Source organism: Streptomyces ferrugineus, from assembly GCF_015160855.1.
GTDB classification, from domain to species: Bacteria; Actinomycetota; Actinomycetes; order Streptomycetales; family Streptomycetaceae; genus Streptomyces; species Streptomyces ferrugineus.
The window spans coordinates 5,418,337-5,472,918 of sequence record NZ_CP063373.1; the positions used below are offsets into that span (position 1 = coordinate 5,418,337).

General features: G+C 70.2%; 57 protein-coding genes and 5 pseudogenes (2 of these 62 cut by a window edge). 36 read left to right on the top strand and 26 right to left on the bottom strand.

Features of this window, described 5'->3' with window-relative positions; translation table 11 throughout:
* On the bottom strand, positions 1-90 hold the 5' end (the start) of the coding sequence (locus tag IM697_RS44935) for a hypothetical protein (protein WP_228044151.1). The gene continues 411 nt to the left of window position 1, outside the view; 90 of the gene's 501 nt are visible here — the first part of the coding sequence; it begins with the start codon at positions 88-90; its stop codon lies beyond the left edge, outside the window.
* 131 nt (positions 91-221) lie between these two features.
* Here IM697_RS44935 and IM697_RS24465 point away from each other — a divergent pair, with 131 nt between their 5' ends.
* A complete protein-coding gene (locus tag IM697_RS24465) occupies positions 222-791 on the top strand; it encodes a TetR/AcrR family transcriptional regulator (protein WP_194038251.1) in 570 nt (189 codons plus the stop codon).
* Positions 792-867: 76 nt separating this feature from the next.
* On the opposite strand, the gene IM697_RS24470 is transcribed toward IM697_RS24465, so the two are convergent.
* Positions 868-1,413, bottom strand: a complete 546-nt coding sequence (locus IM697_RS24470; protein ID WP_194038252.1) for a CGNR zinc finger domain-containing protein — start codon at positions 1,411-1,413, stop codon at positions 868-870.
* 83 nt (positions 1,414-1,496) lie between these two features.
* On the opposite strand from IM697_RS24470, the gene IM697_RS24475 reads away from it, so the two are divergent.
* The 4 genes from IM697_RS24475 (at position 1,497) to IM697_RS24490 (ending at position 7,333) form a co-directional block, all read left to right on the top strand.
* Positions 1,497-2,603, top strand: a complete 1,107-nt coding sequence (locus IM697_RS24475) for an EamA family transporter (RefSeq protein ID WP_228044152.1) — start codon at positions 1,497-1,499, stop codon at positions 2,601-2,603.
* A complete protein-coding gene (locus IM697_RS24480) occupies positions 2,600-2,887 on the top strand; it encodes a hypothetical protein (RefSeq protein WP_194038253.1) in 288 nt (95 codons plus the stop codon). The genes IM697_RS24475 and IM697_RS24480 overlap by 4 nt, the downstream gene beginning before the upstream one ends.
* Positions 2,888-3,512: 625 nt before the next feature.
* Positions 3,513-5,672, top strand: a complete 2,160-nt coding sequence (locus IM697_RS24485; RefSeq protein WP_194038254.1) for a hypothetical protein — start codon at positions 3,513-3,515, stop codon at positions 5,670-5,672.
* Positions 5,673-5,713: 41 nt separating this feature from the next.
* Entirely contained in the window at positions 5,714-7,333 is a 1,620-nt protein-coding gene (locus tag IM697_RS24490; RefSeq protein WP_228044153.1) for a type 1 periplasmic-binding domain-containing protein, read from the top strand.
* Between the two features lie 42 nt (positions 7,334-7,375).
* On the opposite strand, the gene IM697_RS24495 is transcribed toward IM697_RS24490, so the two are convergent.
* Together IM697_RS24495 and IM697_RS24500 are read right to left on the bottom strand one after the other, a co-directional pair.
* Positions 7,376-8,170 (bottom strand): SDR family NAD(P)-dependent oxidoreductase, encoded by a 795-nt coding sequence (locus tag IM697_RS24495; protein WP_194038256.1) that lies wholly within the window; start codon positions 8,168-8,170, stop codon positions 7,376-7,378.
* Positions 8,167-9,174 carry an NADP-dependent oxidoreductase gene (locus IM697_RS24500; protein ID WP_194038257.1) on the bottom strand — a complete coding sequence of 336 codons (1,008 nt, stop codon included), beginning with the start codon at positions 9,172-9,174 and terminating at the stop codon, positions 8,167-8,169. Before IM697_RS24500 ends, IM697_RS24495 begins: the two co-directional genes overlap by 4 nt.
* A 297-nt stretch (positions 9,175-9,471) precedes the next feature.
* Between IM697_RS24500 and IM697_RS24505 the strand changes: the two genes are divergently transcribed.
* Positions 9,472-10,713, top strand: coding sequence for a cytochrome P450 family protein (locus tag IM697_RS24505; RefSeq protein ID WP_194038258.1), 1,242 nt, complete (start codon positions 9,472-9,474; stop codon positions 10,711-10,713).
* Here IM697_RS24505 and IM697_RS24510 read toward each other — a convergent pair whose 3' ends face one another.
* Genes IM697_RS24510 through IM697_RS24530 form a run of 5 tightly spaced genes read right to left on the bottom strand, consistent with a single transcriptional unit; the run spans position 10,714 to position 14,842 of the window.
* Entirely contained in the window at positions 10,714-12,072 is a 1,359-nt protein-coding gene (locus IM697_RS24510) for a cytochrome P450 (protein WP_194038259.1), read from the bottom strand.
* Positions 12,069-12,707, bottom strand: a complete 639-nt coding sequence (locus tag IM697_RS24515; protein ID WP_194038260.1) for a GTP-binding protein — start codon at positions 12,705-12,707, stop codon at positions 12,069-12,071. Before IM697_RS24515 ends, IM697_RS24510 begins: the two co-directional genes overlap by 4 nt.
* Complete coding sequence (locus IM697_RS24520; protein ID WP_194038261.1) at positions 12,685-13,044, bottom strand: DUF742 domain-containing protein; 360 nt, start codon at positions 13,042-13,044, stop codon at positions 12,685-12,687. Before IM697_RS24520 ends, IM697_RS24515 begins: the two co-directional genes overlap by 23 nt.
* The gene (locus tag IM697_RS24525; RefSeq protein WP_194038262.1) at positions 13,041-13,454 is read right to left on the bottom strand and encodes a roadblock/LC7 domain-containing protein; all 414 of its coding nucleotides are present in this window, start codon (positions 13,452-13,454) and stop codon (positions 13,041-13,043) included. The genes IM697_RS24520 and IM697_RS24525 overlap by 4 nt, the downstream gene beginning before the upstream one ends.
* On the bottom strand, positions 13,451-14,842 hold the full coding sequence (locus IM697_RS24530; RefSeq protein WP_194038263.1) for an ATP-binding protein: 1,392 nt from the start codon (positions 14,840-14,842) through the stop codon (positions 13,451-13,453). Before IM697_RS24530 ends, IM697_RS24525 begins: the two co-directional genes overlap by 4 nt.
* Positions 14,843-15,125: 283 nt before the next feature.
* On the opposite strand from IM697_RS24530, the gene IM697_RS24535 reads away from it, so the two are divergent.
* From IM697_RS24535 to IM697_RS45985, 8 genes and pseudogenes are all read left to right on the top strand, one after another.
* Entirely contained in the window at positions 15,126-16,082 is a 957-nt protein-coding gene (locus tag IM697_RS24535) for an AraC-like ligand-binding domain-containing protein (protein ID WP_228044154.1), read from the top strand.
* 200 nt (positions 16,083-16,282) lie between these two features.
* Positions 16,283-16,518: pseudogene (locus tag IM697_RS44940) on the top strand (3-ketoacyl-ACP reductase); the annotation flags it as partial.
* A 210-nt stretch (positions 16,519-16,728) separates the two neighbouring features.
* Positions 16,729-17,748, top strand: a pseudogene (locus IM697_RS24540) (ABC transporter substrate-binding protein); the annotation flags it as partial.
* A 42-nt stretch (positions 17,749-17,790) separates the two neighbouring features.
* A pseudogene (locus IM697_RS24545) lies at positions 17,791-18,189 on the top strand (transposase family protein); the annotation flags it as partial.
* Positions 18,190-18,322: 133 nt separating this feature from the next.
* Positions 18,323-18,661 (top strand): inner-membrane translocator, encoded by a 339-nt coding sequence (locus IM697_RS24550; protein ID WP_194038264.1) that lies wholly within the window; start codon positions 18,323-18,325, stop codon positions 18,659-18,661.
* A gap of 419 nt (positions 18,662-19,080) precedes the next feature.
* Complete coding sequence (locus IM697_RS44945; RefSeq protein WP_228044155.1) at positions 19,081-19,284, top strand: hypothetical protein; 204 nt, start codon at positions 19,081-19,083, stop codon at positions 19,282-19,284.
* Positions 19,285-19,309: 25 nt separating this feature from the next.
* On the top strand, positions 19,310-19,465 hold the full coding sequence (locus tag IM697_RS44950) for a hypothetical protein (RefSeq protein WP_228044156.1): 156 nt from the start codon (positions 19,310-19,312) through the stop codon (positions 19,463-19,465).
* 23 nt (positions 19,466-19,488) lie between these two features.
* A pseudogene (locus IM697_RS45985) lies at positions 19,489-19,575 on the top strand (DUF5938 domain-containing protein); the annotation flags it as partial.
* A gap of 234 nt (positions 19,576-19,809) precedes the next feature.
* Here the strand turns inward: IM697_RS45985 and IM697_RS24560 are convergent.
* Positions 19,810-20,382, bottom strand: a complete 573-nt coding sequence (locus IM697_RS24560) for an ArsR/SmtB family transcription factor (protein WP_194038265.1) — start codon at positions 20,380-20,382, stop codon at positions 19,810-19,812.
* A 77-nt stretch (positions 20,383-20,459) separates the two neighbouring features.
* Between IM697_RS24560 and IM697_RS24565 the strand changes: the two genes are divergently transcribed.
* On the top strand, positions 20,460-21,194 hold the full coding sequence (locus tag IM697_RS24565) for a hypothetical protein (protein WP_194038266.1): 735 nt from the start codon (positions 20,460-20,462) through the stop codon (positions 21,192-21,194).
* Between the two features lie 262 nt (positions 21,195-21,456).
* Positions 21,457-21,912: a VOC family protein gene (locus IM697_RS24570; RefSeq protein ID WP_194038267.1), complete on the top strand. Its 456-nt coding sequence runs from the start codon at positions 21,457-21,459 to the stop codon at positions 21,910-21,912.
* A gap of 652 nt (positions 21,913-22,564) precedes the next feature.
* On the opposite strand, the gene IM697_RS24575 is transcribed toward IM697_RS24570, so the two are convergent.
* Positions 22,565-23,332 carry a transposase gene (locus IM697_RS24575; RefSeq protein WP_194038268.1) on the bottom strand — a complete coding sequence of 256 codons (768 nt, stop codon included), beginning with the start codon at positions 23,330-23,332 and terminating at the stop codon, positions 22,565-22,567.
* Between the two features lie 97 nt (positions 23,333-23,429).
* Here IM697_RS24575 and IM697_RS24580 point away from each other — a divergent pair, with 97 nt between their 5' ends.
* Entirely contained in the window at positions 23,430-23,963 is a 534-nt protein-coding gene (locus IM697_RS24580; RefSeq protein WP_194038269.1) for a VOC family protein, read from the top strand.
* Positions 23,964-24,349: 386 nt separating this feature from the next.
* On the top strand, positions 24,350-25,063 hold the full coding sequence (locus tag IM697_RS24585; RefSeq protein WP_194038270.1) for a VOC family protein: 714 nt from the start codon (positions 24,350-24,352) through the stop codon (positions 25,061-25,063).
* Between the two features lie 235 nt (positions 25,064-25,298).
* Here the strand turns inward: IM697_RS24585 and IM697_RS45510 are convergent, their stop codons facing one another.
* Positions 25,299-25,514, bottom strand: coding sequence for a hypothetical protein (locus IM697_RS45510; RefSeq protein WP_265582668.1), 216 nt, complete (start codon positions 25,512-25,514; stop codon positions 25,299-25,301).
* A gap of 122 nt (positions 25,515-25,636) precedes the next feature.
* A pseudogene (locus IM697_RS45990) lies at positions 25,637-26,341 on the bottom strand (GNAT family N-acetyltransferase); the annotation flags it as partial.
* Between the two features lie 152 nt (positions 26,342-26,493).
* Here IM697_RS45990 and IM697_RS45525 point away from each other — a divergent pair.
* Positions 26,494-26,625, top strand: coding sequence for a hypothetical protein (locus IM697_RS45525; protein ID WP_265582669.1), 132 nt, complete (start codon positions 26,494-26,496; stop codon positions 26,623-26,625).
* 97 nt (positions 26,626-26,722) lie between these two features.
* On the opposite strand, the gene IM697_RS24595 is transcribed toward IM697_RS45525, so the two are convergent.
* Positions 26,723-27,070, bottom strand: a complete 348-nt coding sequence (locus IM697_RS24595; RefSeq protein WP_194038271.1) for an STAS domain-containing protein — start codon at positions 27,068-27,070, stop codon at positions 26,723-26,725.
* Positions 27,063-27,752 carry a maleylpyruvate isomerase family mycothiol-dependent enzyme gene (locus IM697_RS24600; RefSeq protein ID WP_194038272.1) on the bottom strand — a complete coding sequence of 230 codons (690 nt, stop codon included), beginning with the start codon at positions 27,750-27,752 and terminating at the stop codon, positions 27,063-27,065. Before IM697_RS24600 ends, IM697_RS24595 begins: the two co-directional genes overlap by 8 nt.
* An 84-nt stretch (positions 27,753-27,836) precedes the next feature.
* Between IM697_RS24600 and IM697_RS24605 the strand changes: the two genes are divergently transcribed.
* Positions 27,837-28,286 (top strand): MarR family winged helix-turn-helix transcriptional regulator, encoded by a 450-nt coding sequence (locus tag IM697_RS24605; RefSeq protein ID WP_194038273.1) that lies wholly within the window; start codon positions 27,837-27,839, stop codon positions 28,284-28,286.
* A 246-nt stretch (positions 28,287-28,532) separates the two neighbouring features.
* On the opposite strand, the gene IM697_RS24610 is transcribed toward IM697_RS24605, so the two are convergent.
* Positions 28,533-29,450 (bottom strand): aminoglycoside phosphotransferase family protein, encoded by a 918-nt coding sequence (locus tag IM697_RS24610; RefSeq protein WP_194038274.1) that lies wholly within the window; start codon positions 29,448-29,450, stop codon positions 28,533-28,535.
* Positions 29,451-29,514: 64 nt separating this feature from the next.
* On the opposite strand from IM697_RS24610, the gene IM697_RS24615 reads away from it, so the two are divergent.
* From IM697_RS24615 to IM697_RS24625, 3 genes are all read left to right on the top strand, one after another.
* Positions 29,515-29,667, top strand: a complete 153-nt coding sequence (locus IM697_RS24615; protein WP_194038275.1) for a helix-turn-helix domain-containing protein — start codon at positions 29,515-29,517, stop codon at positions 29,665-29,667.
* A gap of 323 nt (positions 29,668-29,990) precedes the next feature.
* Positions 29,991-31,640 (top strand): ribosomal protection-like ABC-F family protein, encoded by a 1,650-nt coding sequence (abc-f, locus tag IM697_RS24620; RefSeq protein ID WP_194038276.1) that lies wholly within the window; start codon positions 29,991-29,993, stop codon positions 31,638-31,640.
* Positions 31,641-32,041: 401 nt separating this feature from the next.
* A complete protein-coding gene (locus IM697_RS24625) occupies positions 32,042-33,061 on the top strand; it encodes a matrixin family metalloprotease (protein WP_194038277.1) in 1,020 nt (339 codons plus the stop codon).
* Positions 33,062-33,126: 65 nt separating this feature from the next.
* Here the strand turns inward: IM697_RS24625 and IM697_RS24630 are convergent, their stop codons facing one another.
* The 6 genes from IM697_RS24630 to IM697_RS24655 form a co-directional block, all read right to left on the bottom strand.
* Positions 33,127-33,885 (bottom strand): hypothetical protein, encoded by a 759-nt coding sequence (locus tag IM697_RS24630; protein ID WP_194038278.1) that lies wholly within the window; start codon positions 33,883-33,885, stop codon positions 33,127-33,129.
* On the bottom strand, positions 33,886-34,389 hold the full coding sequence (locus IM697_RS24635; RefSeq protein WP_228044158.1) for an RNA polymerase sigma factor: 504 nt from the start codon (positions 34,387-34,389) through the stop codon (positions 33,886-33,888). It lies immediately after the preceding gene.
* A 185-nt stretch (positions 34,390-34,574) separates the two neighbouring features.
* Positions 34,575-35,480: a bestrophin-like domain gene (locus IM697_RS24640; RefSeq protein ID WP_194038279.1), complete on the bottom strand. Its 906-nt coding sequence runs from the start codon at positions 35,478-35,480 to the stop codon at positions 34,575-34,577.
* A gap of 232 nt (positions 35,481-35,712) precedes the next feature.
* Positions 35,713-37,209 (bottom strand): hopanoid C-3 methylase HpnR, encoded by a 1,497-nt coding sequence (gene hpnR / locus IM697_RS24645; RefSeq protein WP_194038280.1) that lies wholly within the window; start codon positions 37,207-37,209, stop codon positions 35,713-35,715.
* Positions 37,210-37,264: 55 nt separating this feature from the next.
* A complete protein-coding gene (locus tag IM697_RS24650) occupies positions 37,265-38,410 on the bottom strand; it encodes an aromatic ring-hydroxylating oxygenase subunit alpha (protein ID WP_228044159.1) in 1,146 nt (381 codons plus the stop codon).
* Positions 38,411-38,878: 468 nt separating this feature from the next.
* Positions 38,879-39,085: a DUF2180 family protein gene (locus IM697_RS24655; RefSeq protein ID WP_194038282.1), complete on the bottom strand. Its 207-nt coding sequence runs from the start codon at positions 39,083-39,085 to the stop codon at positions 38,879-38,881.
* Positions 39,086-39,411: 326 nt separating this feature from the next.
* Between IM697_RS24655 and IM697_RS24660 the strand changes: the two genes are divergently transcribed.
* Complete coding sequence (locus IM697_RS24660) at positions 39,412-39,648, top strand: DUF6186 family protein (protein WP_194038283.1); 237 nt, start codon at positions 39,412-39,414, stop codon at positions 39,646-39,648.
* A 60-nt stretch (positions 39,649-39,708) separates the two neighbouring features.
* Complete coding sequence (locus IM697_RS24665) at positions 39,709-40,077, top strand: DUF6256 family protein (RefSeq protein ID WP_194038284.1); 369 nt, start codon at positions 39,709-39,711, stop codon at positions 40,075-40,077.
* A gap of 341 nt (positions 40,078-40,418) precedes the next feature.
* Here the strand turns inward: IM697_RS24665 and IM697_RS24670 are convergent, their stop codons facing one another.
* Together IM697_RS24670 and IM697_RS24675 are read right to left on the bottom strand one after the other, a co-directional pair.
* Positions 40,419-41,564, bottom strand: a complete 1,146-nt coding sequence (locus IM697_RS24670) for a site-2 protease family protein (protein ID WP_194038285.1) — start codon at positions 41,562-41,564, stop codon at positions 40,419-40,421.
* Positions 41,565-41,728: 164 nt separating this feature from the next.
* Positions 41,729-42,070: a hypothetical protein gene (locus tag IM697_RS24675; protein ID WP_194038286.1), complete on the bottom strand. Its 342-nt coding sequence runs from the start codon at positions 42,068-42,070 to the stop codon at positions 41,729-41,731.
* Positions 42,071-42,481: 411 nt separating this feature from the next.
* Here IM697_RS24675 and IM697_RS45530 point away from each other — a divergent pair, with 411 nt between their 5' ends.
* From IM697_RS45530 to IM697_RS24695, 4 genes are all read left to right on the top strand, one after another.
* Entirely contained in the window at positions 42,482-42,823 is a 342-nt protein-coding gene (locus IM697_RS45530) for a retropepsin-like aspartic protease (protein WP_194038287.1), read from the top strand.
* Between the two features lie 259 nt (positions 42,824-43,082).
* Positions 43,083-43,598, top strand: a complete 516-nt coding sequence (locus IM697_RS24685; RefSeq protein ID WP_228044161.1) for a PRC-barrel domain-containing protein — start codon at positions 43,083-43,085, stop codon at positions 43,596-43,598.
* 3 nt (positions 43,599-43,601) lie between these two features.
* Positions 43,602-44,045: a PRC-barrel domain-containing protein gene (locus IM697_RS24690; protein ID WP_228044162.1), complete on the top strand. Its 444-nt coding sequence runs from the start codon at positions 43,602-43,604 to the stop codon at positions 44,043-44,045.
* A 79-nt stretch (positions 44,046-44,124) separates the two neighbouring features.
* The gene (locus IM697_RS24695; protein ID WP_194038288.1) at positions 44,125-45,096 is read left to right on the top strand and encodes a TerC family protein; all 972 of its coding nucleotides are present in this window, start codon (positions 44,125-44,127) and stop codon (positions 45,094-45,096) included.
* Positions 45,097-45,324: 228 nt separating this feature from the next.
* Here IM697_RS24695 and IM697_RS24700 read toward each other — a convergent pair whose 3' ends face one another.
* Entirely contained in the window at positions 45,325-45,627 is a 303-nt protein-coding gene (locus IM697_RS24700) for a hypothetical protein (protein WP_194038289.1), read from the bottom strand.
* A 119-nt stretch (positions 45,628-45,746) separates the two neighbouring features.
* On the opposite strand from IM697_RS24700, the gene IM697_RS24705 reads away from it, so the two are divergent.
* The 3 genes from IM697_RS24705 to IM697_RS24715 all read left to right on the top strand — a co-directional run bounded on the left by IM697_RS24705 (position 45,747) and on the right by IM697_RS24715 (position 49,675).
* Positions 45,747-46,631: a universal stress protein gene (locus tag IM697_RS24705; protein WP_194038290.1), complete on the top strand. Its 885-nt coding sequence runs from the start codon at positions 45,747-45,749 to the stop codon at positions 46,629-46,631.
* 48 nt (positions 46,632-46,679) lie between these two features.
* Positions 46,680-47,234 carry a copper chaperone PCu(A)C gene (locus IM697_RS24710; protein ID WP_194038291.1) on the top strand — a complete coding sequence of 185 codons (555 nt, stop codon included), beginning with the start codon at positions 46,680-46,682 and terminating at the stop codon, positions 47,232-47,234.
* A gap of 599 nt (positions 47,235-47,833) precedes the next feature.
* The gene (locus IM697_RS24715) at positions 47,834-49,675 is read left to right on the top strand and encodes a glycoside hydrolase family 15 protein (RefSeq protein ID WP_194038292.1); all 1,842 of its coding nucleotides are present in this window, start codon (positions 47,834-47,836) and stop codon (positions 49,673-49,675) included.
* A 17-nt stretch (positions 49,676-49,692) separates the two neighbouring features.
* Here the strand turns inward: IM697_RS24715 and IM697_RS24720 are convergent, their stop codons facing one another.
* A complete protein-coding gene (locus IM697_RS24720) occupies positions 49,693-50,280 on the bottom strand; it encodes a DUF2238 domain-containing protein (RefSeq protein ID WP_194038293.1) in 588 nt (195 codons plus the stop codon).
* Positions 50,281-50,420: 140 nt separating this feature from the next.
* On the opposite strand from IM697_RS24720, the gene IM697_RS24725 reads away from it, so the two are divergent.
* The 4 genes from IM697_RS24725 to IM697_RS24740 form a co-directional block, all read left to right on the top strand.
* A complete protein-coding gene (locus IM697_RS24725) occupies positions 50,421-51,887 on the top strand; it encodes a phosphatase PAP2 family protein (RefSeq protein ID WP_194038294.1) in 1,467 nt (488 codons plus the stop codon).
* Between the two features lie 389 nt (positions 51,888-52,276).
* Complete coding sequence (locus tag IM697_RS24730) at positions 52,277-52,951, top strand: hypothetical protein (protein WP_194038295.1); 675 nt, start codon at positions 52,277-52,279, stop codon at positions 52,949-52,951.
* Positions 52,952-53,041: 90 nt separating this feature from the next.
* Positions 53,042-53,629 (top strand): copper resistance CopC family protein, encoded by a 588-nt coding sequence (locus IM697_RS24735; RefSeq protein ID WP_194038296.1) that lies wholly within the window; start codon positions 53,042-53,044, stop codon positions 53,627-53,629.
* Positions 53,619-54,582 carry the start of a bifunctional copper resistance protein CopD/cytochrome c oxidase assembly protein gene (locus IM697_RS24740; protein ID WP_194038297.1) on the top strand. Its footprint extends 1,088 nt past the window's final position, so 964 of the gene's 2,052 nt are visible here — the first part of the coding sequence; the start codon lies at positions 53,619-53,621; its stop codon lies off the right edge, out of view. Before IM697_RS24735 ends, IM697_RS24740 begins: the two co-directional genes overlap by 11 nt.

A 54,582-nucleotide genomic window follows, 5' to 3' on the forward strand; every position in this document is an offset into this window, starting at 1 on the left:
CGACGAACCCGAGGAACACGACGGGAGCGCGGCGAACACGACAGCGACCACAAGGGCGACGGCGGCGGTGGATGACGTTCTGCGCATCATGGGCGCCATGAAACCCCGCCCCGGCCGGGACCCCTCCCGGCCTCCCCGGCGGGTGCTCGCGGCGGGTGCTCGCGGCGGGTGCTCGCGGCGGAGGAATTTTTCCATCCAGACGTTTGTTTTAGGCTCGCCCCATGGGCTATGACTCTTCCGCGACGCGTGCACGGCTGCTGAAGGCCGCGCACGACGAGTTCGTCGCTCACGGGCTCGCCGGAGCGCGCGTCGAGCGCATCGCCAAGAACGCGCCCGCCAACAAACAGGCCATCTACGCCTACTACGGCTCCAAGGACGACCTCTTCGACGCCGTCCTGGAAGACCGCATCCGCATCCTGGCCGACGTCGTGCCCTTCACCCCGGATGACCTGGCCGCCTACGCCGGCGCTCTCTTCGACGCCTTCATCAACGACCCCGACCTCATCCGGCTCACTCAGTGGAAGACGCTGGAGCGGCCGGATGCGTCGGCGGCCGAGCTGGAGGCCCATCTCACCAAGGCGCAGGCCGTGGCCGACGCACATGGCACCGACCTGGAAACCGGCATGGACGCCCTCATGATCGCCCTCGCCGCCGCCCAGGCCTGGCTGTTCACCCCTCCCCCCATCCGCAACCCCGCGGGCGCCGACGAGGACGCCCGGCTGAAGCGGCACCGCGCCGCCGTGATCGCCTCGGTGGAGGCGCTGGCCGGGCGGCTGCTGCCGGCCAAGTGACGCACCTCGCCAGTACGTCGTGGAGCGTGGCTCCTCGCGCGGACTGAGCCGCGTTCTCGGGGATGCCGGCGATTCGTCAGGCGTCCTGCGTCGGCGGCGGAGCTACGCCGCCGCGTCGTCCGCGATGTCGTGCCACGGCGTCGTTGTTGGCGCAGCGCACCGAACAGTAGGTGCGACGGCCGTTGCGGGAGGTGTCGACGAAAGCCAGACCACAGCCGCGGCGCGCACAACGGCCCAGTCGGTCGGCAGCCGCGAAGCACACGACATACGCGAGCCCGGCGGCGGTGACGGCTCGAATGTGGGCGGCGGCATCCGCGTCGGGAGTGCTGTAGTGCAGATGGGGCCGGCCGTCGTGCAGCGAGATGTGGGGCCTGGTGGAGGAGTCGGCGAGCAGTGCGTTGACGGCCTGGCACCGCCGGTCGACGTCCTGCGGTCCGAAGCAGGCCGCCAGGCGCCGGCTCCACTCCCAGATCTGGTTCGACTGCCCGGCGGTCAGCGCGCGGCGGGCTATTCCGTGTGCGGCGAGCAGGGGTTCCAGGTCCGACGGGCACGGTGACTCCGTGAGGTTGGCCAGGTCCGCGGCCAGCCGGGCAGCCTCCCCGCCGTAATGGTTGAAGTGCATAAGACCATTACATCACCGTGGAGGGCAGCGCGTCCGGCGACGCAGATCCCGCAGGAGACCGCAGGAGACCGGAGGAGTCCACGGTGAAGGAGCCCCGCCCGTACCGACGGGACGCCGCAGCGGCACCAGCCCTGATGCTGGGCCAGATCTTCAGCCTTCAGGTGGGCTCGGCCTTGGCCAAGGACGCGTATACGACCGTCGGCCCAACGGCGTTGGCCGGTATGCGGATCGTCTTCTCCGCAGCCTTCCTGTGGCTGCTGGTCCGGCCGCGGCTGCGACAGGTCACGGCCCGGCAGTGGCGAGCGGCCATCTCGCTCGGCCTGGTTCTGGCGGCCATGAACCTGGCCTACTTCCATGCGATCGGCCATCTGCCGCTCGGGGTGGCTGCCACGTTGGAGTTGCTCGGCCCGCTCGGGCTGTCGGTTCTCCTGTCCCGTCGGCCGCAGCACGTCATGGCAGCGTTGCTGGCACTCGCCGGCGTACTGCTACTGGCCGCCCCGGGCGCATCTCTGCCTGCTGTCGGGGTTCTGCTCGGTATCACCGCGGCCGTGTGCCGGGCCGGGTACGTGGTGCTGAATCAGCGGGTCGGGCGGCTGTTCTCCGACTGGACGGGCCTCACTCTCGCTCTGGCCTGCGGCGCCTGTGTGCTGGCGCCGGTCGCCGCCTTCACCGACGGTGCGGTCGTGGCGGCCCACCCTGCCGTTCTGGGAACCGGGGCCGCGGTGGCCCTGTTGTCCTCGTTGATTCCGTACTCGCTGGACATGACACTCCTGCGTCGCATCGACACGCGCACCTTCGGAGTGCTCCTCGCGCTGAGCCCCGCCGTAGGGGCGGGGATCGGATTCGCCTTGCTGCACGAACAGCTCACGGTGCGTCAGCTTGCCGCCACGGCGCTCATTGTCGTGGCCGGCGCCTGGTCGCTGCGGCGGGCGAGTCCGAGCGGCGTGCCCACACGCAGCTCCGGTTCCCCATCCACGGCCACGCCCTCAGACGACGACCACTGCCCCTTCTGCTGGAGTCCCGTCTCCGGGCAGGTGCGCCGGTGGACCCTGCGGTCGCATCACCGCACCTCCGAAGGCGAGGTCGAGTACTGCTCCGGCGGATGCGGCTGCCAAGTCGTCGTGGTCAACGGAGAGATCGTCAAGGCCCTCGTCCGCCGACCGCAGGCAGCCCGCATCGGCCCGCAATGACCGACCTCGCCCCCGCCTGCCGCGACCCGGATCTCAGTGAGCGTCAGTTCGTGGCCGCGTCCGGCCCGGTCAGGATCTTCAGGTCGGTTCGGCCACGTCGGCGCCGGCGTCGTGTAGTAGTCCCGCACACTGGCGCCTTCATCTCCTCCGGCGTCAGTGGGGGAGCGGACGCCGTCAGGGCCACCGTGCAGGCCTTCGCGGACATCGGCGCCGACGAGCTCGTGTTCAACCCGACGAGTGACGACATCGACGAGGTGGCCAGGCTGGCCGACGTCGTGCTGTAGAGCAGGATCGCGACTGCCGCCCCGTAAGACAGCACCGGCTGTTTCGCCGGACTCCGTCCGAGTCCGGCGAAACAGCCCCCGACTTTGGGCCGCCGCGAACAGGTCGGGTCGCATGGGCCGGTTGCCCGGACGATGCCCTTTCGGCGTGGTCGAATCCGGTATGGCGCTCAAGGTTCACGCCGCGCCACTCCAGTTCACGTGCGGGGGGGCGCAAGGACGGCGACGTCGCGTACGCCCTGGCCCGCTCGATGCCGGCCGGCCGGAACCCCCTGCGACCCGAACACCTGAGGCCGCCCACGTGTCGGTACGGAGAGCTGCCGTCGACGGTGCGGGACCGGTCCCGCGCCACAGGTGCGAGTCTTCCCGGACCAGCCCCGAACGGTCTGCCCGTCCCCCACCTGACGGAGAGTCATGCCGACCTGTCACGCGCCCCCGCCGCAGCGTTCCGGCCGCGCTCGTGACGAGCTCGCCCCGTCGATCCCGGGTCACGTACGCACTCCGTCAACTCCCCTCCGGCTACGCATCGTTGACCCATCGGAGGAGTTCGTTTTCCACTGGCTCTTTTCGGGCACATCGGTTACCCGTCGTCCGCTCCGAGGCGGGAGAGCGCTCCGTGGGGGGATCCATGTGTGAAGACCTCGGGTTCGAAGAACTCCTCAGTGCCGAGGGCTTCTTCGCTTCCCTGCTCGGGCCGTCGCTGTCAGCCGGCGACCGGAAGCTGTTGTACGGCCCCGACCTTCCCGTGGTCCTGCTGACCGGCGGCCCGGGCATGGGCAAGAGGCGGTTGCTGCGCGCGGTGCATGACCGTTTCGCCACCAAGGTGCCGGTGATCTATCTGGACTGCGCCTCGCCGGTGTACGCGGACCGGGCGGCGCCCGAGCCGGACGCCCGCTCGGCCGCGACCGAGGCCCTGGTCGAGGCCGCCCAACGGCTGTGCACCTGGCAGGGTCCAGGTGGCTCGTTCACCTTTCCCCGTCTCTTCACCGGCCTCGCGATGATCGCGACCGGCGTCGCGGACGGCAGCCCCAACGCGGTCGCGACGGAGATCCAACGGTACGAGAGGTTGCCGCAGAGGCAGCGCTTGCGCGGCCTGGGGGCAGGTGACTTCTGGCGGGGCGTGCTCGGCGGAATCATCCAGAACCTGCTGACGGCCCTGGGCGGGCAACTGCTCGGCCCCTACCCGACGGCCGTGGCCAACGCGTTGCTGGACGCACTTTTCGCGCGCTTGGGCCCCCGGGGCATGGCGGAACTGGAGCGGATCTACGGTGCGTATCCCGCGGCGGGCGGTCAGCCCGGCAACGGCCTGCGCAATCTCGCCGCCGACTTCAAGGCCGGCGGCGAGGCGCGGGAGTTGGCAGAAAGCTTCCTCTTCCGGGCGCTGCGCGAGGACCTGGAGGCGGCGTACGCCTCGGCGGTCGGCTGGCTGAGCCGGGTCGGTCGCCCGGGGCTGCTGCTGGACCACGCCGAGTCGCCGCTGGGTGAGCAGCTGCTGCGCGCGGTGCTCACCGACCGCCGGGGCGGGCACCGCGACCGCGTGGTGATCGTGGGCACGGCCCGCCGGGAAGACGGCGGTGCCTTTCTGCACGACGGCATGCCGCCGCGGCAGGTCGCGCCCACCATGGAGTTCCACCCTTCCGACACCGGCCCTCCCGACTGGTCCCGGCGCAGCGGCAGCGGAGCGAACCAGGCACCGCTGGCCGACGGGGTGCTCCTGCTGCGTATGCCCCTGCTCACCGGCGACCAGCTCGGCCGGGAGACTGCGCGCAGGCAGCAGCGCGTGGAGCCGGAGGGCGGCATGAACCGCCGCCGTATCGATGCCGCCGTGGCACGGCTGAGCGGCGGACGACCGCACACCGTGATCCGGCTGGCCGCCGCCACGGCCGCCTTCCGCATGCCGGCGGACGCCAATGACCGGGACATACTGGACGCCCCGTTACGACTCGCCGGCAACGGCGACCACGAGCTGTCGGTGGCCAATGTGCTGTTGCGGGAGCTGATCCTGGATCAGCTGCCGGTGCGGCTGCCGGCCGAGCACCGCGACGAGTGGCTCGACCTGCTCAGTCATCTGTCGGTGGCGCATGACGAGGAGTGCGCGGACGTCCTGCTGCGCCATCATCAGGCGGGCCGCGTACACCAGTTGACGGCTCATGATGTCGCGGAGCTGCTCACCGACACCGGATGGCCCAGTTGCGAACGGCACTTCATAGGGGACTTCGGGCTGCGCCAGCTGCTGGTGCACCGGCTGTACGCACTGAGCCCCGGGGGCGGCGCCTGGCACGCCGACCACCACTTGCTGCGGGACCACTACGCGGCACGTGCGGAGGCGCCGAACGGCGGGGCGTTCCGTTCGGTCACGGTGCACCGGATGAACCACCACCTGGTGTCCGGCGGTGTGGACGATGTGGTCGGCCGTCTCGCCGCCACGCTGCCCGGCCGCCCCCAGGAGTGGTGCGCGGAGCTGCTCGAGATCGCTCAGGCGCCGTATCCCGGCGGAGCGGACGCCCGGCGGGAGCGCGCCCAGGGCCTGGTGCCGGTGGACGGACCCGCGCTGCGCCGCACCGTCGACCAGTTGCTGCACGCGGTGTGGCTGTGCGAGGAGCGGACCAGGCCGACCGGGAGTGAGATGGCGGAAACGCTGGCCACGTTGCTGAGACTGCTTTCGATCATGGAGTTCGACGGCGCGAGACAGCTGCGCAAGACGGCCACGGAGTGGAGCGGCCTGGCGACGAACGAGCAGCCGTTGCTGCGCTGTACCTGTACCGGACGGCTCGGGCGAAGGAGGTGACGGGGATGCCCAGGTGGAGGGTGGTACCCGGGTGGAGGGGCATGCCCCGGTGGAAGAAGATCCTCTACGCGCTGCTGATCGCGGGGTCGGTCGCCGCGTGCGCCGTGTTCGCCTGGTCCCACTTCCGGAAACCGGACACCTGCGCCGACGGGATCGAGCGGATCGGCGGCGAGTGCATCGGCGTCGACGGCGAGGGCTACGACTTCGGCACACCGGAGATCCGCGACGTGGCGCGGGCCATCGCACGCGAGAACGACAGGATCGAGGGTCAGCCGTACGTCACGGTGGCGATGATGCTGCCGCTCCAGTCGGAGCGGGCGGAACTGCGTCGGCAGATGCGCAGCGACCTCCAGGGCGCCTACCTCGGACAGCGGCAGGCCAACGCGGGCGAGGGGGAACCGCCGAGGATCCGGCTGGTGCTGGCCAACCCCGGGCGGAACTACGGGCAGCACCAGCACGTCGTGGACACCCTGTTGCGGATGGCCGACTCGTCCGAGGACCGGCTGCGTGCCGTCACGGGCTTCAATCTCAGCCTCGACGCCACGGAGGAGGCCGTCGAGCGCCTGACGGAACATGAGGTCCCGGTGCTCGCGTCCCGGATCAGCGGGGACGGGATCGCCAACAGGGACAGTGCCGACGGGATGGCGAAGCTGCGGTTCCCCGGTCTGGCCCGGATCCTCCCCACCAACCATGACGCGGCCCAGGCGCTGGCCAACTTCAACGGTGAGCGGGGCCGGGAGAACGCCAAGACGGTACTGGTCTACGACAAGCGCTCCGATGCCTACAACGAGTCGCTGGCGAAGGCGTTCAGCGGGATCGAGGAGAAGGGTCCGCCCGGTCCCGCCGCGATGTCCTTCGAGTCCCCGGCGATAGACGAGCCGGGTTCGACCGGCAACCAGTTCACCCAGATCACCAACAACATCTGCGACTCCGAGGCAGACATCGTCTACTTCGCCGGGCGCACGCTGCATCTGCGGATCTTCGCGCTCAAGCTCGCTCAGGTGGGCTGCAAGGACCGGCACTACACCATCGTCAGCGGTTCCGACGCCGCCTCCCTGCGACAGGCCATGACGGCGAAGGACTGGGAGCAGCTGCGCGGCGAGGACGGCCACGCGAAGGTGACGGTGCAGTACGCGGCCCCCGCACACCCGGACGCCTGGAATGCCGAGCTGGCCCGCTGGAACGAGAGGTGGGACGCGGAGCACGACCGCGAGCCCACCAAGGAGGAGCTCCCCCAGTACCTCACCGAGCCCAAGGCGGCCCTGGCCACCTTGGAGAAGCGGATCGAGTCCACGCGCAGCGAGGGGGTACGGCTCGGCTCCGACCCGAACCTGGAGGACTCCCGCACGATGCTCGTGTACGACGGCCTGGTCACCATCGGCAAGGCACTGCACCAGGCCCAGCAGGGCAGCGCCGAGACGGCACCCGGCCGTGAGGATGTCGGCAGACAGTGGTCACTGCTCCAGTCCCGGCACCGGGTACAGGGCACGAGCGGCCTCATCTGCCTGACGAGCGGCGGCAATCCGTACGACAAGCCGGCCGCGGTCGTCGAGCTGGACCCGGGCCGCGAAGGCCACGGCAAGCTGAAGTTCGTCGGCCTCGGCTGGCCCACCGGCCGGGAACAGCCGAAGAACTGCGTCATCCCCAGCAGCACGCCCTGAGCGGTGTCCCGTTACCGCTCATCGTGGTTGGAGTCCATGCCCTCAGACGGCGGCCGGCTTACCCGGGCCGGGGACGGTGCGGAAGCGGAACGGTTCCGGTTCGCGGCCCGCCTGGACGAACCAGCACTCTCCCGCACCGTCGCCGGTGACGATCCGCAGCACCGTGTCCGCCACGACCTGGGCCGGGATGACGGGCAGGCCCTGCTCGGAAAGCATGTCGCGCAGCGGGTCGATGATCCGCGATTCGGCGAACCCCGGGCAGACCGCGTTGAAGCGCACATTGTCCGGCGCGAGAGCCGGTCCGAGGGAGCGTGCGAGTCCGACGACCGCGTGCTTGTTGGCCGCGTACAGGGGGTCGAGCGCTACCGCCGCCAGTCCCGCGAGCGAGGAGGTCGCCACGATCGCCCCTCCGCCGCGGGATCGCAGCGCCGGCAGCACCGCGTGAGTGCCGTAGACCACGCCGTCGAGGTTGGCGCCCATCGCCCGGCGGTAGCGCGCCGGATCGAAGTCGTCCCCGACACCGCATCCGGTCGTCACGCCCGCGTTGAGCAGCGCGATGTCGACTCCGCCGTACTGCTCCTGGGCGAAGTCCACCAGCGCGCGGTTGGCCTCTAGGTCGGAGACGTCACAGGCGCGGAAGGCACCGCCGACCAGGTCGGCCACGTCTCGGCCGCCCCGCGCGTCGAGGTCCGCGACGACCACCCGTGCCCCGGCCTCCGCCAGCGCGAGTGCCATGGCCCGGCCGAGTCCACTGGCGCCTCCCGTGACGATCGCCACCTTGCCCGCGAGGGCGGCGCCGTCCGTCTGCCCTCGCCGAAGGGTCTCGGTGGCGGTCATGCCAGCTCCAGCACGAGCTTGCCGACGTTCTCGCCGCGGAAGAGCATCTGCAGCGTCTCGGGGAAGTCGTCCACGGTGCCCCTCACCACGTGTTCCTTGACCTTGATACGGCCGTCCGCGATCCAGGCGGAGATGTCCTGGGCGGCCTTGGCGTACTGCTTGGCGTAGTCGAAGACGACGAAGCCCTCCATGCGGGCCCGACGCACCAGCAACGTCAGGTAGTTGGAGGGGCCCTTGACCGGGGTGGCGTTGTTGTACTGGCTGATCGCGCCGCAGACCACGACGCGCGCGTGCATCGCCAGCCGGGTCAGGGCGGCGTCGAGGATGTCCCCTCCGACGTTGTCGAAGTAGACGTCGATGCCGTCGGGGGCCTCCCGGCGCAGTGCCTTCCTCACGTCTTCGGCGCGGTAGTCGATCGCCGCGTCGAAGCCCAGTTCGCCGGTGAGCAGCGCGCACTTCCGCGGCCCTCCGGCGATGCCCACGACCCGGCAGCCCTTGGCCTTCGCGATCTGCCCCACCATGGTGCCGACCGCGCCGGCCGCCCCGGACACCACGACGGTCTCGCCGTCCTTGAGCGCCCCGACGTCGAGGAGGCCGAAGTAGGCGGTCATGCCGGGCATGCCCAGTGCGCCGAGATAGGTGGAGGGCGGGGCGAGGGAGGTGTCGATCTTCATCGCTCCCTTGCCGTCGGAGACCACGTACTCCTGGACGCCGAACGTGCCGACCACATGATCGCCCGGCCGGTAGTCAGGGTGGTTCGAGGCGGTGACCTCGATGACCGACCCAGCGCGCATCACCTCACCGATGCCGACCGGCGGGAGGTAGGAGGGACGGTCGTCCAGCCAGCCGCGCATGGCCGGGTCGAGGGAGATGACTCGCGTACGGCCCACGAAGCGGCCCGGGCCCGGTTCCCCGACGGGCACGGAACGGTGCTCCCAGTCCTCGGGTTTCACTTCGCCCACGGGGCGGGCTGCCAGACGGATCTGGCGGTTGGTCGCAGACATCACGTCTCCTGTCGTCACGGCTCCACCAAGAGAGTACCGACCGGTAGGTATGTCATGGGTGGTGATGTGCGCCACACGCCATGACAGCAGGCCCACGTGACCACGACTGCACCTCGCGCCAGACCCGCTCCAGGCCCCGCGGGCCGTTGCTGTGCACGATGTCGACCCACCCCGACTTGCCCCGGGCGCAGAGAAGTTGTCCCCGGGCGCAGCGCGCGCCGACCGCTCTGGCCCGGACACGCTACGCCCAAGTAGCTTTACCGGTCGTATCGGTGTGCGAGCTCCAGGGAGACTTTCATGGGACACCCCCGCCCGTTAGTGATCGACCCGGCCGGCCGTGACATCCACGGCGAAGCCGCCCGCATCCGCGAGCGGGGACCGGTGACCCCCGTCGAACTGCCCGACGGCGTCCAGGCCTGGGCCGTCAGCAGCCCGGACCTCCTCAAGCGCCTGCTCACCGACCCGCGCGTCTCCAAGGACCCGCGCCGGCACTGGACTCAGTGGATCAACGGCGAGATCGCCCCGGAATGGCCGCTGTTCACCTGGGTCGCGGTGCAGAACATGTTCACCGCCTACGGAGGCGAGCACAAACGGCTGCGTGCCCTGGTCTCCAAGGCCTTCACCGCACGCCGTGCCGCGGCGCTCCGGCCTCGTATCGAGGAGATCGCCGCGACCCTGCTGGACCACATCGAGGAGGCCGGGCAGCAGGGTCAGGTCGTCGATCTGCGCGAGGAGTTCTGCTATCCGCTGCCGATCGGGGTGATCAGCGAACTCCTCGGCCTGCCCGAGGAACAAGGTGCGGAGCTGCGGGCCGTCGTGGACGGCGTCTTCCACACCTCCGCCACCCCGGAGGAAGTCACCGACAACTACGCACGGTTCTACGCGGCGCTGGGCGAACTCGTCGCCCTCAAGCGGCGGTCGCCGGGCGACGACCTGACCTCGGCGCTCATCGCGGCCCGTGACGACTGCGACACCCGGTTGAGCGAGCAGGAACTGCTCGACACCCTGGTGCTCATGATCAGCGCCGGCCATGAGACCACGGTCAACCTGATCGACAACGCCATCCATCTCCTGCTGACCCATCCGGACCAGCTCGCCCACGTCCGCTCCGGCCGCGTCTTGTGGGAGGACGTGGTCGAGGAGGCGCTGCGCGTGGAGGCGCCCGTCGCCAGCCTGCCGCTGCGGTATGCCGTCGAGGACCTCAGGATGAGCGAGTTCGGCGGCCCGGACGGCGTGGTGATCGGCAAGGGCGAGGCCATCCTCGCCGCGTACGCGGCCGCCGGCCGTCACCCCGGGAGGCACGGCGAGGACGCCGACAGGTTCGACGTCACCCGCATCGACAAGGAGCACCTGTCCTTCGGGCATGGCGTGCACTTCTGCCTGGGTGCTCCGCTGGGGAGGCTCGAGGCCCACATCGCGCTGCGGGCGCTCTTCGACCGCTTCCCCGGACTCCGACTCGCCGTGTCCAAGGACGAGTTGGAGCCGGTCGACTCCTTCATCTCCAACGGTCACCGCTCCCTTCCGGTGCGCCTCGCCTGATCACTCGCCACGCCACCACGCCAGCAGCCGCGCGGCCCATCCGCGCCGCACGCGGCCGCCCTCCGGCATCTCCGACGGCTGGGGCGTCGGCGTGGACCGCTCGACGGGCGGCTCGTCACCGACGGTGAGCGAGGTGACGGCGGACGGCGGGAACCTCACCGGCAGCGCGGCCAGCGCACGGTGGAAGGGGCCCGGCCGCCAGGTCAGTTCCTCGACGGGCACGGCCAGTTCGACGTCGGGAAGCCGGTCGAGCAGCTTCTCCACGGCCACCGCCGCGATCAGCCGGGCCGGACTCTGTGCCGGGCAGTTGTGCGGGCCCGCGCTCCACGCCAAGTGGGCGCGGTTGCCCGCACGCTGATCCGCCGTCAGGGACGGGTCGGTGTTCGCCGCGGCGAGACTGACCACGAGCGGGTGCCCCGCGCGCAGTACCACCCCTTCGTACACGACGTCGTGGATCGGGTAGTGCACGGCGTAGTTGGCCATGGGTGGGTCGGTCCACAGCACCTCGTCGAGGGCGTCCTCCACCGGCAGGCTGCCGCCCGAGAGGCGGCCCGCGAACCGGTCGTCGGACAGCAGCAGCCGCAGGCTGTTGGCGATCAGGTTCTGCTGGGGCTCGGTGCCCGCGCCCATGAGCAGGACGAGGGTGTGCACCATCTCCTCGTCGGTGAGCCCTGAGGGATGGTCCATGAGCCAGGACGTCACATCCGGCCCGGGCTGCCGGCGCTTCAGCGTGACGAGGTCCAGCAGCGTCGTGGCGAGCAGTTCGTTCGCCTTCTCGGCATCCGCTCCGTCGAAGATCCCGGACATTCCCTGCACCAGCCGCTCTCCGTAGTCGTCCGGGCAGCCGAACAGACGGTTGAACACCAGCAGGGGAAGCACCTGAGCGTACTCGCCGAGCAGATCGGCGTGCCCGGCCGGGGCGATGCGGTCGATGAGGGTGTCCGCGCTCGCCTCGGCATGGCCGCGCAGGGTGGCGGGGTCGACCCGGGCCAGGCTGTCCGTGATCGCCCCACGCAGTCTGCGGTGTTCCGCGCCGTCGGTCCACAGCGCGTTCGGCCGGTACATCATCATCGGCACGACCGGGCTGTCCAGGGGGACGGTGCCGTCCGCCAGGTCGTTCCAGCGGCGGGGGTCCTTGGAGAACGTCTCGGTGCTGCGCAGGACGTGCAGGGCGGCGTCGTATCCGACGACGAGCGAGGCCCGCACGCCGGGCGCCAGCTCGACCGGCGCGATCGGGCCGACCTCGCGCAGCCGCCGGTACACGGCCGCCGGATCGGCGGCGAACTCGGGCCCGTACAGGGACTCGTGTGCGGGGCAGCCCGGCGGCGGGAAGGGCGGTACGGGGGATGCGGAGGTCACGCGTGCTCCAGGTGGCCATGGGGGGTCCCGCCGCTCGGGCGGGGCCGAGAGTGGGAGAGGGTCAGGAGGTACTCGACGAGATGGATGAGGGCCCGCGTGGACGAGACCCGGTCGCGGGCGTCGCAGCGGACGAGGGGTGTTTCGGGCAGCAGGTCGAGGGCCTCGCGCACCTCGTCGAGCTCGTACGCGGGAGCGTCGTGGAACTGGTTGAGGGCGACTGCGTACGGCAGTCCGTGCTCCTCCAGTACACCCATGACCTCGAACGACTGGCTGAGGCGGCGGGTGTCGGCGAGGACGAGCGCCCCGAGCGCGCCCTGAGTCATGTCCTGCCACAGCCGGGTGAAGCGCTGCTGGCCCGGGGTTCCGAAGAGGTAGAGCACCAGGCGGTCGTTGAGGGTGAGCCGGCCGAAGTCGAGGGCGACCGTGGTGGTCGTCTTGTCCCGCGTACCGGCCAGGTCGTCGACGAGGGCGCCGGCCTCGGTCATGACCTCCTCGGTGCGCAGGGGACGGATCTCGGAGAGCGTGCCGACGAACGTGGTCTTGCCGACCGCGAAGTGGCCCACGATCAGCACCTTGACCGCGGTCTGGACACTGGGCCGCAGGTAGACGTCGTCAGAGGCGGGCGCGCAGTCCATCGAGCACCTCCTGGAGGATTCGGGCGTCGGTCGGCCGGGCGGCGGGAATCGGCGCGCGGGTGACGATGTGGCCGCTGTCCATGAGGTCGGCGATGAGCACTTTGGCCACGCCCACCGGCAGCGACAGATGGCCGGCCACCTCGGCGACGGACAGGGCTCCGGGCCGGCACAGCTCCATGAGCCTGCGCTTTTCCGGGTTGAGACCGGTCAGCGGCAGATCGCCGGTCGCGATCAGCAGGGTGACGAGGTCCAGGGTGTTGCGGGTGGGGTGGGCGCGGCCGTCCGTGACGACGTACGACCGCACCAGCCGGTCTGCGGGGCGGCGCCGGGGTGTCATGCCGGGCTGCCGGTGTCCTGCCGGGCTGGGCTGGTCAGCTCCTTGCCGAGCCGGTCGACGAGTTTGTGCATGCGGTAGGTGACCGCCTCCATGTCGACGTCCTCGCCGGTGGAGACCGCGAGGTAGGCGCCCTCGCCGGCGGCGACCAGGAAGACGTAGCCGTGCGCGAACTCGATCAGGGTCTGCCGCCACGGGGTGTGCGGGGTGCCGCAGAACTCGGCCGTGCTGCGGCTGATCGACTGGACGCCGGACAGGCCGGCGGCCAGCCGTTCGGCGTCGTCCCGGTCGATGTCCTTCGAGAAGGCGCGGAGCATGCCGTCGGCGGAGAGCAGGATCGCGTGGCGTGCCTGCGGGACCTTCAGCACCTCGTCCAGCATCCAGCCCAGCTCGTTGCTGGTGAGCCCGGTCATTCGTGGCTGTTCCCTTCGTGTTCGTCACGGGTGTGCTGGGCGGCCCGGCCGGTGCGGGTGCCGCGTGCGAAGGCACCCATGCGCCGGGCGTTCTCCTCGGCCGAGCGGCCGCCGACCTCGTCGGCCGATACGGGCTCCGCGGCCGGTTGCCGTGCGGTGCGGCGACGGCGCCTGGGCAGACCTCCCGGCGTGGTCGCCACCGCCGGTTCGGTACCGGGCCCGGATTCGGGGGCGGCAGGATCGGCGGTGGGTGCCGTGCCGGGCGAGGGTGCCTGCGCAGGAGAGAGTGCGGGCGCGGCGGCGGACGTGGGCGCGGCGGCGGACGTGGGCGCGGCGGCGGACGTGGGCGCGGCCGGTTCGGCCGACGGCGCAGGTGCCTGGACGGCGGCGTCCAGGTGCGTGAGCAGGGCGGTCGGCAGGAACACCACGGCGCGTACACCGCCGTACGGAGAGAGCGTGTCCACGGACACGCTGAACCCGTAGCGCTGGGTGAGCGCCCCGATGACGGCGAAGCCGAAGCGGGGCGGGTCGCCGAGCCGGGTGATGTCCGCCGCGTGTGCGCCGGCGAGCAGCTCGGCGGCGTGCTCGGCCGCCCGGGCGTCCATGCCGACCCCGGCGTCGTCGATCACCACGCAGGCGCCGTTGTGCACCGTCTGGACGGTGACCTCGACCCTCGTGCCCGGCTGGGAGTGACGTGCCGCGTTGTCGAGGAGTTCGGCGACCGCGAGCACCACCGGTTCGACCGCCCGGCTCCGCACGGCGATGTCGACCTCGCCGTTGATGCGGATGCGCCGGTAGTCACGGATGCGGGAAGTGGCGCCGCGTACGACCTCGACGAGCGCGGCGGTGGCGCGCTGGCGGCCCGGCCACGAGCCGCACAGAACGGCGATGGCCTGGGCACGGCGGCCGAACTGGGCGTTGGCGTGGTCGATTTCGAGCAGATCGCGCAGCACGCCGGGGTCGTCGTGCCGGTCCTGCATCTCGGCGATGGACACCTGCTGTTCGTTGGCCAGGGCCTGGATGGAGCGCATCGACGCCTTCAGGGCGGCCTTCGCCGACTGGTCGGCACGCGACCGGGCGTGCTCGACCGCGCCGGCGAACCGTTCCAGGACACCGTCGAGGCATTTCGCGAACTCCGTGTCGGCAAGCCGGTCGTCGAGCAGGCCGACGGCCGGGAGCTGCTGGTGGGGCGCGTCCTCCAGGGCCGGCAGCCGGGCCGAGACGAGGTGCCGGAGTTCCTCGTCCCGTGCGCGCAGGCCGTCCGTCAGTTCGGCGTTCCGGCTGCGCTGCCGTGCGGTGATGCCGCGTTCGCGCACCATCAGCACGCCGACGGCGAACAGGCACACGGCCAGGCACCAGAACACCGCCTCCGGTATCCGTTCCGTCATCAAGTCCTCACAGCAGGTGGCGGGTCGACGAGCGCACGACGGTAGTGCCGCATCCGCAGGCCCACTTGTCCGTGCGCGCAGAGAAGTTGCCGTGGCACGCAGGCGCGTGCGTGGGACCTGCCGATCGCGACGAGCTCGCCCCTGACGTAGGCCAATGAGGCCGGGACGAGTTCCGGAAACCGATTGCTGGTCCCTAGTCTGCGCCGGGTGACAGCCCGCGGACACAAGGGAGTTCCGGGCTGCTCTCACGGCCGTCGGGACACGTCACAGCAGAGGGGATACGTTGCCCACGGGAAGCTACGTCGTGGAGACGACGCGGACCGCCGAGGTCGAAGCACGCGAGCAGACCGATCTGTGGAGTGAGCGCGTCGCGGCCTACCAGACCCGGATGGACTACAGGTTCACCCGCGCCGAGGTCTTCCGCGGCGAGATGGTCCGGCAGCGCAGTGACACCTACCAGGTCGTCACGTGGGACAGCGACCAGATCGAGTACGCCCGTACACCCGGCCTGATCCGCCAGATGCCGGACCCCGACTACCGGCTGCTCTTCCCGCTCTCCGGCGAACTGCGGCTGCGCCAGGACGACCGGGAGGTGCGGCTGATGCCGGGCACGGGCAGCTTGATCACACTCGGCGCGCCCTTCGAGATCCTGCACGGCGCGTCCCTGCGCGGTGTCATCATGTCGATCCCGGCGCGGGCCGTCGACGGCCCGCTGAACCGGAAGGCACCGCTGGCCACCGGGCTCGATCTGGCCAAAGGGTTGGGCCGCGTGGTGCACTCCGTGGTGCGCGGCCTGAACGAGGAGCGCGACCACCTCGACGCCCCGCAGTTCGACGCCGTCTGTGACCGCGTCGTCGAACTGCTCTGCATGCTCGCCTGCGGCGACGACCGTCCCGACGCACCGGGGCATCTGAGGGAGGTCGAGGCGGTGGTCCGCCGCTACGTGCGCGATCACGCGGCCGACCCCGACCTGTCCGGCAACTCCACTGCCCGCGCCCTCGGCTGGTCCCTGCGCCAGATCCAGCTCGCGCTCCAGCACGCGGGTACCACGCCCCGCGACCTGATCCGCGAGGAGCGCCTGCGGCTGGTCCGCGAACGTCTCCTGTGCGCCGACTGCCAGCACATGACGATCACGGATCTGGCGTACGCCTCCGGCTTCTCCTCGGGCAGCGCCATGAGCACGGCCTTCCGCCGACGCTTCGGGGTGAGCCCCCGCGAGATGCGCCACAAGGCCCGCTGATCCGGCACCCACCGGGTGGGCCTACGGGACCTCGACGGCCACACGGCACACAAACCATGCGCGCCGCCCTGCTCGACACGGTTTGACGAAGTCCGGTGAGACGCCGACGAGCCGGGAGCGCAGCAACATCGCCGGATGCGGCGCGTCGTCCATCACCCACCCCGAAGCTCCCTCACCGCCACCGCCTGCGGCGGCGACCGGGAAACAAGGCCAGGGCCCAGGAAGCCGTGTCCGCAATCACCGCGTCCGGCGGCAGAGCCCTCGCAGTGGGAGGCGATGTCGCTGACGACACCGCGATGAGCGCGGCGTTCGACCTCGCCGACCTACCTGGACCGGATGCACCGCACGGACATCCGTGGCACTTTCGTGGTGTCCCAGCAGGCGGCGCGCAAGGGTCCGCCCGGGCGGCGCGATCGCCAACTTCTCGACCTCTGTGCTCTCTCACCGGCGAATCCTGGCCCGCGCGGTCCAGTCCGTGGACAGGAAAGCCGCGTTCAACCGTTCGGTTGAACGCGGCTTCCACCTCTTCGGGACCTCATCGCTCCGTGCGGAGGACTCGACGCCGACGCGGGCCGTACCAGAATGATCAGCGCCCGTGGCGCGCGCCGGGCCTTCACGCCACCCCCTTCAGAGAGGTTCCCCTCGCATGCCCAGATTCCCCAGCAGGCGACGTGTCCTCACCACCGGCGCCGGTGCCGTCCTCGGCACGGCCGCCTTCGGTGCGTCAGCGCTCCCGGCCTCCGCCTCCCCCGTGTCAGGGCGCTCGGCAGGACATGAGGAGACCAGGTCGCTGGACGAGCTCTACCGAGCCGCCTTCGCGGAAGGCGGGAAGCTCGTCGTCTACGCCGGCGGTGGCACTCCGACGCAGCAGGACGGCACCAAGGCGGCCTTCAGGGACCGCTTCCCGGACATCGACCTGACGCTGATCGTCGACTACAGCAAGTACCACGACGTGCGTGTCGACAACCAGTTCGCCACCGACACCCTCGTTCCGGACGTCGTGCAGTTCCAGACGCTCCACGACTTCGACCGCTGGAAGCGGCAGGGGCGCCTGCTGCACTACAAGCCCGCCGGGTTCTCGAAGGTCTACGACAAGTTCAAGGACCCGGACGGGGCGTGGGTGGCCACAGGAGCGATCGCCTTCAGCTTCATATACAGCACGGCGGCGGTCGGCTCGGACGTGCGGCTCACCCCTCGCGACCTGGTCGACCCGAAGTGGAAGGGTCAGATCGCCTCCTCGTACCCGCACGACGACGACGCGGTCCTCTACCTCTACGCGCTGTACGCCCGCACGTACGGCTGGGACTGGGTGGCCCGCCTCGCCGCCCAGGACGTCCGGTTCGCCCGGGGCAGCAACTCCCCCGGCGAGGCGGTCTTCGGCGGACAGAAGGCCATCGGTATCGGCACCTCGGGATCGGCGGTCGGGTCGTCGCCGACGAGGTTCGTGATCGACGACGGGCACCCGTTCATGGCCTGGGGCCAGCGCACCGCCGTCCTCAAGCAGGCCAGGAACTGCACGGCCGCCAAGCTGTTCCTCAACTGGCAGCTGTCGACGCAGATGCAGAACGGATCCTTCAACGGCTGGTCCGTGCGCACCGATGTCACTCCCCCGGCCGGTCTGAAGCCGATCTGGGAGTACCCCAACGCCCACCTGGACGGCTTCCCCCCGCCGCTCCGGTGCCGCTCGTCCGCCAGTCCTGGCCCCTTCGCCCCCACGCTCGCCGAGGCGGTAAAGGCAGCCCTCCACCAAGGCGTTCGTGATCCTGGGCGGCACGCTGTTGCCGATCGACAGGATCGCAGTGATCGCCGACCCGCATGGCCGACTGCTGTGGGCATCCCCCTCCCGCGCTGTCCGGAGCAGTCCATGACATCAAGGCCGCGCGAACCCACCGCCTATCGATGCCCTGGAGCAAGTCGGGGTGTGGAGTGCCGGGCTGACAAGGGCTACCGCGGTGCCGACGGCACCGTGCGAGTTCTCTACTGCGGGGGGCGATGGGAGACGCCGTCCGCTGGTCAGCAGGCTGTCAACTGCTCGCACGCGAAGATCCGTACGCTCGTCGAGCAGGCCAGGGCCACCCTGAAGACCTGGCGGCTCCTGCGCAAGCTGACCTGGGCTGCTCAAACTGAGTGCCTGTGAGAGATCGCCGGGACCGGATAGGCCCATGAAGAGCGGGGTACGCCTGGGTTGCGAGTCGGCGACGGACCGTTCGGAAGGATGGATTCCGGGTGATCGTTAAGCCATGGCCGAACTTGCCGACAAGCAGCCCTCCGGCGGAGAGGGTGCCCTCACCGGAGGGTGTCTCCTGCTTCTCGTACTGATGGCGGACGTGGCGGCCACGCTGTTGGTCGTCATCGTGCTCGCCGTCCGAGGTCTGGGCCGGAGGAACGCCGGCTCCGGACAGACAGCGATCGGCGTGCCGACCGTGGATTGGGCGCCAGTACTGGGCTTCGGCGCTCTGGCCCTGGCGGTCGGCGTAACGGCCGTCGTCCTGCTGCGGATCGGGCACCGAGTGATCGGGGCGGTGCAGCTGACGCTCTGCGTCTTCCTGACAGTCCACACGCTGGGGTCCTGGCCCTGACCCAGATGTAGCCACAGCCAGGGAGGCACGTCGTATAGAGGGACCTGGCATAGGCACTGAAGTTGGAAAACGCTCCATGCCTGGTACCAGGCCCCGCTGACGCCGACTACCTGTTCCTGATCGACCACGGCGGGCGGCGCCCAAGTCCCCACCGAAGCCGTAGGACCCCTCACCGACAAGGCCGTCAGCGGATCGATCATGGCTCGCGCCTCTTCCCCAGCGCGGAGGCAGCTGTCGGCAGCGTGGTCGGGCTGACCCCGCTGAGTCGGCTCGGCGAGGTCGCCGACATGACCGACGCGGTGGTCTACCTCGCCTCCGACGGAGCCCGCTTCATCACCGGGCCAGCCTGCCAGTCGACGGCGGCATGGGCATGTGACGGGCTTCCGCCGACACCTCCACCTGCGAAAGGCCGATCGATCATGAGCAAAGGCAAGCCCGTCGTCGTCTACGGGGCCTCCGGCTACACCGGCCGCCTGGTCTGCGAGTACCTCCGCGAGTACCGCATCCCCTTCATCGCCGCCGGACGCGACAAGGCCCGCATCCAGGAGTCCTCGACAAGGTCCCCGGGATCGACACCGTGGACCACGAGGTCGTCGAGGTCGAGCACGCGGTCGGACCGCTGACCGAGTTCTTCGCGGCGCCAAGGTGGTGAGCAACATAGTCGGCCTGTTCATCAAGTACGGGCCGGAGATCGTGGAGGCCGCCCTCGCAGCCGAATGCCACTACCTCGACACCACGGGCGAGCAAGACTGGGTCCTCGACGCCGAAGCACGGTGGGCGAGCAGTACGCGGAGAAGGGGTTGATCCTCTCCCCCGGCGTCGCGCAGATGTACACCACCGGCCAGATCGCGGCCAACATCTGCCTGGAGACCCCCGGCCTGGACACCTTCGACGTCCTGGTGCTGTGGAAGGGCTTCCCCTACAAGGACTACGTCCGCCCCATGCCGGAGGGCGGAGTCCAGTTCCTGGACAACGCGTGGTACTTCGGCACCGACTTCATCGGAGTCGTGGTCGTCCGCACTTTACTTGTTCCTCGGCGCTCCCCCATCGACCGTGTCGGCGGCGCCAACCTGATTCAGGGACCGCTACGCGCCGCACGCCAAGGGCGAGCCGTGCCCGGCGCTCCCAGTTCGTCGACCGGCCGCCGGTCAGTCAGCGGGCAAGCCGAACCAGCGGAGGAGTACGGGTCGTGCGTCGGCGGGGGCGTCCTCGGGTCCTCGGGCATAGCGCGCGAGCAGGGCCAGATAGTCGTCATGGAACTGGTCCAGCTCACCCTTCGTGAGGTGGATGAGGCTGCGTGAACCCCGCATCCAGCCTTCGGACTCTGCCTGTCCGGCGGTGAACTGCCGGGCGAGTTCGACGTCCTCCTCCATCCTCATCCGGTCCAGCTCGGCCGACATGGCGCGCTCGGCCTCCGTCAGCTCACCCTGCGGCGGTCTGCGGATGTCGAGGCCACGCACCCCGCGCCACCAGCGCTCCCGCCCGGAAGAGCGCTCGGGGATGTCCTCGATGAGGCCGCTGCGCTCCAGCATGCGCAGGTGGTAGCTGAGCGTCCCGGTGTTCTCGCCGAGGGCGGCGGCCAGGGTGGTTGAGGTGGCCGGGCCCGTCGCAGCGAGGTGGCGCAGTATCCGCAGACGCAGTGGGTGCGCGAGGGCCTTGAGCACCTCAGGGCTGTCGACCGTGCGCCGCTCCGCGCCTTCCGCTCTCCGCTCGTTCGTCATGGCAGCAGTCTATCCGGTAAGCAGGGATTTCTCTGCAGACCTTCCTCTGCAGAGAAATCTCTGCAATACTCTTGGGCATGACGCAGAACCGAGTGACCTCGAATCGCACAGTCCTCCGCTTCACAAGTGCTGCCGCGGGGGCCCTACTTGCCGGACTCGCCCTGGGCGCGGCACCCGCTCATGGAGCTGAACGGGCCGCGGACCTGCCCGAGTTCGACTTCTCCGCCTGCCCGACCATCGATGAGCTGCCCGCGGGTGCGGACTCCGGGACCTGGCGCTGCGAGGTCATGCACGCCACGGGGCATCTGCGCATGGGCACCATCGACGAGCCGCTCACGGAGCCCATGAAGATCACCTTTGCGGAAGGCCGTGTGGGCGGTGAGTTCCGCCAAGTCTTCGGGGAGATGACCGCTGCGCCAATCCGGGTGGGCGGCACCCCGTTGACCCTGACTCCGCAGTACGGCGGCTACTCGGACTTCCTGTCCGACGACACTCGGCGCGGCGAGTTCGACATCAAGTTCGCCATAGGCTCGGCGCACGGGCTGCCGGCCCTGCCGTCGTCGAGCTGCTCGGTGGGCAGCGGTGAGGACGCGGTCCATCTAGTGCTCAAGAACACCGATCCCATGCAGGTGATCTCCAGGGACCCCCTTGTCGCCGCCTTCGGTGCCCAGGACACGGAGTTCGCCGTCCCGGGCACCAGCGGCTGCGGCCCTCTGAGTCGCGCGCTCAACCGGGTCCTGGGCCTACCGTCCGCGGCGGGGGCGAACGCCTTCGACATGGATGTCACGGTGGCCATCCGGCCCTACATATAGACCGGTTCGGTCAGCAATTGTCGATATCCCTCAGCCAGTCGGGATCGTTCCGGCCGCGTGAACTGCTCCAACGCGGGCGGACTTCCCGACCGATGCGCCGACGTCGGCCTTGCTCGATGACCTGTCGATCGATCCATCGGGAAGGTGCTCCTCCTTGCGCCAAGCCGATCCACAGGGATTGAGGATTGCCCCAGAGAACCTTCCAGCCAGGGCCTGTTGCGAAAGCGGCTCGTCTGTCAGACCCACCTGGGATGCTCCAAGTATGGAGATGACAGTGCAGCTGACAATCGACTGCTCCGATCCGCAGAGAATGGTGACCTTCTGGGCCGAGGCCCTGGGCTACGTGCCTGAGCCTCCGCCGGGCGGGCACGCCACCTGGCGGGCCTACTGGGCGGCCATGGGGGTGCCCGAGGCTGAATTGCCGGCCGGTGCCGGGGACGTTCCGGAGTCGATCGTCGATCCCGCGGGACGTGGACCGAGGGTGTGGTTCCAGCAGGTTTCGGAGCCGAAGGTCGCCAAGAACCGGTGGCACTTCGACCTGAAGGTCGGTGGGGGCCGTGACGTCCCACTGGACGTCCGCACAGAGCGCGTCCAAGCTGCGGTGGAACGGCTGGTCAAAGCCGGTGCCACCGTGCTGCGAATCAAGGATGAGCCGGACATGGGGCTCTACGCGGCCGCCATGCAGGACCCCGAGGGCAACGAATTCGACGTCGTCTGAGGTCCGTTGCGGGCGGAGAGCTTGTCGTACCTCGTGGCCACCGCCCTGTGGCTCCCAGGTCGGTTGATCCCGCACTCGCCCGCATGGCGCTCGCGGCGATCCACCGCGTTGAAACGCGGCGGCCGGCCGTCCCGGGAGCCGAGCTTCCTGCGATTGCGGGTCTGGTCAGCCTTGTATGGGAGGGTGCAGCGGATTCGGATGGCGGCGCAGGTAGGCGAGGTTCTTTCGGGAGGAGTACGCCCGATCGGCGCGTACTCGATCGGGCGGACGCGTGGCCAGCGCGATCCGATGCGGGGTACGCGTCCAACTTGGTAGTGAACCCGCCACGTGAGCGCCCCAGCCAGTGATCACCGGGCTCGGCCAGCACTCCGCCCGGCTGTTGCTTCTGCAGGCCACCCTGTTTCCTGGCCCCTGCCGTCGAATGAGGACCCGGTGCCAGATGCCGTCTCGTTGCCACCGCCGGAACAGATCGTGGATCCGGATCCGGCCCCACGGACCGTACACGACGGGCACATGCGTATCCGTGAGATCTCCCCGCGCCATGAACAACGATCATGCATCACTCAAGATCCACTTTCGGTACACATCCTGGCAGTCCGGCCGCTGTCTGGGACAGAAACAGACCTAGAGGTTGTCCCGTATGAGGCGTGAGTTATCCGGTGAGGGCCAGGTTGTGGAGCCGGGCGATGCCCAGCATGGCCTGATGAACACCGTTGCCCTTGAGCCGGCAGTCCCGCAGGATCTTCCAGTTCTTCAACCGCGCCAGGGCGTGTTCCACCCGGGCTCGCGCCCTGCGGTGGACGGCATTCTCCGCTTCCTGGTGTGGGCTGAGGCGTGTCTGACCTCGTCGTTTGCGGTGCGGGACGAGCAGGCCGGTGCCTTGGTACCCGCCGTCGGCGATGGTCGGTGCGCCGCGGCAGGCCCGGTCGACGCCGGACTCGGTGAATGCCCGGCAGTCGTTGCGGCTGCCGGGCAGCGGAAGGCCGATCGCCACGACCAGACGGCTGTTGGCGTCGATAACGACCTGCAGGTTCGTCGAGTAGCGGTAGTTCTTGCTGGAGGCGGCGATGCTGCGGTCGCGGGTGGGCACGAGGGTGCCGTCGACGATGTAGACGGTGTCTTTGCGCGGCCGACGGGCCGGCGAGATGGCCAGCAGGGGCGCCAGGTGATCGAGGATGCGGTCGGCCGCAGACTTCGAGACCCCGAACAGCGGCGCCACTTGCCGCAATGTGAGGTTCGTGCGCCAGTACGTCGCCACCAGCAACACGCGGTTCTCCAGCGGCAGCCGCCAGGGACGGCCGCGCTGAACATCACCACCGCGACGCCGCACCAGAGCCACCAGCCTGGTGAACTGCGACTCGGTCAGTCCGGAGAACGGCTCAATCCACTTCGGATCATCCGCTGAGATCACCCCACCCATGCTCAGCCAACGCACCAACTGCCCCACCAGTTACGGGACAACCTCTAGTTGATGCCTATCGTCAACGGTGCCAGCGAACATCAGCGAAGGGACCGCGATGCCCGAGCAGAGCAACTCCACGCCGCAGGGCTATACGACCGTTGCGCCCTGGGTCGTGACCGACGACACGGGGGCCTTCCTCGACTACGTCACCCAGGTGTTCGGCGGCGAGGAGCTGGGGCGGGTGTCGACCGAGGATGGCTTGATCGGTCACGGTGAGATCCGAGTCGGCGACACCGTCGTATTGGCCTTCGACCGGCACACCGACTGGCCGGCCATGCCCAGCCTGCTGCGCGTATTCGTTGCCGACGCGGACGAGGCGTTCTCGCGAGCCGTCGCGGCCGGCGGCCACGTCGTCACGGCTCTGGCGGACAGCGCCTTCGGGCAGCGCGGAGGGCGCATCAAGGACCCGTTCGGCAACATCTGGTGGGTGGTCAGCCATGTTGAGGACGTCGCTGAGGAGGAGATGTGGAAGCGGCTGCAGGACCCCGTATACGCCGAGGCCATGCGCGTGGCTCAGGAGACTCTCGACACCGAGCTCAGCGGTCGACGCCATGGACGCAACAGCGCACCTGTCCGGATGACGCCCTGAGCGATGAGTCTCTTTTCCAACCTGATTGACGGCGGAGTCAGTTGGACGACGACCTGGATGCCATCACCTTCGCGAGTTCCGGCCCGGCGGCTCACGTCCAGGGGTACCGGCTTGCCCGACGCGCCGTATCTGCTGACCGCGCGACCGGCCGCCCAGTACGTCGACCACGTAGGCGCTACCAGACCCATGCTCCGGACCAAATGAGATGCATGGAAACGGTGTTGCGCGAGAAGACCATGGGCGACTGGCACAGCGCGGCGAAGTCCGCGGGCCGCTGAATACCCGGCTGCAACCGCGGCCGGGTCGCCCATAGGATCCTCGTTCGAGGCGCTGGCATGGCGCCCTGCCGATAGTCGGCACTCAACGGACCGAGGATGTGTGGCGCAATGAGCAGCCGACTCTTCGCAATGTCCTTCGACGCGCACCAGCCCGAACACCTGGCCCATTTCTGGTCCGGCGTCCTGGGCTTGGAGAGAGCCGACGATTCCTACGGCGGGGTCGCCCTGCTGTCCGGGAACGACGCCGGCTACCGCCTCGGCTTCCGTCCCTCCCGGGCGCAGAAGGTCGCCCAGAACCGGCTGCACTTCGACCTGACCAGTTCCTCCCTGGAAGACCAGCAGGAGACCGTGGCCAGGGCGCTCGGCCTCGGCGCGCGGCACGCCGACGTCGGACAGGGACCGGACGCGTCGCATGTGGTGCTCGCCGACCCGGAGGGCAACGAGTTCTGTGTCATCGAGCCGGGCAACAATTTCCTCGCCGACTGCGGCTTCATCGGAGCACTCGCCTGCGATGGTACGCAGGCCGTGGGCTACTTCTGGAGCGAGGCTCTGGGCTGGCCGCTGGTCTGGGACCAGGGCGAGGAGACCGCCATCCAGTCACCGAACGGCGGTACGAAGATCACGTGGGGCGGTCCTCCGCTGATGCCGGACCCGGGCAGGGACCTGCACTTCGATCTCGTGCCGGACGACGATCCGCGGACGGAGGTCGAGCGCCTGCTCTCCCGCGGGGCGAAACGCCTCGACTCCGCCCACGGCGGGGACGGCACGGTGCTGCTGGCTGACCCCGACGGCAACGCATTCCGCTTGCTCACGCGCCGGTAAAGCCGGAATCGACGGGAGCCGCGGCAAGCGGTTGCCGGTGTGCGGGGAGGGAGGCAGAGCGACCGCGACAATCCACTGGGGGCACTCGACGCTCGGTCACAGTCAGCTGACGACACCGTCGCCGGCATCGCCGCCGGACAGCAGCCCTTCCTCCTCGCACCGCATCGCAGCACCACGGTGCCGTCCGCGCCGCTCCGAGCCCGACACCGGGCCATCGGCCCCCCGACCCGCCGACTCAGCTCCCCCACACATCCGGGCCGCCGCCGCGCCACTCGATCAGCGCGGACTGCCGTACATATGCGGGGTCCGCGTCGTCGATGCCCGCCCTGCGCAGGAACTCGGCGATGTCCAGGAGTCCGTACGCCATACCCAGGAAGTGATCGTCCGCGCGCACGCGCCGGCCGCCGTCCTCGGCGGGCGGGTAGACGACGACGGGCTGCGTGCGTGCCATGGCACCAGAGTGCGGGGTGGGACGCTCATCCGCATGCGGAGTTGGGCAGCAGAGCCTGCGCGTCGGGGCGAGTGGCTGGGCAGGGTACCGCCGAGGGCGCGCAGCCGGGCAAGCGCGTCACCCGCGTCTGCTCCGGCCTGCGCGAACTTCTCGTCCAGGGCGCCGGACGGGGATCCCGCGACGCCGATGCCGGCGATCGGTGTGTGGCCAGCGGTGACGGGGACGCCGCCGGCCAGGAACAGGGTGCCGGGGATGTCCTTCAGGTTCGGGGCCTGCTCCAAGCGCTCGGTGAGCTGGGAGGTGGGGGCGTTCCAGGAGACCGCGGTGAACGCCTTGCGCTCGGCGGACTCATCGGCCTGTGGGTCGGCGCTGTCGCCCCGCAGGGTGACGATCGTGTTGCCGTTGCGGTCGACGACGGCGACCGTCACGCGCTGGTGGTCCTTCTGTGCGGCATCGAGCGCGGCCTGCGCGGCCCTGGTCGCGGCGTCGATCGTGAGCTGGGCAAACCCCAGTTCTCGCCCGGCGGCGATGGTGTGCTCGAACAGCAGGCGGCCAATCCCCTGGCCGATGACCTGCGGCTCGACGAACATCATGCCCAAGACGCCTGTGGGTGGCCCTCCTTCGAGGGTCGTGAAGCCCAGGATGTGACCGTCCCTGTCAGCCACCGTGGCTCGTCGCCCTGCGACCTCATTCGGGCCGACGGTGAGCTCGTCTCTGCACGCGTCAAGGAACTCCGCGTCATAACCCCAATGCGCCTTGGATCGAAGCGCCAATTCGCTGAGAATCTCGGCTTCCGTCACCCGCGCCGGCCTGATCAGCACGCCCATCCACGCCCCCGTCAGATGTAAGTCTCCCGATCTCCGCACCCCGCAGCCTCATGGAGCAGCACCAGGAGGAAGGAAGAGTGGCATGAGCGGGGCAGGGGGGCGAGCCTGGCGTCGGGACGTATATCCGGCTGAACGGCGAGACGGTCGAGGTTGTGGAGCTCGCCGACCTGGCCACGGATATGGAGGTTGTCCTTGAGGACGGGCATGACCGGCTGGTCCGGATGTCGCTGCGCGCGCTGCCGACCTCGGATCGGGCCGAGCACGTCCGGGAGAGGCTGGGGTGACGGGCTATCGCTGCGGCAGCGAGGATCTATGCATGGCCCGATGAGCCGCGCCCTCAAGACGCCCCGGGCCCACCGCTGCACCGCGCTGGAGGTGCTGTCAGTGCAGCGCGTCGGGGAGGGTGGCGTACAGGTCGAAAGCGCGGTTCAGGCCGACGAACCGCAGGATTCTCGGGATGCGGTGACCGTCGACGACCAGGCGCAGCTTTCCGCCGCGACGCAGTGTGCGTCTGCGGACGCGGCACAGCACCCCGAGGCCGCCGCAGTCGATGAAGGTCACGGGGCGCAGGTCCAGTACGAGCAGGGGTTGTCCGGCGGAAGTCAGGACGTCGAGGCGCGCCGTTACGGTGGGCGCGCTCAGCATGTCGATCTCGCCGTGCAGCTCCACGACCGTGTAGGGGCCGACACTTCGCTCGCGTACGGGTTGGCGTGTCGAGACGTCAATCATGGCGGTCACTCATTTCACCGCGCCGAGGTGTGGACGACCGGGACGCCCTACTCGTCGACAGACGCGCTTCGAGTTCGGGGACACCGGGACCGGACAGCCGTGGTAGAGCCGCACTTCGGCCGGTGATCAGCAGCAGGATCGCCGATATGGGCCCCTCCACCTGAGGACCCTGCCCGGCGGACCACGGGTTGTCGGTGGCGACGAGTCTGAGTCCCCGTAGCTTCCGCTCGGGCCGGAATGGCCACCGCATGGACCAGACCCGGGTCACGGCGGTGGCTGCGGCCTCGGTCGGCATGGGCCGGGAGCGTGCCAGGGGAATGACGATGTCCTGCCCGTGCACCAGGACATCGATGAGCGGCTCCAGGTAGGTCACTCCGGGCGCCGTCCTGCGCGATCCGACCATTCCGCGGAGCAACACGGCGTACTGGTCGACGGGCAGCTTGGCTTGTCGCACGGCGGTGTCATGGATCATGCGGTTGACGTTTCCGCGCGCCCGGAGAGTCGCGAACGCGGCCGGAAGCAAGCCCATGTGGGAGAGGGTGAGGTGCGCCGCGACATCACGCACCCGCCACCCGGCGCACAGGGAGGGAACCTCCCATTCCCGCGGAGTGAGGTCGTCAAGGACGTTCGCGAGACCGAGCCGCTCGTCGTCGATCGCCCGCCATACTTCGTCGCGGTTCATCCCGACCTCCCGCCGACGCTAGTATTTGATACGAATCTCTGACTAATAATGGTAAGAGAGACTGTCTAAGTCAAGGGTGGGCGCATGAGCGAGGATCTGCGTGAGGACGAGGTCAACCTCGGTGTGCTCTGCTTCATCGCGCACCGGGCCATGGAGGCCCGAGTCCTCCAGGCCCTGGCCGCGGCCGGCTACGACGACCTCACATCCGCGCAGGGGCGAGTCTTCGCAAGGATCGGCCCGCAGGGCACACGGGTGACCGACCTGGCCGAGCAGGCGCAGATCACCAAACAGACCGCGGGCTTCCTCGTCGACCAACTCGAGCGGGCCGGCTATGTCCGCCGGGTGCCAGACCCCACGGACGCCCGGGCCCGGCTGGTACAGATCGCAGCGCGAGGGAAGGCCGCGGTCGAGGTCGCGAGGGTGGCGGAGGCCGAAACCGAAGCCGAATGGACACGACACCTGGGCAAGCAGAGCACGAACCAGCTACGGCGCGCCCTCACCCGCCTCCGCGAGATCACCGACCCCTACCGATGACCACGCCCGCGCCGATTGGACCCCGGCGAGGATCAGGAGGGGAGCGACACCCAACCCGACGGGCTCATCCTCGCGCCCTGGGGCACGCACTTCCGCAATGCGGACGCCACAGCACGACGCGTACGAGGTGGCCGACGCGCTCGCGTGGTGATGCGGGTACGGGGAGGGTAGGTGCCCTTGGCGATGCGCTGACGGATCACCCCATGCTCCCGGCGCGCCATCTCGGCACGCCCGGAGCGAAGTCGATCACCGTAGCGCCTCCGAGATCGCGACTGCGGACGGGGCGATGGCCGTTTCGCCGTCCTCCACGTCCCACAGCGCGTTCTGCAGCAGCCGTCCGAGTGTCCAGCCGGTCGCGCGTGCGCGGTCCAGGTCGAGGGTCGAGGTGAGGAGGTCGAAGCGGCGGCGCACCACCCGCAGGGTGTCGGCCCTCGTGGCCGGGTCGTCCAGCCCGCTGTTCAGCGCCGGCCACAGGTCGAACCCGGGGTCCCCGGCGAGCGGCTCGGGATCGATGGCGAGCCAGGGCTCACGGTCGGCGGCGAGAACGTTGTCGTAGTGCAGATCCCAGTGGAGCATCCGGTCGCCGGGCTCGTCGACCAGTTCCGCCACCGCGGACGCCCAGCCCAGCAGGAGCGAGCGTTGCGCGGGGTCGGGCAGGGCCGTGACCGCCTCGGGGGTCTGTGTCAGCATCTCGGTGGCGATGTCGCCGAGGGCGCGCAGCCCCTGGGGCGCGGGTACGGCGACCAGGCGGCTCTGGAGTTCGGCGAGGATGCCCATGGCGGTGTCGTCGTCCTCGATCGAGGACAGGGTGCGGACGGCGTCCAGCCGTTCCAGGAGCATGCTGCCGCTCTCGGGATCGTGGTCCAGCAGCCGCACCATCGCGTCGCCGTTCCAGGTGCGCAGTCCGATGAGCGCGGCGGTCACCTCCGCCCTGGGCATCTGCAGTTTGAGCACCGCGCGCGTGCCGTTCCCGCGCTGCACCGGAAGCACCAGGGAGGCTTCCCCGCATCTGGCCGCGCCGTCCCGTCGCAGCTCCCAGCGGTCCAGGACCTCGGCGGCCAGAGCCGGGAGTGCGGCGATCCACGCGCTCCCCTCGTCGCCGAAGGCTCTGGCGTACGACATCGCCAGCGGTTGCGGCACCTCGACGGTTTCCGACGGGCTCACGGCGACCTTCCTTCAACAGGGATCACACGTCTCACCGCAAGCTATCGGAGCAGCGCGTACGGTCGTGCCGTCACCGGCACTTCGGAGCGCGTCGGCGATCGAACTGGTCGAGGGCTGCGACGAGGCCGGGGTCCTGATGCTGCGCGGCGCAGCAGGCATGGTCAGCGAGGCCATGGGGATCATCACACCACGGAGGCTCCCCCGGCACGTGGTCTGAACCAGAGGAGCCTGGCCGAGCCAGCCCCCTGGGGTATGCCGCTGAACCCGGCCTTGCACACCAAGTCCCCACCGCGATCGGTTTCACTCGGGCCGACGACCACGAAGTCCTCGGTTCGACCCAGGGAGCACCCGACCCGGTCACCGGTCACCGGTCACCGGTCACCGGCCGTCCATTGTCCGTCGTCCGAATTCAGTAGAGACGAGACGGACCGTTTTACTATGGTGGGCGCGTGGCTTTCTACTACTTCCGCTGAGTCCGGGCACGGCCCATGCCGCCGTCTCCGCTGCCCGTAGACCCTTCGCATCCCCAGGGAAAGTCACATGCGCGAACGCGCCCACACCGCCATGCCCGCTGCCGTGGCGCAGCTCTCCGTCAAAGAGGTCACCAAGTCCTACGGCACCCGGACCGTCCTCGACCAGGTCTCCTTCACCGTCCGCCCGGGTGAGAAGGCGGCCGTCATCGGCGAGAACGGCTCCGGCAAGTCCACCCTGCTGCGCCTGCTCGCGGCAGCCGAGTCGCCGGACGCCGGGGAGCTGACCGTCAGCTTCCCGGGCGGCGTCGGTCATCTCGCTCAGACTCTCGACCTCGACCCTGACCGCACCGTGCAGGACGCCGTCGATCTCGCCCTCGACGAACTGCGCGACATGGAGCGGCGGCTGCGTGCGGCGGAGGAGCGTCTGGGCGAGGCGTCGGAGGAGGAACTCGCCGCGTACGGTGAGCTGTTGATCGCGTACGAGGAGCGCGGCGGATACGAGGCGGACGTACGCGTCGATGCCGCGATGCACGGCGTCGGGCTCGCCGGGATCACCCGCGAGCGACTGCTCGGCTCACTCTCCGGCGGCGAGCAGTCCCGGCTCGCGCTGGCCTGCGTGCTGGCCGCCGCACCCGAGCTGCTGCTGCTCGACGAGCCGACGAACCACCTCGATGCGACGGCCGTGCACTGGCTGGAGGAGCAGCTGCGCGCGCATCGCGGCACCGTCGTGGCGGTCACCCATGACCGCGGCTTCCTGGAGCGCATCGCCACCACGATCCTGGAGGTGGACCGTGATACGCGCACCGTGCACCGCTATGGCGACGGCTGGGCCGGATACCGCGCCGCGAAGGCCGCCGCCCGGCGCCGCGCGGAGCAGGAGCACATCGAGTGGCTCCAGGAAGTGGCCCACGCCGAGGAGCTGGTCGAGGGCGCCGGGAAGCGGCTCGCCACCACCGGCAAGGACCCGCGGCAGGGCTTTGGCAAGCACCGTCGTTCGCACGAGGCGAAGCTCGGCGGGCAGGTGCGCGCGGCCCGTGAGCGGCTCGTCCGGCTCCGGCGCCACCCGGTGCCGGCGCCGCCGGAACCGCTGCGCTTCACGGCGGCACTGTCGGCGGCAGGCGACGGGGATCCTGTCGACGGCAGCCCGATCGCCGAGCTCGACGGCGTGACGGTGGGCGATCGGCTGCGGCTGGACGGGCCGCTGACCCTCACACCCGGTCAGCGGCTGCTGGTCACGGGCGAGAACGGGGCGGGCAAGACGACGCTGCTGCGCGTCCTGGCCGGCGATCTGGAGCCGGACGCCGGCACGGTACGCCGTCCCGCCCGCATCGGGTACCTGGCGCAGGAGCTGCCCGCGCGCTCCACGCGGCTTCCGCTGCTCGCCGCCTTCGCGGTCGGGCGGCCCGGGCTGCCGCACGAGTACGCCGAACGACTGCTGGCGCTGGGCCTGTTCCGCGAGCAGGACCTGCATGTCCCGGTCGCGGCGCTGTCCGCGGGGCAGCAGCGACGCCTCCAGATCGCCGGCCTGGTGACCCGGCCCGCCGACCTCCTCGTCCTCGACGAGCCGACGAACCACCTCGCCCTCGACCTCGTCGAGGATCTGGAGGCGGCGCTCGCGGCCTACCCGGGAGCGGTGGTGGCGGTCTCGCACGACCGCGGCTTCCGGGAGCAGTTCCCGGGCCAGCGGCTCGAATTGCGGGGCGGTCGCAGGGGCTGACTGCGACCTTCGGTCGACGACATCGACTGGCAGGGCAACTGTCCCTGGTTCGACATCAACTGCGCCCGAATGTGGGGGTTTTGCACCGCCGTTGGGTGAGTGCTGCATGGAATCCGTGGGGTGGTGTGGGCGGGTTTGGGCGGCCGGGGACAGTGTGGGGGTGCGGATCCGGTCGGGTTGCGGCCGCCGTTCGGTGCGCGGCATCCGTGATCCGCCTACGGGAACCGGCAGTTCGTCACGCGGGCGCGTCAATGCCCCGCAGGCGGGCCGGAGGTGGGCGGGACGGGTGAATCGGCCCTTCCAGTCATGGCACTGCTGGCGTGCACATGACATGCATGACACGGTCGATGCATCGGTCGGCGCATACCTGCGCCGACCACTCCGCATTCAGGGGGAACGACATGTTCGCACGTCACGCACGCACGACAGGCGGCGGCCGGCGCGGCCGCGCCGCGCTGCGCGTCCTCGCCGTCGCCTGCGTCCTGGCCGCCACCGGGACCTTATCCACGGTCGCCCACGCGGAAGGATCGGTCGACGGCGACGAACTGCGCTACGAGGACAACACCAAGTACGACAGCGAACTGCAGCACGCCGCCGACGCGTGGAACGAGGTCGGCGACATCAACGTCGCGCCCGATGACTTCTGGAGCAACCAGGACGTCGACGTCTACGACGTGGACCGGGACGTCTCCTGGGACGGCCGCTGGATCGACGACTGGTTCGGCGACGACGACATCGAGCTCAACTCGCGCTACCTCGACGGCTACGACTCCTTCGACCGCAACGGAGTCGTCACCCACGAGTTCGGGCACGCCCTCGGCCTCGACCACATCGACGGACAGGGCGCGGTGATGGAGTCCGTCACCACCGGCCGGGTCACCGACGTCCCCACCCAGCCGGACGTGGATGCCTACAACGACATCTGGGGCCGCAGCACCGGCGACTCCGCGCAGCGGTCCGCTCCGTCGGCCGACGGGCCGCGGATGCGCGCCGGTCTGGTGACCGACTTCGCCGACGACGCCAAGCTGGCCGGCTTCGCCGACGACGTCTTCGTGGGCACCGTCCTCGCCAAGCAGGGGCAGAAGACGGTCTCCGGGCTGCCGGAGACCCAGTACAGCGTCCGGGTCGACAAGAGCTTCAAGGGCGACGCCGCCGGCACCACGACCGTCAACCAGCAGGGCGGCCTGCTCGACGGCGTCGCCGAGCCGTTGCTGTTCGAGGGCGACCGGCTGCTCCGGCCGGGCCAGACATACCTGTTCGCCACCACTGACGAGGCGGCCTTCGGGTGGCGGACGCTGGTCCCGGTGTACGGCGACCGACACCTGGGGGCCGCGGACTCCGGCGAATCGAGGGTCTCCGGCGCCGTCGGCGAGCGCTGGACCGAGGCCGTGCGCAACCAGGTCCGTTTCAGCGGGCGTTGAGCACGGACCGCTGACAGCCGAGCATCGACCGCTCGGCGTGGACGATCCGTCCTCGCCCTACCGGCTCACCCTGTCCCCTCGCAGCGGGGCAGGGTGTCCGGCTTCTGCGCGTACGGTCGCAGCTGCGCCAGGAACCGTGATCCCGGCTCGCCCGGATAGACCGAGGCATCGGCCCGGTCCGGGTAGACCACCACCGCGGCCTCGATGCCTGCCCGCAGTTCCGCGCGGCCCTGCGTGGTGACCTCCAGCTCGCCGCCGGAGCTCTTGCGCGGCTTGAGGTACTCCCGCACCGTCATCCGCAGCTCGACCCGGCCGCCGCCCACTGCCTCGACCGCGTCGACGTGTCCCTGTGCGACGACCCGGGCACAGGCCAGCACACCAGGGCCGCTCAGACTGGTGACCGTTCCCTGGTCGCTCCGCCCGTCGTCCTGCGACCAGGGCTGCAGTCCGAGCACGGCCGCGCCCAGGCCCACCACCAAAGCCGCCGCCACGACCAGGGCCGATCGACGCCACCGACGCGCCGCGCCTGCCACCGGGACGGCCGTGTCACGTCGTACCGTCTCCGTCGCCTCGGCCATCTCACTCGTCGCAGTTGTCGCAGCCGTTTCAGTCGTTTCAGTCGTTTCAGTCGTTTCAGTCGTCCTCGACCGCGCCTCCTCGGCGAGCAGCCCGAGGCCCTGCCGCAGACGGGACTCCACCTGTCGTGCCTCGTCCCACTGCGCCCGCATCTCCGGGTCGCCGCGCAGCCGGCGCGCCGACGGCGCCTCCCCGGTCACGACGGCGTCCCAGGCGTCGCCGTCGTCGTGAGAACCCCGCGCCCTCACTCACACCACCTCCGTCTCACGCAGCCGCTGCCGCAGCGACCGCATCGCCGCGTGGAGCCGACTCTTGACCGTGCCCTCCGGTACGTCCAACTGCTCAGCGATCTGACGTACCGACAGGTCGGCGTAGAACCGCAGCACCACGAGACGTCGTACCTCCATGTCCAGGCCCTCCAGCGCCTGGGCCACCACCAGGGCCAGTTCCCGCTGCTCGGCGGAGCGGCCCTGGTCGCTGACCGCGGGCGGGTCACGGTGCCGGATCCGTTCGGCGAGCCCCCGCTCGTGCTGCCGGGCCCGGTGCGCGTCGAGGGCGACGCGGCCGGCGACAGTGGCCAGCCAGGCGCCGCGGTGGCGTAGCCCGCCACGCGTGCGCTCCTGCTCCAGCAGCTTGACCCGCACCTGCTGCACCCCGTCCTCGAGCGCCTCTGAGCGCATCCCTCCGAGGTACAGCACCGCCCGCACCCGATCGTGCTCGTCCGGCGACAGCGGATCGCCCGTGGCTGCCACCCGCCTCACCCCCTGACTGTTGGCCGACTGTCTCCCTGTCTCCACTGACCGTCCACCGCAGCGGTCCCGCCGGGCAGACGCGACACCCCTGTGACGGAGAAACCGCCCGCGGCGTTCGCCCGTTCACGATTCCTTCGCACCTGCGCGGGTCAGCCGCCGACGGCGCCGGTCCGGCATCGTTCCTCTTACTCCGGGAGCTTGTCCGAGCTCGCGAACGACACGTAGTCGGACACGTTCAGCAGGCAGCCCGGGACCCGGTCCGCCGTCGACGCGCCGAAGTAGGTGGACACCTGCCGCTGGCCGTCGGCGGGAACGCCCATTCCCTTCGTGAGCGCGACCTGCCAGGGCTTCGGCGGGATCGAGTTGCTGTCCTGGAGGGGGTAGTCGAGCGCGACGATCAGGGACAGGAAGACGCCGATGAAGAGGGACAGGAAGCCGGTGATGGCCATGTGGTCGACAAGTCTGACGCTCACGAGTCCCCAGGTCGCCGCGATGGTCACGGTCGCGCCGAGAAAGAGGACTGTGTAGAGAACGGGCAGCAGTCCGATCTCCACTTCGCCCTGCCGCTCGCGACGAAGGTTGTTGTAGTCGTTGAAGGCTTCGAGAGTGACGGACTGGGCATTCGATTCCTGAGCGTTCTGGGGTTTGTAGAACATCAGCGATTCGAACACGGCGTCCAGTCTGCCCCGGTCCTCCTCGATCTCACCCTGCTTCTGCTTCGGCCACACCTCGTCGATCACGTTCTCGGCGTAATTGCGGACCTGTGACTGGAGTCTGCATCGACGGCTGTTGGGAAACGACTGGGCGGCCCGGTAGACGGTGGTGAGCTGTGAGGCCTCCTGGTTGACGAGCCGTTTCACCTCCACATGGTGGTCGTAGGCGCCGACGGCCACCAGCCCCACCAACAGGGCGTAGAAGACACCCACGACCTCGACCAGAAAGGTCACCCGCTCGTCGTGTTCCGGATCGCTCTCGAAACGCCGGCGCACCCAGGGGCGCAGCAGCAGACCGGTCAATCCGAAAGCGACGAATCCGCCGGCCAGCACCATGGCCTGGGCCCAGACCGGCACATGCAAGAATCCCCCGAACATTCGCCGAATTCGTCCCTCGCGCCTTGTGATTCTGTGCGTGTCACACGCGTCGTGGTGCGATGAGGCAGAGATGCCCAGGCACGGCTCCGGCTACGCCGGGAAGTTCTACGCGGGCCGGTTCGGTGCCGAATTCCGCGAACGGCTGCACGAGACACGAACGACATGCCGCCCTGGCCGGGCTCGATCCTTTCGAAGAAGTTCAGAGAATCGAGAAACCTCCAGCGGCCCCGGCTCATTCAGCCTGCCCGGCATCGCGCCGAGCGGCCGCACGGGTGTGGACGTACAGCTTGCGGCGGTCGCCGACGTCGCTCAGGTGCTGCGGCAGCGGGAGCTGGTAGCGCACCGGGCGGCGGTGGTCGGCCAACTGCCGTTCGGGGTTGTAGACGCGGTTGAACTTCCACAGCATGCGGGCGAAGTTGGTCTGTCCGCGGGCGAGGTTGGCGCCCAGGACTCGCAGGGCGCCCACCGCGGTCCGCAGGCCCAGGTGCTTGCGGTTGATGACCGCCTGGGTCTTGACCAGTTCGCGGTAGAAGACGTCCAGGGGGAGGGTGGTGGGCACGACGGCGTGCTGGATGTCGAACAGCCGGTAGTCGCGGGTGGTGAGCCTGCGGGACTCGGTGTGCCAGATCTCCGTTCCCGGGTATGGCGTCATCACGGTCAGATGGACGATCTCCGGGACGGACAGGGCGAACTCCCGGACGACGCGGAAGCGTTCCTCGTCCCATGCCGGGTCCACGATCAGGTTGATCGCCACGTTGATGCCGAGCCGGCGTGCCACCTCCAGCGCACGGAAGTTGTCGTCGGGGCTGACGCGCTTGCGGTAGAGGTCCAGTCCCTCGGCGTCGATGGCCTCCATACCGAGGAACATGTACTTCAGGCCGAGCCGGGTCCAGCGCTGGAAGACCTCGGTGTTGCGCAGCAGGACATCGCTGCGGGTCTCCAGGTAGTAGCGCTTGCGGATCCTGCGCCGCTCCAGTTCGGCGGCGATGGCGTCCCCGTGTTCGGGCCGGATGAAGGCGACGTCGTCGACGATGAACACGTTCGGCTCCCGGATGCCCGCCAGCTCCGCTCCGGCCGTCTCCGGCGAGACCTTGCGGTAGCTGCGGCCATAGAAGGTCCAGGCGGAGCAGAAGGAGCAGTCCCACGGGCAGCCCCGGGTGAACTCGATCGACGCGCACGGATCCAGTTCCCCGATGAAGTAGCGGCGCCGGTGGCGCATCAGATCGCGTGCCGGTACGGGGCTGTCGATGCCGTGCAGCATCCGCGGTTGAGGGCCATGACCACGCAGAGTGACGATCCCCGGTACGCCGTCGACCCCGCCGTCCCGAACCGCCTCCAACAGGGGCACCACGGCCGGTTCCCCTTCACCGCGCACGACCGCGTCCACGGATCCTTCGGCCTGTTCGAGCACGTCCTCGGCCACGAAGGACACACTGTGCCCGCCGAAGAAGACGAAGCAGTCCGGTAGCGCGCGCTTGGCGGCGTGGGCGAGGCCGATGGCCTCGGGGATGTTGGCCAGGTAGTTCAGGGACACGCCGAGAGCGTCGGGGCGGAAGGAGGTGATCTCGCGGGCCAGTTCCCTCCTGCCGGTCACCTGCAGGTCCACGATCCGTACCTCGTGGCCGGCGTCGCGGGCCGCACCGGCCACCCGTTCCAGGCCGAGCGGCTCCAGACGCAGGAAGATCTCCGAGTACATCAGGGCGCTGGGGTGGACGAGGAGCAGGCGCATGGTCACCTCGGAGCAGGGCGGACAGGTGTCAAGGGGCGGATGGAGGGCCTCGCTTTCAGTCGTCGGGCGGTTCGACGGAGGGCTCCGCGCCGGCGGGGGTGGCCGGTTCTGCCGCATGGCGGCCAGACGCCGACGCGAGACCATCGCCCGGGGCGGGGCCGCATGCGGCGTTCCTGGGGACAGAGGGGACGCCATTGGTGCGCAGCACCTCGCGGACGTCCAGGATCAGGGGGAACACCTCGTGGTTGCGGTCCTCGCCCTGTTCCTCCCACGCTCGCTGTTCGGCCTCGACAGCCATGCGGTCCTCAGCGAACACGCGCTCGGTGAAGCGCCTGATGAACGGCCAGGCGAGATCGAGGATGCCTGGAATCCGGGGTTTCTCGATCATGAGCAGGCCATAGGCGTGGCAGGTTCGCTGCTCGGCGTCCTCGGGCACGTAGGCGGCCCAGAGACAGTAGGCCGGACGTTCGGCGTTCTCCGGAACCAGGTCGAGTGTCTGGTAGGGGTATTCGGTGCGGATGGTCATGACATCGCGGGAGTCGCTGCCGCCGATCCCTTCGGCGGCCAGCAGGCCGGCGCTGCGGTTCCGCTTCCCCCCGGCGTGGGTGAACAGGTATGTGGCCTCCACCGACCGCGCACCGGTCCGGTATTCCAGCAGCTCGGGGCGGAGTTTGCCGACGACGCCACGGTGAAGGAACTGGTGGTTCATGTCGAGGAGGTTCTCGTGCATGAACGAGTAGTGGCAGCGCACGGTCCGGGAGAAGGTCATGGTCCTGTACTTCGGCGAGCCGAAGGCCGGCAGCTCGGGCAGCGCGGTGACCGCCGCCTTCTCCGGGTCGCCCGGGAACACGAAGACCAGGCCGTACGCCTCGCGGACCGGATAGGCGCGCACGCCGCGCGGCGGCCGGCCGTCCCCTTTGGACAGGTACGGGATCTGCGAGATGCGGCCGTCACCGCGGTAGGCCCAGGCGTGATAGCAGCAGCGGAGCGTCTCGCCGTCCACGACGCCCATGCTCAGCGGCACCTGACGGTGGGCGCACCGGTCCTCCAGCCCGTAGATGGCGCCGCCCTGCCCCCGGTAGAGCGCGATGCGCTCACCGGCGAACGCGGTTCCCAACACGTGACCGGGGCGCAAGCGCCTGGACAGCGCGACCGGGTACCAGAAGTCCGGGTTCGCCCCGACCCGCCGAAGATCGATCACGCCGGACCCCGGATCGCCGATGTCCCGGGCCCTGAGGGGCACCTGGCCCCGGCGGCGAGGGGCCCGCTCCCGTTGAGGTCGGTCTCGGTCATGCTTCTTCCCTCGCATGGACGATGGGGCGGACAGCGGCTCGGACGGTCACACGTCACACCGGACACAGCCGCCCGCCGGTACGACAAGTGGGCCCCGCACCTTCATCCTGGTGGCCACCCGCCGTCCTCGCGCTGCCAGCGCGTCCGGGTGGGTGAGCGACCGGACGACCAGGAACGCCCATGGATCCTCCCGGCGTCACTCCGGTCCCCGACTTGGCGAAGCGTCACTGATGTCGCCCGGCCGACGGCCGCACGGCTCCGCTCCCGTCGGTCGCGGGCCGGGCGGCGTTCGAGAGTCTCGCCGGCCTCGCGTCGACTACCACGTGTGCGTCCGTACGGGGAGTACAGGAGCAGCCCGCGGGTCTTGGCTGCGTCCCTATACGGCCTCTTCAGCCTCTCGGCAGGTCGAGCAGGTCAGCTTGCGGGCGGACCGGTCGTGAATCACCTTGCCGGGGTTGGCCGGCTCACGTAGTTGCTTGGCCTCGGTGCGCACATGGGTCGCGCATACGCCCGCCCCACACACGCTGCAGACGGCTACTGCGGCGACCGTCTGTCCCTGCTGGTCGCATTCGAAGCAGTTCATGTGCGACTGACCCTTCAGTCAGCGGCTGTGAGAGGTTCACATCACACCTCCCAGCTGGGCGAGTCCCCCGACGGGAGCATCCGAAACGGCTGCGGAGTCCGGCCCGTCATGCTCGCCCCCCGCCCACTCGACGGCGCCCAGCCGGGCGGTGCGACGACCGGGAAGCCCGCGCTCTGCCCGGGTATGTGTGTCGACCGGGAACATGAGACGGACGCCGACAGCGCACGAGCGTCACGCGTGATGGCACGAAGCTTCACCCACGTCTGGCTCATGATCGCTCCGCCCGTGGTGCGGCAGCCGGTGGGCGACACGAGAGTGGAGGTTCGGTGACGGAGCATCCGGTGATCGGGTACCTCGTCTGGGCGGTGCTGTTCGGCGCCCTGTTCGCCTGGGAGGGCGTGGCCCTGGTCCGAACGGGTGACGGTTTTCCGACCCTCAGTGATGCCCTGCGCGCGGTGATGCGCTACCCGTTCGGGCGATGGGCGCTGTTCGCACTGTGGCTGTGGTTCGGCTGGCACACCTTCGTCCGTGGCTGGCACTTCCTGCTCCGGGACGCACCGTGACAGCGTTCCACCAGTCGTAGGCTCCGCAGTGTGCTGCCGCTCCCCCTGAACATCGGGGTCATGCTGACCGGCTACCTGCTCGTCATGGGGTGCCTCGCTGTCGGCCTGCGACTCCTGCGCCGACAGAGCCCCGGCCCGCGGACGGCGGTCCGAGGGCCGGATCGCCGACCCGTGCAGCCGCTCGCTGCCGGTGCGCACGGTCGCGGGTGGCCCGTTCTGATCCGCCTGGTGCTCGGGACTGCCGTCGGCGGTTACGTGCTGCTGATGGCAGTGGTGGTCGGCTACTACTACGGGGTGGCGCGGGTGGGAGGCCGCTTTCTGACAAGCGCGTTCACCGGCTCGGCTCTGTTGGTGGGGATTACGTTGCCGGTCTTCTTCGCTGCCTCGTGGCTCGCTGAGCGACGACGGCGAAGGCGCGTTGCCGAGTGACTGAACCGCTGATTTCGCGATCGAAAGCGGCTGAGCATGGTGGCAGTGGGTTCACACAACGAGTGGGCCCCCATGGGCGGCGCGGCGTCGAGCGGGCCCAGCAGGAACTCGACCGGCTCATCGCTCTCGGCCGCGGCACACTCCGGTCGTACTTCGACTGACCGTGAGTGTTGAGAACTGCATGATCGGCAGCCACGCAGGCGCGGATGGCCGCCACACGACACGCCCATGAGCACCACCCGCCCGAGTGGGGCTACCAGAGCCGGCGATTTCCCGGCTGCTCCACCCGGCGCAGTGCCGACCACCGCACCCCGTTGCCGACGGCCGGTGGCCTGCGGCCGTCACAAGGTCCGCTTCCGCCAGGCGGACGAGGAGCTCAGCCAGGACGTGACCCTGCTGATGTCGGACGAAGTGACGATGCCGGCCAGTCGGCTTCCTTCCAGTACGAGGGCACGGTGGGCGGGATTGGCCTGCAACTCGGGAACCAGCCGGGCGAGCGGGTCAGTGGGACGGCAGGTCGGCAGGTCGTCGACCCGCACCATCACATGGGTGACGGGGGTGGAGTGGCGTTCCGTCTCCGCGACCGTGTCGGCGCCCTTGACGGTGACCAGGCCGGCCACCGTGTTGTCGCCGTCCACGACGGGGAAGGCCGAGTGACGGTAACGGAACCGGGGGTCGGCCAGGAAGTCGTTGATCATGGTGGCGGACGGGACGGTCACGGGGTCGGGTGTCATCGCATCGCTCACCGGGATTCCGCCCAGCAGTTCACGCAGTTTCGCCTGGCCGCCCTCCACCGTGGCCACCGCGATGACGAACCAGCCGATGACCACCAGCCAGATGCCGCTGAAGATGGCTCCGACCAGGACGAGGTACAGGCCGACAGCCACCAGCGCCCACCCGAGGAACCGTCCCGCCGCCGTGGCCACCGCCGTGGCGCGCAGTGGGCTGCCGGTCTTCCACCACACCGCCGCCCGCAACAGCCGACCGCCGTCCAGTGGTGCGGCGGGCAGGGCGTTGAAGACGGCCAGCAGGATGTTGATCCCCGCAAGCCAGGCCAGCGCCTCGACCACAAGCCCGGCATCGGAGACCGCGGCAAGCAGTCCCGCCGCCAGAGCGAAGATCCCTCCGAGCAGCAGGCTGACCAGAGGCCCTATGCCGGCTATGCGCAACTCCGCCGCGGGTGTGGCTGCCTCGCTCCTGAGCCGTGCGAGTCCGCCGAGCAGCCACAGGGTGATGTCCTCGACTGACACTCCGTTGCGACGGGCCACCAGCGCGTGGCTGATCTCATGGGCCAGCAGCGACAGCAGGAACAGCACCGCGGTCACCCCTGACGCCAGCAAGTACTGCCATGCCGGGCGATCCGGATGAGCCTCCCGGAAGCTGCCGCCTGCCAGCCCCAGCAGGATCAGGACGAAGATGACCAGGACGCTCCAGTGCACGCCCACCCGGATTCCGGCCACACGGCCCAGTGAGAAGGTCGCCCGCATGGCAGCCACCTCCTGGCTCGCGCTCGATGGTCGTGGTGGGCGGGCAGCGACGCCGATGAGCGCGTACGTGAGCAGCGCGTCCTGCCCCGCCGCCCGGTCAATCCCATCGCCGGGCCCTCGGGGATCGGCTGAGCCTCTGTCACAGGTCCACACCCACGGGTAGGTCAGTGCCCGAAGAGGTGCCGGCCGCGACGGCGATGCCCCGACCGGGACGGCGGCGGACGCCCGTCCTCTCGCTCTCCTGTGGCCCGGGGGGCCGGTGCGGATGCGGGGACCTCATGCATGCGACGACGCCGTTTCAGTCCGGCCGCGAGCATCGCCAGTCCGAGGCAGAAGATCAGCGCCAGTGCCACGCCGGAGAGGAAGAGTCCTGGCGGGGTCAGCGTCGCGATCTGATTGCCGAAGATCTCCACCGCGTAGTCGGGGCCGCCCGAGAAGTTCTCCACGACGGCGATGGCCGCGAACGCGCCCGTGGCCAGCACGAGCAAGAGCGCCAGCAAGAGCATCGCTCCCACCTCCTCCTCCGGCCTTTGTCACCGATTACCCCAAGTGAGGCGCCTGACACGGCCTCCCGACACCGGTCGCCGGTCGGACGATCCACGCCGTCGAGCACTCGTCGCGGACTGCCGAGCGCCGGGGCCCCGCGGCCCAGCACCTGGTGGAGCCGCCGCTGACGCGGGTTTGCGCGGCTCTTGGGCGGGCACCCCGGCCGCATGAGCACGCGGGACGACACAGCGTCCGGCGCAAGGCATCGGCGTAGCCCTCGTCGGCTCTTTGCGGCGCTCGTGGCCGCACCGCTGCTCGCGGGGTGTGTTGTGGTCGAGGAACGCGACGACCCGAATGCGGCGCGGACTTCTGCGGGCGAGGTACCGCTCAGGGTCGTGGAGCAGGGTGGCCGAACGCTGGCGTTCGTCCCCGTGAGCATCGAAGGAAGGGGGCCCTTCTCGTTCGCCCTGGACACCGGAGCCTCCACGAGCGTCGTCGACGAGAACGTCGCGGACCGAGTCGGCCTGGAACGCACCGGCGAGCGACGTTCGGTGAGCGGGGTCCTCGGCACGGGGGAGGTTCCCGTTGCCCGGGTGGACCAGTGGGAGGTCGGCGACATACGCCTCGACCCGGGCGAGGTCACCGTCATCGATCTGGGTCCTCCCAGGGGAGGGGGAGGCATCCAGGGCCTGCTCGGTTCGGATGTGCTCAGCGACTTCGGCTCGATCACCGTCGACTACGACGACGGCGTCCTCACCATCCCCGCCCCGTGACGTCGCCGTACCACCGCACGACTGTCCATGTCCGTTCGACACCAGAACAAGTCCGGAGAGATTCTGAACGAGGAGACGCACGGGTTTCTGTGCGGGCGAAGAGGAGCGCCGAATTGGAATGGTGGAGCTGGCTCATCATCGCGCTCGCGATCCTCGCGGCTGTCGCTGTCTGTGTCGCGGCGCTTCAGGCGCGGCGTCGGTCCGGTGGCGTGATAGCGCAGGGTCGTCGGCCCCCGGGTCGCGGGGGAGGACGGACGTCATGACTGTCTGCATGCGAACCGGCTCCATGCGAGCCGGCGAGATCACCAGGAAACCTGTGGTGGCCCTGTCGGGTGAGGACGTCGGGCAGATCAAAGGCCTCGTCTTCGACGCCTCGACAGGCGGCATCCGGTGCTTCACCCTGGCCGACCGCGGCTGCCTGCCGGACGAGAGCGCACTGGAGGAGGACGACACCGCCGCCGGGCCGGGTGAGGAAGAGCACGCCGGGGTCGACGTACTCGGTGTCGCGATCACGACCCGCGACGGCGCACAGCTGGGTACCGTCACCGATGCCGTCGTCGCGACCGGCAAGGCACCAGTGGTGGCGGACTACGAGGTGGAAACCGCCGAGCACCGACGGGTCACGCCGCCGGTCGCCGGCCCTGTCACCGTTTCCGGCGAACGCGTACTCGTCCCCGATGCCGGCGCGGAGCACAGCACGAGTGACCTGGGAGGGTTCGGCACGGCCGTCGAAGACCTGCGCGACCGGCTCCCGTACGACCCGCAGGAGAAGTGACCCATGGTGCTGCTCAGCAAGGCCCAGGGCGAGGCCGTCATGGACCTCACGACGGCGGAGACGGTCGGAGCGGTCGCCGCGTGTACCGTCTCTCCCTCACCGGCGCGTATCACCGGTCTACGCCTGAAGACCCGGGGCCGCGGACACCACACCCTTGCCTGGGAGGACGTCCGGTCGTTCGGTCCGGACGCGGTCGCCGTCGATGGGGCCGACCGGATCCGCGACGAGAAGGACATCGATCCCGGTGATCCCGCCAGTGCCGTGCACGACCCCCTCGGGAAGGCCGTACTGACCGAGACGGGGCTTCAGAAGGGCACCGTGATCGACGTCGAGTTCGACGCGCAGTCAGGACGTGTCGGCCACCTGCTGACCGCCGAGGAGCAGATCCCGGGCGACGATCTTCTGGGAATCGGCAGTTACGCGGTCGTCGTCTCCGCCCCGCGGTGACCACCCGGAGGGCGCCGTGCCCTGGCCCGCCCGGGCAGCATTTCCCCCAACGATCGCTCATGCCTGAGAGGTTGAGCCTGTGCACGATGTGCCGCTGTGGTTGTGGATCGTGTTCGTCGTCACTGTTGTGGTCGGGCTGGCGGTCGATCTCCTCGCGCACCGGCGGGAGCATGTCATCGGCTTACGGGAGGCCGCGGTCTGGAGCGGGGTCTGGGTGGGCCTGGCCGTCGTCTTCGGGGCCGTCGTCTTTCTCGTGGTGGGCACCACCGCCGGCGTGGAGTACACCACGGCGTGGTTGCTGGAGAAGAGCCTGTCGGTCGACAACCTCTTCGTCTTCGCATTGATCTTCGGCTACTTCCAGGTGCCCCGCGCCCACCAGCACCGCGTACTGTTTCTCGGTGTCCTGGGGGCGCTGGTGTTCCGTGGCCTGTTCCTCGCCGCCGGCGTGGCGGTCGTCAGCCGCTTCACCGCCGTTCTGTTCCTCTTCGGCGCCTTCCTCTTCTACAGCGCGTACAAGATCTTCACCCAGGAGGAGGAGAGCACCGACCCCGGCAAGAGCATCGCCGTGCGGCTCCTGCGCAAGGTCATCCCCGTCCGGGACGACTACGCCGGGAACCGGTTCTTCATCAGGGAGAGCGGCAAGCTCGTCGCCACCCCGCTCCTTGCCGTCGTTGCCGCGGTCGAGGGCGCCGACCTGGTGTTCGCCGTCGACAGCGTGCCCGCCGTCCTGGGTGTCAGCAGTGATCTCTTCATCGTCTACACCAGCAACGCCTTCGCCATCCTCGGCCTGCGCGCCCTGTACTTCCTGCTCGCCGACCTGCTGGACCGCTTCCACTACCTCAGCAGGGGCTTGGCGCTGATCCTCGCCTTCATCGGCGTCAAGCTGATCCTCCAGGCAGCTCACGAGATCATCAGCACCAGCATTCCCGAGGTGCACTCGCTCATCAGCCTCACGGTGATCGTCATCGTCCTGCTGGCCTCCGTCGTGCTCAGCGTGCTGCGGCCCGCACGCTCGGGCGACGCCGATACGCCACCCGACGACGAGACCTGACGCGGCGAGCCGCGCCGAAGGCCGACCTGACCACCGGCCCGACAGCTCACCGGTCGTCCACCCCACCGAGCGTGAGCCGTCCGGGGACGGGGTACCCGGTGTTCCGCAGTCGGGGAAGCGTCTGGTGGGCGTTCACCTCCGCCGGGCGCCACCACCACACAGCAGGCACCGGGGCCACGCCCGGAGGACCGGATCCGCTCGTCGGACGCCGAGGTGACCCACATGAGTTCACCGGACGACGCACACGTGTTCGCTCTCATCGAGCGAGTTCTGACCGACGACGATCCGGTCCTGGCACGACGTATCGACACGATCGACCAGCAGTCCCCCGATGCGGCCGACGCCGTCCGGGGCGCCGAAGACGGGCGTAGGGGCCCGAGCACGGGCGAAGCGAAGCGGGGTGGGGCGGCCGGGGGCCGTGAAACCGCCCTCCACCGCGATGCGGAGTGCTCGTGGACGGTCGCAGTCGCCGTAGCGCTCGCGGTCATGGCCGGCATCGGGCTGCTGCTCGCGGCGATCCCCTCGGCGCATGGCGTCGGTGAAGGCGAAAGTCCCAGCCGGACGGGCCGGCTCCGTCCGCGTCCAGGCCCGTCCTTGAGGGCCGGGCCGGGGCAGGCAGGTCGTGTAGGGATCTCCCGGAGGGAGTCGAGATGGCTGACGCAAAGCCCGTCATCGTCGGCGTGGACGACGCCGACGACCAGGACGTCCTTGTGCGCTACGCAGCCCATCAGGCCGTGATGCGTGGAGTCCCCCTGCACATTGCCCATGCCATAGCGCTGCCCGGCCCCTTCGGCTGGGAGAAGGAGGATGAGGCTGGGCAGGGTTCTCTCGTGCAGCGGGGGGCGGCAGTCGTGGACCGGTTCGAAGCCGTGGCCCGGTCGGCGTTCCCCGATGTGACCGTCGCGGGCGAACTGCCCTTCGGTGATCCCGCCTCGACGCTCGTGGCGCGCTCTGCGGAGGCGTCCCTGCTGGTGCTGGGACATCGGGGCCGAGGCGGCTTTCCTCGGCTGGCCCTGGGCTCGGTGAGCCTTCAGGTGGCCACACACTCCCGGTGCCCGGTGCTGGTGACGCGTCCCGGCTCAGGCGCCGAACTGCCGCGGAAGCGCATCATCGTCGGCGCCGACCTCGTGCACCACACACCGGAGGCGCTGGAGTTCGCGTTCGCGGAGGCCGACCGCCGCGCGGCCCACCTGCACATCGTGCACACCCTGCACCGTCCCGCGCTGCTGCCCGGTCCAGGCAGCGTCACCTCAGCCCAACGGGATGTGCACGAGACCGAGGAAAGCGCCCGGGGCCTGGTCGAGGAACGGATCGCCGAGCTGCGCGGACGGCATCCGCAGGTGCCGGTCGAACTGGACATCGAGTGGGCTCGCCCGGCGACGCGTCTGGCGGAGTTGTCCGAGGAGGCTGATCTGCTGGTGGTCGGCTCGCGCGGCCGCACGGGCCTGCGCCGACTGCTCCTCGGCTCGGTGAGCAGCGAAGTCCTGCACACTGCCCGCTGCCCCGTCGCCGTCGTGCCCACGGCTGCAGACTGATGACCTCGTCCCGGCCCGTGTGCTACGAGGACTACGGAGAGATACGGCATGGCCCTGAACTTGAGGACGTCGAGACCGTGGCACAAGGCCGTCACGTTCCTTGTCGTCGGCTGCCTCGCCGCTGTCTGGGGCGTGACAGGATGCAGCGGTGACGGGGGCGACTACAACCCACCGGGCGCCAACGCCCGTGTCGGGCCGGTCCTGATCCGTTACGCCCACATCGCCGAACCTCCGGACGGCCCGTGGAGGACGGGGGACGACGCGCCCCTCTACCTCTGGTTGTTCACCCAGGGGCAGCGCACCGACAGGCTGCTCGGCGCGGAGACGACCGTCGCACAGTCCGTCGACATCGTGGACGCCGACGGGGCGGTGCGAGGACCGGTCGTGCTTCCCACCGGCAAGCTCGTCGAACTGGAGAAGGGGCGTGCGCACCTGCTGCTCAGGGGCCTGCGCCAGCAGATCCGGGGCGGGGACTACGTGTGGGTCACTCTGCGCTTCGAACGCGCCGGTGAAATCGCCCTGCAGGTGCACTCCCAGATCCCCACCTACGTCGACGACGACGCCACCGACGCACCGGGACTGACTTCCCCCTCACCGGAATGACGACTGCGACAGAGTCAGGGCCACACGCGGTGAGCGAGCGGGGAACCGCGCATACGGCCAAGCGGGCCCTTGGTGAACGCCTGTTCCCCGGCCGACGCTTGGACTCGGGCTCACCTGCTGCGGCGCCACGGTCCGCGACGGCGTCCTCGGCGTGCAGATCCTGGTGGCAGGCGGCACGCCGACCGGGGCCTGCACGGGTGGCTCCGCCGATCCTGGAGACCGGGAATCGCCGGCCCCGACGGGCACCATCGGGTCAGCCCGGTCCGAGCCGACGCCCGACGCATCGCCCGTACGGTGCACACGGGACCGTCTCAGCCTCTCGGTGGGGCGCCTCTCGGCGGGCGCGGGCAACCGGTATCGCGTCACCCTGCTGGACGCCGCCGGCAAGTGCGTCGGCGAGCCCGCCGAGCGAGAGGGCCGGGTGTACCCGCCCGGGTCGACCGGTGTGCGCAGACGTCTTCGAGGTCAGCGCGGTCAGGCCGGGAGAGCACCCCTGACCGAGAGGCGGACGACGCCCGGTGGTGCTGACCGGACCGTGTGGGGCGTGCCGCGTCGGGCACTCGGCCCGAGACGATGTCGTGCCGTTCAGGAGGGGGCCCATGGCCGCAGTCATCGAGGACTACGCCCTGCTGGGTGATCTGCAGACCGCCGCGCTGGTGGGACGCGACGGCTCCATCGACTGGTTGTGCCTGCCCCGGTTCGACTCGCCCGCGTGCTTCGCGGCCCTGCTCCACAACGAGGAGGCAGGACGGTGGCTGCTGGCCCCGGCCTCCGGCGGCCCTGCTGCCCACCGCCGCTACCGCGGGGACAGCCTGATCCTGGAAAGCCGATGGCGCACCGCCGAGGGCGAAGTGCGCGTAGTGGACTGCATGCCATTGCGAGGCGAAGCGGCCGACGTCGTACGCATGGTCGAGGGCCTGTCCGGCCACGTCACCATGCGCATGGAACTGCGGCTGCGGCTCGACTACGGCCACTTGGCGCCCTGGGTACGGCGCGACGAACCGGACCTGGCCGCCGTCGCCGGACCCGACGCGCTGTGGCTGCACACCCCCGTCGAGACCCACGGCGAGGACCTGACGACCGTCGCCGAGTTCACCGTACGTGCCGGTCAGCGCATCCCTTTCGTACTGACACACTCCCCCTCCCACCTGCCCCGCCCGCAGCCCGTGGACGCCGAGAAGGCGCTCGCGGACACGGAGGCGTTCTGGACATCGTGGATGTCCCGCTGCCGGTACGAGGGCAGGTGGCCGCAAGCGGTACGGCGCTCCCTGGTGCTGCTCAAAGCGCTCACCTACGCGCCCACCGGAGGGGTCCTGGCCGCGGCCACCACCTCCCTGCCTGAGAAGATCGGCGGCGTACGCAACTGGGACTACCGCTACTGCTGGCTGCGGGACGCCGCCTTCACCCTGCAAGCCCTGCTCGGCACCGGCTACGTCGAGGAGGCAGCGGCCTGGCGTGAGTGGCTGCTGCGTGCCGTCGCCGGAGACCCGGGAAAGCTGCAGATCATGTACGCCGTGGACGGCGCACGCCGGCTGCCCGAGCACAGCCTCGACTGGCTGTCCGGCTACGAGAACTCCGCCCCGGTACGGATCGGCAACGCCGCCGCAGACCAGTTCCAACTGGACGTCTGGGGAGCGGCGCTCGACACGCTGCACCTGGCCCGAGACACCGGGCTCACCCCGCACGACACCGCCTGGGACCTCCAGCGGCGTCTGCTGGACCACCTGGAGAGCCGCTGGCAGGAGCCGGACAGCGGCCTGTGGGAGGTCCGCGGCCGACCACGTCACTTCGTGCACTCCAAGGTCATGGCCTGGGTCGCCGCCGACCGGGCCGTGGACACCGTGCGGCGACACGGCCTCACCGGACCGGTGGACCGCTGGCGCGCCCTGCGCGACCGCATCCACACCGAAGTGTGCGCCAAGGGATACGACACCGAGCGCAACACCTTCACCCAGTTCTACGGCTCGCGCGGACTCGACGCCGCGCTGCTGCTCCTGCCCAGGGTCGGATTCCTGCCCTGGCACGACTCACGGATACACGGCACCGTCGACGCCGTGGCGCGCGAACTGTGCGAGGACGGCCTGCTCCTGCGCTACCGCCCCGGGTCCGACGGCGGCGTCGACGCCCTGCCCGGAACCGAAGGCGCCTTCCTGGCCTGCACGTTCTGGCTCGCCGACGCACTCCACGGCATCGGGCGACGAGCCGAGGCACACGCACTCTTCGAGCACCTGCTGACCCTGCGCAACGACGTCGGACTGCTCAGCGAGCAGTACGACCCCCAGGCCCGCCGCCAGTTGGGCAACACCCCCCAGGCGTTCAGCCTCGTCGGCCTGGTCAACACCGCGCGCTTCCTGAGTGGTGCTCCGACGAAGACCGCCCGTCCCGGCGCGGACCAGCGCCCGCCCACCGAACTCACCCACCCACGGCCGAACAGACGGTGACGTCAGCCTGCCGCGTCTCACGGACCAGGTCCCGCCGTGCCGGCGCGGTATCCTCGAGCCGCACACCAGGCCAGCAGCAGCCCCGCGGTGAGGGAACCGCCCATCCCCGCGGCAAGATCGATCACCGTGTCCTGGTACCCGACGCGAATCGGTTCGTCGAAGACCTCCACGGCCAGCCACTCGTACATCTCCCACAGGCACGCGACGGCGGCGCCCACGGCAGTCGTGGTCAGGGGGACGGCGGCGCGGCGCAGGCCCACGTCATCGGGTGAGGGCAGCAGCCGGTAGCGGGACAGCAACAGGTGCGAGGCAGCAGCGACCGCACCCGGTGTCACGAAGTGGACCACGGTGTCGTACCAGCCGACGACGCGGTACCAGTGCCACACCTCCGACCATGTCGCCCAGGTCAGACTGGCGCACACCAGCAGATCGAGAAGGGCCGGGAGCCGCGCGACACGGGGCACGAGCAGGGCCAGGAACAGCAGGGCCAGAAGCAGGGTGCCCTCCCGGGAAGCAATGCCCACAGCCACGGCGCTGGCGAGCGCCAGGAGCCGCACGCCGTCGGCGGTGATGCGCAGTGCCCGGGAGCGGGCAGTCGCCACCACGAATGAGTGCCTCCTCGTTCCTGCAGCAGCGTCAGGGTTGATACTTCCAGAATGTCGCTCTATGTCATGTGGTTCAGGGATATAGATCGTCCTGCTGGGGACCCGGGTGATCAGCGAGCGACTCGGCGGGAGGGCGCCGGATGCGCGGCGAGCGGATGCGATGGCCCCGTGCGGCGGCCGGCCCGCTCCTGCTGCTGACCGTGACGGCGTTCGTGCTCCTGCTCTTTCTGGTGCGCGGCGAATGGAGCCCGCTGCGCCGAGCCGATCAGGCGGTGGCCGACGGGCTCAACGACGCCGTGGCGGGCCACGAGGTGGTGGTCCGCGCTCTGCGAATCGCCACCGACCTGGGCGGGAGCCCGATGCTGGCCTGGCTGATGAGCGTGGGAGTGGCATGGCTGCTGCTGCGCCGCCAGGTACGGGCCGCCCTGTACGCGGCGGTGGCCTCGCTGGGCGCCTGGGCCCTCATCTCGGTGGTCAAGATCCTGGTGGGCCGCCTGCGTCCGGTGGTCGCAGAACCCTTGGCCGCACCTTCCGGGCTGAGCTTCCCCAGCGGCCACGCCCTCAGCTCGCTGGTGGCCTACGGCGTGCTGCTGCTGGTCTTCCTGCCTGCGATGACCCGCACTCAGCGCCGGGTCTTCACGGCGGGAGCCGCGACGGTCGTCGCCCTGGTCGGATTCACCCGGATCGCCCTCGGGGTGCACTACCTCAGCGACGTCGTCGCCGGCTGGCTGCTGGGCGCCGTCTGGCTGACTGTCACGGCCGTGGCCTTCCGGCACTGGCCCAGCGATCACCTGCTGGGCCACCGACTGCCGCCCGCCCCCGGCGGCGGTACGGGTGAGCGCTCCCGCGTCCCGGACCCGCTGCCGGTCCTGGGTGCCGCCCGCGAGCTGCGCCCCGTGCCCGAGCGACACGCTCCCGCCCTGGGGCGCCCGGTCGTCGCCGCGGCCGAGCTGCTCGTGGCCTGGATCCTGATCGTCGGGTCGATCTACGGCCTGGGGCTGCTGGTCGAAGGCATGGGAGCCGGGTCTGTCCCACCGAGCTGGGACCGGGCGGTGGCCCAGGACCTGGCTGACGCGCGCACACCGTGGCTGAGCGATGTCGCCGAAGGACTGCGCTTCCTGGGCGGCGGATCCGGGATCGCCGCCGGCGTGGCGGTCATCGGGCCGCTCGCCGTGGCCGTCACGCGCAGCTGGCGCCCCATGGCCCTTCTCACGCTGGCACTGATCGGCCAGGTCACGGTGTTCCTGGTCACCTCGATCCTGGTGAACCGCACCCGGCCCGACGTGGCGCAGCTCCACCCCGAGCTGCCGCCCACAGCGAGCTTCCCCTCCGGGCATGTGACCGCCACTCTCACGCTGACCGCCTGTGCGGCGATCATCGTCTTCCGCGCGACCGGGAGCACCCGATGGCGGCTGACCGCGGTGGGCATGTCCGTGCTCCTCACCGCCGCCGTGGCCGCCGAGCGACTGTACGCCGGCGCCCACTACCTGAGCGATGTGCTGGCCTCCCTCCTCCTGGCCGGGGCCTGGACGGCGATCTGCTGGTGGGTCACCCGTCCACCCCTGGACGCCAGAGCCAGGGAACACGCCGCCCTGAGCCCGGCGTAACGCCGCTGATGAAAAGGGCAGACGTGGCCAATTGAGAAGGCGTGCTCCGAGGGGGCGGTCTGCAGGGCGTCGCGCTGCTCGGGGCCGTACGCTAAGCCCGAGTCACCGGCAGTGACGGTGTTGGCGCGGCCGCTGTCGACATACGTGGTCAGGGTGCGCAGCAGCGGCCCCGGCACGCTGCAGGCCGCCGAGCACCGTGTCCACTCCCAGTCCCGGTGCCGTCCCACGGTGCCGCGGGGCAGCACGCCGCACCGCGTCGCCTCGCGGGCCCCGGCGGTGAGCCCTGTGCTGGGCGGCGGGTACGCTGCCATGCGATACGGCCTCCGCCCCTGGTGTCCCGCGACTTGATCGCCCACCGGACCTTTTGACAGCCCGAAAGCCGCACCGTCATGCGACCGCTCGAACCGCCCCGCTCCGCCGCCTCCCCGGCGTACGGCGTGCTGCGTGGGATGCGCGCGGGCGTGCTGGCGTTGTTGTGCGTGCTGCTGCCGCTGGCCGGGCACGTGCTCTCTCGGGGACACACACCGCGGTGGGCCGTCGTGATGGCGATGGCTCTGGTGGCCGTACCCGGTGCGGCCGTCCTGACGCGACGGCGGCTTACCGACACCCAGCTGCTCGTCGCTCTCGCGGTGGCGCAACTCGCCTACCACGCCGCCTATGCGCTGCCCGGAGCCTGCGCCGCCGTCGCGGCACAGGGCGGTCGACCCGGCGGTCCGACCTGGCTGATCGAGCACGACGCGGTCGCCGGACCGCCGCCCGGTGTACTGCTGGCCGGGCACCTGGTCACACTGCTGCTCGCGTCGCGACTGCTGGGCATCACGGAGCGTCTGCTGTGGCAGGGCAGGCCGCTGCTGGCCGCCGTACGCCGACTGCTGCTGTTCGTGTGGCCGCTGCTCGGCCGCTCCCACGGCACGGGTCCGCAGACCACCGTCCGGGAGAACGCACCGCGGCTGAGGTCGACCGTGCTGGTGCGGCTGTACGGGGGCCGGGCTCCGCCACGGGGCGCGGTCAGTCCGCTCGCCCTTTCCCGGCCCCTGCCGATCGGCGGTCCCCGCCTGCCCTGACGGGCGTGGCGCGAGGACCGGATCCCGCGGGCCGGTCCCGCCCGCCCCGGACGCACACGCGGCCGGGGGGATGACTGAGAGCCCCTCACCATGCCTGTCATCGACCGGCGTGCCGCCCACACGGCGGCACGCGTCCTCGTCGTACCCGCCGCCCTGACGGCCCTGGCCGTCGCCGTCCCGCAGGCCGCGGCCCACACCGGACTCGAAAGCAGCAGCCCCGGCGCGAACGCCGCGCTCGCCGGGCTGCCTCCGCGCCTCACGCTGGCCTTCAGCGATCCGATGACCCAGAAGTACGCCAAGGTCGCCGTCACCGGTCCGGACGGAGCATCCGTCGCTGACGGTGCGCCGCAGGCCGACGGCGAGACCGTCACTCTCGCGCTCACCAGCGGCTCCGCTGCCGGCCGTTACACCGTCGGCTACCGGGTCGTGTCCCAGGACGGGCACCCTGTCTCCGGCTCGTACACCTTCACGGTCAAGGCGACGGCCACCTCCCCGGCGGCACCGGCGAAGGAAGCCGCCGCTTCCCCTGAGGCTCCGGCGCTCAAGGCTCAGGAGGCGGACGACAAGTCCTCCGGGTCCGGGACGCCGGTGCTGGCGGCGGCCGGCGCGCTGGCCGTGGCCGGGGTCATCGGGGGCGTCCTGGTCCGCCGACGCAGGCAGGCCCGCGATGGCGACTGAGGCCAAGCCGACCCGGGTGACGGGGCTGCCCCGGTTGTCCGTGGTCCTCGCCTGCGGGGCGTTCGCGGCCGTCGTCGTGACCGTGGCCGCCGTATGGGCGGGCGGTGGTGCTGCGACCTCGATCCCCGGCATCGAGGATGCCGGTGCGGTGACCAACTGGGGTCTGCCGGTGGTCCGGACCCTCATGGACACCGCCGCCGTCGCCACCGTGGGCGCCCTGCTGCTCGTGGTCGTTCTCCTGCCCGGTGGCCGGAAGCTCACCGCGACGCAACTGCGCTATCTCACCTGGGCCGGCGCCGCGGCGGCGCTCTGGGCCGTGGCATCGGCGGCCGCACTGGTGTTCACCCTGTCCGATCTGTTCGCCCAGCCGGTGGCGGAGATCCTCTCGCCGACCATCGTGGCGGACTTCGTCAGCACCGATGCCCAGGGCCGTTCCTACGCCCTGATGGCCGCCACCGCGGGGGTGATCGCCACACTGTGCGTGGGCGTCGGCACCGCCCGCTGGGCCCGCCTCTTGCTCCTGCTCGCCCTGGCCGGGCTGGTGTCATCCGCCTCCACCGGGCACTCCTCGGCCGCGGGCAACCACGACGCCGCGGTCACCAGCTTGGCCCTGCATCTGGTCGGCGTCGCCGTGTGGGTCGGCGGGCTGGTCTTCGTCCTGGTCGTCGCCGCGCGCCGCGAGGAGCGGGCGGCGGACGCGGCCCGGCGCTTCAGCCCGCTCACCGCCGGGGCGCTGCTCGCGGTCGCGGCCAGCGGCCTTGTCAACACCGCCGTCCGACTCCCGTCCCCGGGCGATGTGTTCGCCAGCCGGTACGGGCTGATGGTCGTCGGCAAAGCGGTGGCGCTGGTCCTGCTCGGCGCCCTCGGCTTCTGGCACCGCCGCCGCACCCTGCCGGCCCTCGCCGACGGCAGGCGGGGCGCGTTCGTACGGCTTGCGGTCGGTGAACTGCTGC

Excerpts from the sequence above, each read along its gene's own strand:
- IM697_RS24465 (WP_194038251.1), top strand. The coding sequence starts at position 222 with ATGGGCTATGACTCTTCCGCGACGCGTGCACGGCTGCTGAAGGCCGCG.
- IM697_RS24470 (WP_194038252.1), bottom strand. The coding sequence starts at position 1,413 with ATGCACTTCAACCATTACGGCGGGGAGGCTGCCCGGCTGGCCGCGGAC.
- IM697_RS24480 (WP_194038253.1), top strand. The coding sequence starts at position 2,600 with ATGACCGACCTCGCCCCCGCCTGCCGCGACCCGGATCTCAGTGAGCGT.
- IM697_RS24485 (WP_194038254.1), top strand. The coding sequence starts at position 3,513 with ATGTGTGAAGACCTCGGGTTCGAAGAACTCCTCAGTGCCGAGGGCTTC.
- IM697_RS24490 (WP_228044153.1), top strand. The coding sequence starts at position 5,714 with ATGCCCCGGTGGAAGAAGATCCTCTACGCGCTGCTGATCGCGGGGTCG.
- IM697_RS24495 (WP_194038256.1), bottom strand. The coding sequence starts at position 8,170 with ATGACCGCCACCGAGACCCTTCGGCGAGGGCAGACGGACGGCGCCGCC.
- IM697_RS24500 (WP_194038257.1), bottom strand. The coding sequence starts at position 9,174 with ATGTCTGCGACCAACCGCCAGATCCGTCTGGCAGCCCGCCCCGTGGGC.
- IM697_RS24505 (WP_194038258.1), top strand. The coding sequence starts at position 9,472 with ATGGGACACCCCCGCCCGTTAGTGATCGACCCGGCCGGCCGTGACATC.
- IM697_RS24515 (WP_194038260.1), bottom strand. The coding sequence starts at position 12,707 with ATGGACTGCGCGCCCGCCTCTGACGACGTCTACCTGCGGCCCAGTGTC.
- IM697_RS24520 (WP_194038261.1), bottom strand. The coding sequence starts at position 13,044 with ATGACACCCCGGCGCCGCCCCGCAGACCGGCTGGTGCGGTCGTACGTC.
- IM697_RS24525 (WP_194038262.1), bottom strand. The coding sequence starts at position 13,454 with ATGACCGGGCTCACCAGCAACGAGCTGGGCTGGATGCTGGACGAGGTG.
- IM697_RS24530 (WP_194038263.1), bottom strand. The coding sequence starts at position 14,842 with ATGACGGAACGGATACCGGAGGCGGTGTTCTGGTGCCTGGCCGTGTGC.
- IM697_RS24550 (WP_194038264.1), top strand. The coding sequence starts at position 18,323 with ATGGCCGAACTTGCCGACAAGCAGCCCTCCGGCGGAGAGGGTGCCCTC.
- IM697_RS44945 (WP_228044155.1), top strand. The coding sequence starts at position 19,081 with ATGAGCAAAGGCAAGCCCGTCGTCGTCTACGGGGCCTCCGGCTACACC.
- IM697_RS24560 (WP_194038265.1), bottom strand. The coding sequence starts at position 20,382 with ATGACGAACGAGCGGAGAGCGGAAGGCGCGGAGCGGCGCACGGTCGAC.
- IM697_RS24565 (WP_194038266.1), top strand. The coding sequence starts at position 20,460 with ATGACGCAGAACCGAGTGACCTCGAATCGCACAGTCCTCCGCTTCACA.
- IM697_RS24570 (WP_194038267.1), top strand. The coding sequence starts at position 21,457 with ATGGAGATGACAGTGCAGCTGACAATCGACTGCTCCGATCCGCAGAGA.
- IM697_RS24575 (WP_194038268.1), bottom strand. The coding sequence starts at position 23,332 with ATGGGTGGGGTGATCTCAGCGGATGATCCGAAGTGGATTGAGCCGTTC.
- IM697_RS24580 (WP_194038269.1), top strand. The coding sequence starts at position 23,430 with ATGCCCGAGCAGAGCAACTCCACGCCGCAGGGCTATACGACCGTTGCG.
- IM697_RS24585 (WP_194038270.1), top strand. The coding sequence starts at position 24,350 with ATGAGCAGCCGACTCTTCGCAATGTCCTTCGACGCGCACCAGCCCGAA.
- IM697_RS45510 (WP_265582668.1), bottom strand. The coding sequence starts at position 25,514 with ATGGCACGCACGCAGCCCGTCGTCGTCTACCCGCCCGCCGAGGACGGC.
- IM697_RS24595 (WP_194038271.1), bottom strand. The coding sequence starts at position 27,070 with ATGATTGACGTCTCGACACGCCAACCCGTACGCGAGCGAAGTGTCGGC.
- IM697_RS24600 (WP_194038272.1), bottom strand. The coding sequence starts at position 27,752 with ATGAACCGCGACGAAGTATGGCGGGCGATCGACGACGAGCGGCTCGGT.
- IM697_RS24605 (WP_194038273.1), top strand. The coding sequence starts at position 27,837 with ATGAGCGAGGATCTGCGTGAGGACGAGGTCAACCTCGGTGTGCTCTGC.
- abc-f (WP_194038276.1), top strand. The coding sequence starts at position 29,991 with ATGCGCGAACGCGCCCACACCGCCATGCCCGCTGCCGTGGCGCAGCTC.
- IM697_RS24625 (WP_194038277.1), top strand. The coding sequence starts at position 32,042 with ATGTTCGCACGTCACGCACGCACGACAGGCGGCGGCCGGCGCGGCCGC.
- IM697_RS24640 (WP_194038279.1), bottom strand. The coding sequence starts at position 35,480 with ATGTTCGGGGGATTCTTGCATGTGCCGGTCTGGGCCCAGGCCATGGTG.
- hpnR (WP_194038280.1), bottom strand. The coding sequence starts at position 37,209 with ATGCGCCTGCTCCTCGTCCACCCCAGCGCCCTGATGTACTCGGAGATC.
- IM697_RS24655 (WP_194038282.1), bottom strand. The coding sequence starts at position 39,085 with ATGAACTGCTTCGAATGCGACCAGCAGGGACAGACGGTCGCCGCAGTA.
- IM697_RS24665 (WP_194038284.1), top strand. The coding sequence starts at position 39,709 with ATGCTGACCGGCTACCTGCTCGTCATGGGGTGCCTCGCTGTCGGCCTG.
- IM697_RS24670 (WP_194038285.1), bottom strand. The coding sequence starts at position 41,564 with ATGCGGGCGACCTTCTCACTGGGCCGTGTGGCCGGAATCCGGGTGGGC.
- IM697_RS24675 (WP_194038286.1), bottom strand. The coding sequence starts at position 42,070 with ATGCTCTTGCTGGCGCTCTTGCTCGTGCTGGCCACGGGCGCGTTCGCG.
- IM697_RS24685 (WP_228044161.1), top strand. The coding sequence starts at position 43,083 with ATGACTGTCTGCATGCGAACCGGCTCCATGCGAGCCGGCGAGATCACC.
- IM697_RS24690 (WP_228044162.1), top strand. The coding sequence starts at position 43,602 with ATGGTGCTGCTCAGCAAGGCCCAGGGCGAGGCCGTCATGGACCTCACG.
- IM697_RS24700 (WP_194038289.1), bottom strand. The coding sequence starts at position 45,627 with ATGCGCCGAGGGGATCGCCGCGAGCAGCAGCCCGATGCCGGCCATGAC.
- IM697_RS24705 (WP_194038290.1), top strand. The coding sequence starts at position 45,747 with ATGGCTGACGCAAAGCCCGTCATCGTCGGCGTGGACGACGCCGACGAC.
- IM697_RS24710 (WP_194038291.1), top strand. The coding sequence starts at position 46,680 with ATGGCCCTGAACTTGAGGACGTCGAGACCGTGGCACAAGGCCGTCACG.
- IM697_RS24715 (WP_194038292.1), top strand. The coding sequence starts at position 47,834 with ATGGCCGCAGTCATCGAGGACTACGCCCTGCTGGGTGATCTGCAGACC.
- IM697_RS24725 (WP_194038294.1), top strand. The coding sequence starts at position 50,421 with ATGCGCGGCGAGCGGATGCGATGGCCCCGTGCGGCGGCCGGCCCGCTC.
- IM697_RS24730 (WP_194038295.1), top strand. The coding sequence starts at position 52,277 with ATGCGACCGCTCGAACCGCCCCGCTCCGCCGCCTCCCCGGCGTACGGC.
- IM697_RS24735 (WP_194038296.1), top strand. The coding sequence starts at position 53,042 with ATGCCTGTCATCGACCGGCGTGCCGCCCACACGGCGGCACGCGTCCTC.